We start from the raw sequence: 56,896 nt of genomic DNA on the forward strand, positions 1-56,896 counted from the left end.
AACAAAAAGAGGGAAAGAAACGTATGAAATCCATCGGTAAAGTCCAATTACCGCAAGAGGCGTTTCTCACCATTCTCAAAATAGACTAAAAATGCGTTGCCATCTTTGCCTTAGGCTGAGTTGGCAACCGCTTTGCACGAATTGCCTCCAGACGATTTTATCCCCAACGCCTGCTTTTAGGGTGTTAGAAAGCGGGCTTAAAGTTTACTCATTTTACAACTACAATGACATAGCACCGCTGCTTCACACCAAACACACCTACATCGGCGCCAAGATATTCGCACAACTTGGAAAGCATACCTTCTTTGAATTTGTAAAAACGTTTGAATTACCCAAAGGTATTTGTGCCATTCCCATCGACGATCATGTGAGACACGGCTATTCGCACAGCGCTATCTTAACCAAAGCAACCAAACCTTTTTTAATGCCGTTGTATGGGAGTTTAAGAGCACAAAATTATGAGAGTTATTCAGGTAAAAGCAGAGCTTACCGCCAAGCCAATAAACGTGATTTTATCTTTACATGTAAAGATGAAGTGGATGCCATTTTGATTGATGATATTGTCACCACGGGAAGTACTTTAGAAGAGGCATGTGAGACACTCAAAAAACATGGTGTGAATGTACTGTTTGCACTGGTATTAGCGGATGCAAAAGAGAGCTAATCGCTCTCTTTTGCGATTTACATGTAAATTTTTAGATATCTTCCGCCAACTCTTTTTCTTTCCGAATAATATACCAGCCTAGAATTGCACCAAATAAAAAGACCCCCATTACATAAAAACCTGCTGCATATTTACTGAAAAAATTGGCAAGAATTGGGATAAGAAAAGCGGTTAATGCACCTGTGATAGCGTAGGAAATATTAAAGGAAAAAGCAACACCACTGAATCTTACTTTTGCGGGAAAGGCTCGTACCATATAGTAAGGAAATGCTCCAACGATACCAACGCTAAAGCCAACAATAGGGTAGGTGATATAGAGCATTGTCGTGCCTGCTGAGAGCGATAAGAGAAAAGCGATAGTCGCGATGACCACGAAAATACACCCTATCGATATAATTTTACCAATGGAAAATTTATCGGCAAGGTAGCCGTAAAAGACACATCCGAGTGCTAAACCAGCTGTTGCTAGAAGCCTTGATATGGAAACGTCTATTTCTGAAAAGCCAAATTGACCTTGCAAATAGACATGCGATGTGACGATAATAACCATAATACCTGCGGATAAAACCCATGTGAGCAGTATAGCGATAATCGTTTGGGGTAAATGGTTTGATAAAACATTCCAAACGGGTAATTTTTTTGTTATATCCTCTTTTTCTCTTTTTTGCATTTCAAGAAAAATAGGTGTCTCTTTGAGCCAACGCCTGAGATACATCGCTATAAATCCAAAAATACCACCTACGATAAACGGAATTCTCCATGCCCAACTGTTCATCTCCGCTGCATTAAAATTACTTTGCATGATGATCGAGACTAAAGAACCAAGAAGGATTCCAAGGGTAAGCCCTGATGTGAGTGTTCCGCAGGCGAGGCCTACTTTATCTTTGGGAACGTGTTCGGCTACAAATGTCCAAGCCCCAGGAATTTCCCCACCGACTGCGAGTCCTTGACAGACACGAAGGATGAGAAGCAAAATAGGCGCAAAATAGCCCACGGATGCATAGGTTGGCAAACAACCAATGAGAAGTGTGGGCACTGCCATAAGAAGAATGCTCAGAGTAAACATACGTTTCCTGCCAAACAGATCGCCAAAATGCGCCATTACAATGCCACCAAAGGGTCGCGCGAGATAACCTGCGGCAAAGATACCAAATGTTTGAAGTTGACTGAGCCACATGGGCATATCAGCAGGAAAAAATAAAATACCAATCACTTTGGAAAAAAATACAAAAATAATGAAGTCATAAAATTCTAAGGCTCCACCAAAAGCAGAAAGGGAAAGTGTTTTGTAGTCTTGCGTGCTGAGAATTCTTTTGTGTTTATTTGCCGTATGTTGCTGTGCCATTACGTGTCCTTGGTTATGTAAAACGTGAAGTATAACGAAAATTTGTTGGACTCAATCGTCTTTACATGTAAAAAATTGTTCATAAAATAAGCATGGGAAAATTCAAGAAAGTTTATGCGCTCGAACATGAATCCGAATATACAGGAGATGGGTTGCTTTTTTCTACATGTAATTTAATCATAAGTAAAAGCACTTGGTACATGTCTTTATCATTGTATTTGGCAATTGTTTTTAACGTATCTTCACCATTTTTAACATTTACATGGTTTTCCAAAAGCTTTTGTTGAAGAAAAGAGGCGTCACAATTAAACCATAAGCAGAGTTCTTTAAAGGATTGATTTTTGGTGTTGCGAATCAGAAAGTCTATGTTGTCTTCATGGCGGATATGTTTTTTTAAAAGAATAGCGATACATTCTTGAAAGAGTTTTCGAATCGAACATCTTCGTAGCCAAGCATGTACGCCTAAAAGCCCAATAATAACAAGGGCTGCTATTTTGTGTAATAAGAGATTGTATGTCGTGTCATAATGAAGCACAAAAACTATACCTGTGGTATAAAGAACAACAAACATCACAATGATTGCTACAATTATCACGACTTTAAGAACGGTTTCATTAAGGTGAGCGAACACAAAAAATCCTTTAAAAGGGGTCAGGGCTAAACTTTTAACTTTTTAACATTCTGTGTTATAATTTTAGCTAAAAACGAGGGTATTTATGCCACGAAGATTGCGTATTGAAAGCTTAGGATATCATCATGTCTACAACAGAGGTGTTGCCAAAGGCAATGTCTTTGTCGATGAGAAGGATAAGGCGAAGTTTATAGAACTGATGGCAAGCATTGCTAGAGAGCATAAATTTAACATTCATGCGTTTTGTTTGATGGATAACCATTACCACATCTTAGTTCAAAATTCGCGTGAAAATCTCGCCTCTGGCATGCGTCAACTGGGCGCCCAATATGCAAGTTACTTCAATAAACGTCATGACCGCGTGGGGCATCTGTGGCAAGATCGTTTCAAGTCATGGTATGTTTTAGATGAAAAACACCTCTTCACACTTTTTAAATACATCGAATCCAATCCAGTAAAAGCTAAAATGACGAATGCCATCGGCGAGTACATGTACTGCGCAACGTATAGCATGCTTAAAGATGCCGTGCCACCTTTTTTGCAAAATTCATTTGTTTTGAGAGAGTACAATACCAAAGAGTTGTTCGAGTTTTTAAGCATTCCTCTAAGTAGCTCTGAGCGTTTAAACATAGACGCATTTCATAAAACAAAGTATAAGCAAGAAGAGGGGCAAACCGTGCCTCTGCACAAAGAAACATTAGCTACTTATTTTTTACATGTAAAGAATAAAGAGCAAAGAAATGAAGCGATAAAAAAAGCCTATGAAGATGGGTATAGTAAAAGTGACGTTGCCAGAGAAGTTTCTCTAAGCGTTGCAGGTGTGAGTAAAATTCTAAAAAGTTAAAAGTTTAGCCCTGACCCCTATTGAAACCAAAGGAAAAGTAAAGTACAATGAAACAATTTTACATTGCAAGGTTAATGAATGGATAATATTTTTGATTCGAACCAAGACATCAAAACGATCAGTATTGAAGAGTCGATAAAGACCAGTTATCTTGATTATTCGATGAGCGTTATCATCGGTCGTGCGCTTCCCGATGCACGAGATGGACTTAAACCCGTACACAGAAGAATTTTATACGCGATGAACGATCTTGCGATCTCTTCACGCAGTCCGTATAAGAAATCAGCACGTATCGTCGGTGATGTTATCGGTAAGTACCACCCACATGGTGATACCGCGGTTTATGACGCGCTTGTTCGTATGGCTCAGCCTTTCTCAATGCGTATTCCGATTGTTGATGGACAGGGAAACTTCGGTTCTATCGACGGTGATAGTGCAGCTGCGATGCGTTATACGGAAGCGCGTATGACTCCATTGGCGGAAGAGCTTCTTCGTGATCTTGATAAAGACACTGTTGATTTTGTTCCAAACTACGATGACAGTATGATTGAGCCAGATGTATTGCCAAGTCGTGTTCCAAACTTGCTCCTTAACGGATCAAGTGGTATCGCGGTTGGTATGGCAACCAATGTTCCTCCACACTGTTTAGATGAGCTTTTAGATGCATTGCTTCTTTTGATTGAAAATCCAGAAGCAACACTGGATGAGGTGATGGAATTTATCAAAGGGCCAGATTTTCCAACCAGTGGAATTATCTTTGGTAAAAAAGGTATTTTAGAGGCGTATCGTACAGGACGTGGTCGTGTGAGAGTACGTGCGAAAGTGCATATAGAGAAAAAAGGTAATAAAGACATCATTGTTATCGATGAACTTCCTTACCAAGTCAATAAAGTACGTTTAATTGAACAAATCGTTGCCCTTGTTAAAGAGAAAATGATCGAAGGCATCAGCGAGATTAGAGATGAGAGTGATAGAGATGGTATCCGTTTGGTCATAGAGCTTAAACGTGAAGCGATGAGTGACATTGTTCTTAACAATCTTTATAAATCAACCAATCTTGAAGTGACGTTTGGTGTTATCTTGTTGGCTATTTACAATAAAGAGCCAAAAATCTTTACACTCATTGAACTTTTAAAACTTTTCTTGCGTCATCGTAAAACCGTTATTATTCGTCGTACGATTTTTGAACTTGAAAAAGCGAAAGCGAAAGCGCATATTTTAGAGGGCTTGAAAATTGCTCTTGATAATATCGATGAGATTATCGCGCTTATTAAAGGCAGTGCTGATACTAAAAGTGCGAAAGATGGCTTGATTGAGCGATTTAACCTGAGTGAAGTTCAAGCAGGTGCTATTCTTGACATGAGACTTCAACGTCTTACAGGACTTGAGAGAGATAAAATTGAAAATGAACTTGCAGAGCTTCTTCAAGAGATTCAACGCCTCAGCGATATTCTACGCAGTGAAGCGCTTTTAAATGCTCTTATTAAAGAAGAGTTGATCGAGATTAAAGATAAATTCAAATCAAAACGTATTACTGAAATCGTTGATGATTATGATGATATTGATGTGGAAGATTTGATTGCCAATGAGTCAATGGTTGTTACTATTACACATCGTGGTTACATCAAACGTGTACCACTTAAACAGTATGAGAAACAAAAACGTGGTGGTAAAGGTAAAATTGCCGTAACCACATACGACGATGACTTTATTGAGAGTTTCTTTGTCTCTGATACGCACGATACCTTGATGTTTGTAACGGATCGTGGACAACTCTACTGGCTCAAAGTGTACAAAATACCAGAAGGTAGTAGAACTGCTAAGGGAAAAGCCGTTGTTAACTTAGTCCAACTCCAAGCGGACGAAAAAATTATGGCAATTATTCCAACAACCGATTTTGATGAGACAAAATCATTAGCATTCTTCACTAAAAATGGTGTTATTAAACGTACAAATCTTAGTGAATTTAAAAACATTAGATCAGTCGGCGTTAGAGCAATTACCCTAGATGATGACGATGAATTAGTAACGGCTAAAGTTGTCACACACGATACAAAAAATCTTTTCATTGTGACTAAAAAAGGTATGTGTATTCGTTTTGAAGTAGGTGATGCAAGAGAAATCGGAAGAACAGCACGTGGTGTGACAGGTATTCGCTTTAAAGAACCGAATGACCGTGTTGTTGGTGCTGCCGTTATTTATAACGATCAAGAAGAGTTGTTGACAGTAACGGAAAAAGGTATCGGTAAACGAACTACAGCAGAAGAGTACAGATTGCAAGGTCGTGGTGGTAAAGGTGTTATCGCTATGAAGTTGACAGCTAAAACTGCCGATCTAGTAAGTGTTGTCATTGTAGATGAAGACAAAGACCTTATGGCACTTACCAGTAATGGCAAAATGATCCGTGTGGATATGGAGACAATCCGTAAAGCTGGACGTAATACAAGTGGTGTTAAAGTCGTCTCGGTCGAGGGAAGCGATGTGGTTGCAAGTATTGCACGATGCCCTAAAGAAGAGATCGATGAGCTTGATGGCGAAGGCTTTGAAGATGAAGAGATTTCAGGCGAAGGTAGTTTGATTATCCCTGATGATGCGCCTAGCATTGAGTAGTTGGAATAGTAGTTGCTTAAAGATAAAAAAATATTTAAAGGTGTACCTATGAATAGATGGTTTATGACACTTTTGGCAAGTTTAGGCTTGTTGCTTATTGTTTCGGGTTGTTCGACAAAAAAGGACGAAGCACCAAAAGATCCAAAAGCGGCAGCGTATGATTTTAGCAATGAAAAATCATTTGTCGTTTATGGTGAAGGTATTGCACCTGTGCATACAGTCTCTCCTGCACAAGCAATTGTGCTTGCAAAACGGGCTGCAATTACGGATGGGTATCGACAACTCGGTGAGAAACTCTATGGTGTGAAAATTAACTCAAGCGAGACAGTTAAAGACGCTATGATAAGAGATTCTCGTATCACCGCACAAGTCAATGCTTTGATTAAAGATGCAGCTATCACAGATGCAACCTTTAAAGATGGCCTCTATAGTATTAGAATGGAAATTACGATGAGCGCACGTAGGTGGCACGAACTCTTCTCTTATTAATTTTCGGAGTATCGCAAACACTTTTTTGCAGTGATCTTTTTTGGTTTTCATACAAAATCGTCACTGCAAATAGTGTTGTTATTCATGAAGAAAAAAATATTGCTCTTGCCATGATTCCTTACGAAGGCAAGAAGCAAGTTTTATGTGAATTACCTCTACAGAACAGTTCGAACCTTTCTAAAGAAGCTTTTTTACGAAAGAATTTTGATACGATCCTTCCTTGTTTTTACCCACTCTCAACACGTGTTCGTTCATGGGATGACCAATACCTAAAACACAGCAATGATAGAATAGAGTTGGTAATTGAGCCAGTGCGCTTTACAGTAGACTTTAAAGATGAATTTGCTACCATAAATGCCATTAGGTAAAACTCTTTTTGGCAGGATCAATTAAAAATGCATGTCGCAATTGTAGAAGATGATATAAATATGAGAAAATCCCTTGAGATAGCACTTGGGGAGTATGAAGAATTTAAAATTTCTACCTATAAAAGCGCACTGGATGCACTCAAAAAGATTGATTCAAGTGTTGATTTGATCGTTACCGACATCAATATGCCAGGAATGGACGGCATTGAGTTTATTAAAAAACTTGATGGGGCTTATGACATCATCGTTATTACCGGCAACGCAACACTCAGTCGTGCTATAGAGTCTGTACGTTTAGGTGTCAAAGATTTTTTAACCAAGCCTTTTGAGATTGAAACACTCGTTGAAGCGATCAAGCGACACGATAAAATTCGTACTAAAGTTAAAGAGAGTTTTGAAAAGATCGATAGTAGTAAAGAGGAAAATGGCGATTTCATAGCCACTTCACCCGAACTTGAAAAAGCACTTACCATTGCGAGGAAAGCTGCAAAAACAGATGTAAGTGTTCTCCTTTTAGGCGAAAGCGGTGTGGGTAAAGAGCTTTTTGCTAATTATGTGCATAAAAACTCCCCAAGGGCTAAAAATGCGTTTGTAGCCATCAATATGGCAGCAATTCCTGAAAACCTTTTGGAAAGTGAGCTTTTCGGTTATGAAAAAGGCGCATTTACCGATGCTATTGCGGAGAAAAAGGGTTATTTTGAAGTTGCCAATGGAGGAACTCTTTTCTTAGATGAAATTGGTGAGATGCCCATGACACTTCAAGCAAAGCTTTTAAGGGTGATCCAAGAGCGTGTAATGGTACGTGTGGGTGGTACAAAAGAGTTACCGATTGATGTACGTATTGTTTCTGCAACCAATGCCGATATTAAAAGAAGCATTAAAGAAGGGCAATTTAGAGAAGATCTCTACTATAGGCTTAACACGATTCCTATTGAAATTGCGCCACTTCGTCAACGTAAAGAGGAAATTTTGCCTATTTGCGAGGTTATTTTAGAACGTGTGACGAAGAAATACGGTTTGCAAAAGCGTTATTTTTCGGAAGAGGCAATCGAATCTTTAATGACCTATCGATGGCCAGGCAATATTAGAGAGTTGATCTCTGTCGTAGAACGTGCAGTGATCTTGAGTGATACCGAAGCGATCAGTAAAGAAGATCTCTTCTTAGAAAGCCGTAATTGGTTTAGTTCATAAAAAGAAAAAATAGACTTTTTTGATAACTTAATACCAACTCTATTGGGTTATTAAAAAAGTCTCATATAAAAAAATAAGGTAAGAGAAATGAAAAAGTACAATGTAGCAATCGTTGGAGCTACTGGTGCGGTTGGCGAAGAGCTGTGTAGAGTTTTAGAAGAGGTTGACTTTCCTGTCAATAATCTTGTTCCCCTTGCAAGCAGTAAAAGTGCAGGTCTTGAAGTTGAATTCAAAGGTAAAACGTATAAAGTAATTGAGTTGACTGAAAAAGCTTTTGAAGAAAATGATGTAGAGATTGCATTTTTTAGCGCAGGTGGTGACATCTCAGCTCATTATGCTCCCTTCGCAGCAGAAGCGGGTGCAGTCGTTATTGACAATACCAGCCATTTTAGAATGGATCCAGATGTTCCATTGGTCGTACCTGAGTGTAATCCAGGCGACATTGACCAATGGCAAAACAGAGGTATTATTGCTAATCCAAACTGTTCAACTATTCAAATGGTGCAAGTGCTAAAACCATTGGATGATCTCTTTAACATTACTCGTGTTGATGTAGCAACGTATCAAGCGGTCAGTGGTGCTGGCAAAAGTGGTATGGAAGAGTTAGTGAACCAAATGCAAGACTTTTTTGCGTTTAAATTGGACCAATGCGAGCCAAAAACATTTGCACATCAAATCGCACTCAATGTTATTCCTCATATTGATGTATTTATGGAGAATGACTATACTAAAGAAGAGATGAAAATGGTCAATGAGACTCAAAAAATCTTGGGTAAAAAAATGGAGATCAGCGCAACATGCGTTAGGGTTCCTGTTATGAGAAGTCACTCTGAAGCGATTACCATCCATTTTGAAAAAGATGTCAATTTAGAAAAAGCAGTTGAAGCACTTAAAAATGCAGAAAATGTTGTGGTTCTTGATAATCCAGCTAAAAAAGAGTACCCAATGCCGATTATCTCGACTGATACCAATGAGACATATGTGGGAAGAATTCGTAAAGACATTAACCGCGATAACGTTCTTCATTTATGGTGTGTTGCGGATCAGATTCGTGTAGGTGCTGCGACTAATGCTGTTAGAATTGCACAAAAATGGATTAAGCAGGAAGAGGCTTAATGCTGGAAAAGTTTTTTGAATCAACATTATGGTCTAGTAGATTTATTACTCTTACGGCCGTTATTTTTAGTATTTTAGCAGCATTTGCACTTTTCTTTATTGCAAGTGCTGATTTATACACGGTATTGATAACGACATACAAATATTTCTTTTCAGGTATTCATCCTGAAAATTTTCATGAAGATATTGTCGCTGATATTATTGGTGCAATTGATCTTTACTTAATTGCCGTTGTTTTACTCATTTTTGGCTTTGGTATTTATGAGCTTTTTGTCTCAGAAATAGATGTAGCTAAAGGGACAGGTGGTGATAAAATTTTATACGTTAGTTCTCTCGATGAGCTTAAAGATAAAATTGGAAAAGTCATTGTGATGGTTCTTGTTGTAAGCTTTTTTCAAAGAGTACTTCACGCTGAATATAAGGGTGCATTAGAGATGTTATACCTCTCTTTTTCGATTTTAGCTTTATCGTTAGGTCTCTATTTTTTACATAAGGGTGGAAAACACTGATGATTTTTGTAGATGCATGCTTTGGTAAAAAAACACCGTATACACCTGTTTGGATGATGCGTCAAGCGGGACGTTATTTGCCTGAGTATATGGAAGTTAGAGCTCAAGCAGGAGACTTTTTACGTTTATGCAAAGACCCTGAGAAAGCATGCGAAGTAACCCTTCAACCTGTCGATATTTTAGGTGTTGATGCTGCTATTTTATTTAGCGATATTTTGGTGGTTCCTTTAGAAATGGGCATGGAGCTTCAGTTTTTAAAAGGCGAAGGGCCTGTTTTTTCACACCCGATTACGAATCAAGCCGATCTTGATAAGCTCAGCGTTGAAAAAGCGATAGATGGCTTGGAATATGTTTATGAAACCATAAAACTTATTCGCGGAAAACTTGCTGCAGATAAAGCACTGATTGGCTTTTGCGGTGCTCCTTGGACACTTGCAACCTATATGATTGAAGGTCAAGGGACTAAGACGTATGCGCTTGTTAAGAAAATGATCTATTCTAATCCGCAGTTTATGCATGCACTCCTCAAAAAAGTAACCGAAGTGCTTAAAGGTTATATGGAGCGTCAGATTCAAAGTGGTGCGAATGTTGTGATGATCTTTGATTCATGGGCAGCAGCACTCGAAGAGAGTGCCTATTTTGAATTTAGCTGGTCGTATATGAAAGAGATAAGTGCGTATTTGAAATCAAAATATCCGCATGTTCCTGTCATTTTATTTCCTAAAGGCATTAGCGGATACTTGGATAAAATCGATGGTGAATTTGATGTCTTTGGAGTGGATTGGTCAACACCGATTGAGCTAGCAAAAGCGAAATTAGGAGGCAAATATGTCCTTCAAGGCAATATGGAACCAACGCGTCTTTACAGCAAAGAGGCGATTGATGAAGGAATTGAGCATATCGTCAATGTTATGAAAAATGAGAGACATGTCTTTAACTTAGGTCATGGCATCTTGCCTGACATTCCTGTTGAGCATGCAAAATACTTCATTAAACAAGTCCAAACTCGCACCAAAATCTAATCATTCTGTGCTAGGAAACTCCTAGCACACTCTTTACATGTAAAGGATTTCCCATCAGTCAAATTATCTTTGGACCCATTACTTCCAGACGTTTTGGGCAATCCCTCGGCATAGACCTTAGCCCCTCATCCAAACAGTGCAATTTTGACTGCCTTTACTGCGAACTCAAAGGGGCAAAAACAGTCGATAAAGTGAGCGATGCACCTCGTGTACAAGAAGTGTTAGATGCGCTTACGGAGGCATTGGTAAAGCATCAAAATATTGATGTGATTACCTTGACTGCGAATGGTGAGCCGACACTTTATCCAGAACTTGGTATGTTGGTGGAAGGCATACTAAAAATCAAAAAAGAGCATAAACTTCTTATTCTTTCCAATGGCGCAACCATTAAAGATCCATCCATTCAAGAAATTCTTTCAAAATTAGACATCGTTAAACTTTCTTTAGATTGTGTGAGTTCAAAATGCTTTAAAAAGCTTGATCGCGCGCATAAAGGCATTGAGATTGCAGAGATTATTGAAGGTATGAAACGTTTTAGAACTCTTTATAAAGGCGAATTGGTCATTGAAATTTTGGTAGTTGAAGGTTTGAATGACACCGAAGAGGAGTTCAAAGCACTGAACGCAGTTCTGCATGAAATCAAGCCCGATCGCATCGATGTAGGAACGATTGATCGTCCACCAGCTTACGAGGTGAAAGGCGTGAGTATCGAGAGGTTGGTTGAGCTTACACATCTACTTGTTGGTTTACATGTAAATATCGCCTACAAGAAAAACTATATTCCGCAAAAGCGTACATTTAGTGAAGAAGAAATACTTGAACTTCTAAAACGCAGGCCCCAAAGTTTTGAAGATATAGCACTCTGTTTTGATGAACAAAGCCTTGAGTCTCTTCAGCATTTAATAGTGGAAAAGCGTTTACATGTAAAGAATATTGCAGGGGTAGATTTTTATAAAGTAGTGTAGTGGGCGAAACCGCCCACTATGAATTATGCAAGTGCCAACTGCTGTTTTTTGTATTTAATTCTTTGTCCGAAATAGATGAATCCATAAATTCCAAGACCAATCACATAAGCGATATAGTGACTTGGTAATCCAAGCTTTGTTGCCATCAGTTTAGGTAGCATTAAAAATGGAATAACAACAATCAAGCCGATACGCTCAATGGTGTTGATCTTTGTAAGAACAAAACTTTGTGTTGCCGAGGTAAAGGCAAACATACCAAGCACTGCTCCACCAAAAATAAGCGCTATTTCAAACGGATTGGTAATCCATAGCCATTTAGATGCGTTATTTGGATCGCTTGGATCGACACCACCGATCAGTAGAAGTTCATTATTGAAAAAGAACATATACGGTAAAAGTGCTGTACGCATATCGTAAATGAAGGATTGCCATCCTGTTACAATAGGATCACTTTTGGCAATAGCTGCTGCGGCATAAGCCGCCATACCCACAGGTGGCGTATCATCAGCCAAAATACCAAAATAAAAGACAAACATGTGTGCGGCAATCACGGGGATGAGATAGCCGTTATTGGCTGCTAATTCCATAATGATTGGTGCTGTTAAAGATGCCATTACAATGTAGTTTGCAGTCGTTGGAAGCCCCATACCAAGCACTAAAGAGACAAACATGGTTAAGAATAGTACGCCTAAAATGTAGCCACCTGAAAGATTATCGATGACTTCTGCAAGGACTAGACCAATACCCGTAAGGGTTACAGAACCCACGATGATACCAGCAACTGCTGTAGCTGCGGCAATAGAAACCATGTTTTTACCACCCATCACCATACCGTTTCCGATGTCGGCAAATCCTTCGAAGATAAGTGGAAGCGTTATTTTTTCTTTATTGAGAAATGCTTTAAAAGGTTTTTGGACAACCATGATGATCATTAAAAACATAATGGCGCTAAAAGCAGCACTTTGCGCGGATTGTTTAAGCACAATAAGCGTGTAAATCAAGAAAAAGATCGGAATAAGATAATGAATACCCCTGATAAAAATAGGCCATGTGCGTCCTAGAACACTTGGGTCTTCGCCTTTAAGCCCATGCTTTTTTGCTTCGATGTGAACGATGTAAAAAAGTGCGGCATAACATGTAAACGCAGGAATAAAAGCTGCAAAAACGATGTCGGTATAATCAAGCCCTAGAAATTCCGCCATAATAAACGCAGCAGCTCCCATAATCGGAGGCATCAACTGACCATTAACCGAAGCGGCTGTTTCAACGGCTGCAGCTTTGTGTGCACTAAAACCAAGACGTTTCATGAGTGGAATGGTAAATGTACCAACGGTGACCGTGTTGGCGATAGACGAGCCTGAGATCATACCAAACATTCCCGAAGCGGCAACAGCTGCTTTAGCAGGGCCGCCATCGTATCTTCCTAAAATGGTGTAAGAGACTTTGATGAAGTATTCACCCGCTCCTGCACGATCAAGGAGTGAGCCAAAAAGAACAAATAAAAAGACGAAACTTGCACTAACGCCGAGAGGTACACCAAAGATACCTTCTGTTGTGAGTACCATCTGTCCCATAATTTTATTGATACTTGCACCTTTGTGAGCAATCATATCGGGAAGATAAGGACCAAAATAGTCATACAGTAAAAAGACAACCGCCGCAAGCATTAAAGGCAAACCCATAACCCTTCGTGATGCTTCAAGCACAACCAAAATGGTTGCAATACCGACGATAATGTCAGTCTGTGTCCATGCCCCTGAACGCATTGCAAGATCTTTGTAGGCATACCATTGGTATAAAATTGCAGCAACGCCTACGAGCATAATGGCAAAGTCATACCATGTAATCGTTGACTTTAGTTTTGGACTTTTACTGATAGCATGCATTGCAAATGCAAGTGCAATACCAAATGCCAAGTGAATAGCTCTAACATGAGCACTGTTCCCTGGATCGATGACAATGTAAAGTTGGTATAAAGACCAACAAAAGGCAACGGCAGCGACAAACCAGTATTGCCATGTATTGCTTTCAAAATCTCTATGCCCTTCAAATTCGCTGATGAGTTTCGCATCATCCAGTCGTTCTTCAAGTGTTTTCACGCGTTAACCCTTTATGTGAATCTATAAGGCTTTTTTTTTCAAAAAGCCTTACATGTAAAAATAGTTTGTAGAGTTATTTAAGAAGTCCAGCTTCTTTAAATGCCTTAATTGCACCTGGATGTTGTGGTACGCTTAAGCCTTCAAGTAGGCTCTCTTTGGTAATGGTTTTGTAAGAAGGGTGAAGTTCTTTAAATTTGTCAAAGTTGTCAAGAATGGTTTTAACAACTTGGTAAACCACTTCATCTTTCACCTTGCTGCTAGTGATAAGAACCGCTTTGACACCAATGCTTGGAATATCATTGGGTACGCCTTTGTAGTATGAACCAGAAATTGTACCTTTTGCATAGTAAGGATATTTTTTAACCAATGCATCAATCGCTGGACCTTCGATAGGAACAATGTTGATGTCTACAGAGTTTGATGCGTCTTTGATGTTAGCTGTTGGATGACCTGCTACGAAGAAGTAACCATCGATATGGTTGTCTTGAAGCATCGTTGGACCTTCTGTAGATTTAAGCTCATTAGCCAAAGATAAGTCTGAGCGTTTAATGCCAAGTGCTTCAAAAACAACATCAACCGTCATGTTGGTTCCCGAACCTGGTGAGTCTAAGTTGAGCTTTTTCCCTTTAAGATCAGCCATGGTTTTGATGCCTGATTTTTGGCTCACAACAAGGGCAAGAAGTTCTGGGTAAATAGCAATCGCACTACGAAGTTCTGGAACAGCAGCAGCACCGGTAAATTTACCTTCGCCCTTGAACGCTTGGTAAGCGGTGTCACTTTGTGAAATACCAAAATCAAGCTCGCCTGCTTTGATGGTGTTGACATTATAAACCGAACCACCTGTAGACTCTACGGAGCATCTCATGTTGGTCTCTTTTTTGTTTTTGTTTACCATTTGACAGATAGCACCACCGGTTGGATAGTACGTTCCTGTAACACCACCCGTACCAATCGTGATAAATTCTGCTGCAAACATTGGAACACTCAGTGCTCCAGCAAGAGCTAACGTAACAAGTTTCTTTTGCATATAGACTCCTTTTAATTTTGATATTTAATCCTACAACCTTTCTTCTTACTTTTAATTGAATAAATTGGTATATCAATCTATAAATTATGTTTTTTTTAAGATTTGTGTGACAAAAAACTTTTTAATCAATTTGTTCAAATATGTCTTGACAATAAAGTATTTTTTAACTATAATTTCGACCTCATTCAAAGTGTTCCGAATTAGCTCAGCGGTAGAGTAGGTGACTGTTAATCACTTGGTCGCAGGTTCGAATCCTGCATTCGGAGCCACTCTTTTTTAATCCCCTAAAATTCGATATTTCAATCAAATTTATTTTCAAAATATTTCCAAGTGTGTGTCATGCAAGCATCAGAAATGTTCTATGTTGCTTTTTAATACATTTTCTATTATGATCGTCGCAAACATGTGTCGTATTTGCTAAATATGATAATACAAACGCAAAAGGACAAACACTACAATGGTCAGTGCACTTTCCGCATTAATGCAAGAAAAATTCAATACCCTCAAAGAGTATCAAATCATTGAATTTAAAAAATATCCTTGGTATGATCCTACTGCTAAAAAAATTGGTAGTATGGGGCGATGGTCTTATCCAAACGTTAAAACCAAGTCAACGCCTGATGGAACGGTTAAACTCGAATGGGAGATTGACAGTCAAACCGTTAAAGCACTGGAAAGACGCGGATTGATCAATGCAATTGAATTTGGTGTAGGCGTTAGAGGAAAATTTCCTATAAAATATGAAATTGTCGAGTAAATAACCCCCTTCGTTTCAGACTTAAAAGGCTCTATACGTTTACATGTAAGCTTTTTATTTTGCATATAAATATTATTTTATGACACAAACTGTGACGCGCTTAAGCTATCATACTTGAGAATATAGCAATAAAATACTTTCAAGTTAAAGAAGGTATTTTAAAAAAATCAATAAAGCGCAACTATGAAACTGATTGAATTTTCGGACACGCATTTAGACTTTAATGATTTAGATATGCTTTCAAATACAAGCACCTACTTGTGTACTTCAAAACCTAATATTTATATAAAATATTTCCCCACAATAAGCTTATAATTTTTAGAATTATTTCATATTATAAAAAAGCATTTATAGATATCTCAATTAGCCATGAGATGAAAAAAAAAGAGATATCAGAAGGAAAGTTGAAAGAGGTTATGCGTGATAGATAAATTATTTTTTTATAGATAGAGAAGTAACAAACTTGGGAAAAATTATAGAGATAAATCTATTTTTGAGAGTGTTTAACGAGTATTTTCGCCTAACATTTAAAAGCTAGACTGTTCAAAACGCTCAAAAATATCTTGAATTAAAGCAAAATAACTAGATTTATTAGATAAAGTTAGAGTTACTAAAATTAGGATGATAATATATGTTTGTACTTTGGGATGCCTTAAATGATGTTGGTGCTCTGACAATTGGTTTATTGCTTTTATCGTTAGCTATTGCTCTGTTTTATGAAATGATTAATGGTTTTCACGATACTGCGAATGCAGTTGCTATGATCATTTATACGCATTCGATGAAGGCAAAGTATTCTGTCATTATGTCGGGTATTATGAATTTTTTAGGTGTTTTAATGGGTGGTATCGGTGTTGCCTACGCTATTGTTCACTTACTCCCTCTTGATATAATGGTTGAAACAAATCAAAATGCTGCATTAGCAATGGTCTACTCACTTCTCATTTCTGCCGTTATTTGGAATTTTGGTACATGGTATTTTGCACTACCCGTTTCGAGTTCACATTCTCTTATTGGATCTATCATTGGCGTTAGTGCTACTTTTGGTATTTTAAATGGTTTTGATCTTTCGCATAGTGTCAATTGGAAAGTCGTTTATACCGTTTTAACAGGACTGGCTTTATCTCCTGTTATTGGTTTTGGTTTTGCATTCATTCTTATGAAATTAAGCAGAAAATATATTGATAATCCAAAATTATTTAAATCACCCAATGATGAAGAAAAAAGAAAACACCCTAGTTTCTTAGCACGTATGGGAATTGTTGCAACCGGTGCAGGTGTAAGTTTTGCACATGGATCAAATGATGGTCAAAAAGGTATCGGTCTTATTATGATCATTCTTATTGGTATTTTACCTAATTATTATGCACTCAATATGGACTCACATCACTATAAAATAGCACAAACAAGAGATGCCGCAAACAATTTAGCAAAGTTTTATGAAGACAACAGTGAAACAATCGTACAACTTGTCAATGAAAAGAGACTTATCAGCGCACTCAAAACAAACAAGACCATTGCAGAATGCAATGTTGATCAAATTCACTCCACAATCTCATCCGTTGCCACTAAATTGAACGATCTAAACTCTTATTCAGAACTTACAGCAAAAGACAGATGGAGCGTTCGTACATCTATTTTATGTTCAGATAACTTTTTTGCTCAAGCCGAAAAAATTTATTTAATTTTAGATAAAGATAAATCTGACTACATCGCCAGTCAGAGAAAATCTATTGTTGCTCCTATCGAATACGCACCATATTGGGTTATTATGGCGGTTGCTTTAGCGATAGGAATTGGTACGATGATAGGCTATAAAAGAATTGTACACACGATTGGTGAAAAAATTGGTGCTAAGCCGATTAACTATATGCAAGGAACGGTCGCACAAGCAACCGCGATGATAACAATTGTATTAGCGAACATGGCGCATGCCCCTGTTAGTACGACGCATATTTTATCCAGTGCGGTGACGGGTTCTATGGTTGCAGAACCTGATGGTGGTATACAAAAAGGTATTGTTAAAGTGATTATTCTCTCTTGGCTTTTCACATTGCCCGTTACTGCTTTACTTGGTTCAGCGATTTATATGGGACTTAATTTTTTCCTAAAATAAGATGATTATTTTTTAAGACACCCCTTGTTCCAAAGGATGTTATAATTTTGCATTATTGCAAAGGAAATGTATGCGTGTAGGAGTCATCGGAGCGGGTGGTGTCGGTGTTGAGTTGGTAAACTACCTTTTAACACTGGGGAATATGAGTGAAATTGTCTTAGTCAACCGCAATAAAGAGAAAGCTTGGGCGGAAATCGAAGATTTTTCGTATGTTTCTTCTTTTACCTACGCGCGAAATACACGCTTGCATCATGGGGATTATGCTGATTGCAAGGAGTGTGATGTTATTGTCATCACAGCAGGTGCGCAGCTTAAAGGCAATCAAACCAGAGACGAACTCTTAGGTGAAAATGCTTTACTGATTAAAAGTATGGTGCGAGAACTTTATCAGTATGCACCAAACGCTATTCTTCTTATGGTGACCAATCCTGTCGATGTTTTAACGCATATCGCTTTTAAAGAAGGACTTTACCCTAAAGAGCGACTTATCAGTGCGGGGACATTGGTTGATACGGCGCGTTTTATGAAAATTGTCAGTAAAAAAGTAGGCATTGATCCTAAAAATATCTATGGTTTTGTTTTGGGCGAACATGGGAAAGGAAGTACGATTCCTTGGAGTATTTGCAACATTTGTGGTTTAGATGTCGATACGTTTTGCTCCCTCAACGGCTTACCCCAGCTGGATAAGGCGCAGATTTACCATGATGTCATCAATGCTGGTTTTGAGATTTTTCACAAAAAAGGCAATACCAACCATAGCATAGCCGCAAGTGTTTTTCGCATCATTCGTGCAATTGCCAACAACGAGCACTCTGTACTTCCACTGGGTGTTTACTTAGAAGGTGAGTATGGGCTTCACGATGTTGTGCTCAATGTTCCTGTTGTCGTCACCAAAGCGGGGGCAAGTAAAATCCTCAATTACAAACTTTTACCTGAAGAGCTTGAAGCTTTACATGTAAGCGCAAAAGTCATGCAAAAAATGGCACGCGAGGTGCTTTAAAGCGACCTCGTCCACTTCCAGTTTAAAATCTCCGGCATATCTTGCCCGTACGTTTCGATGTATGTTTTATGCTCCGTTAGTTTTGCACGCATTTTTTGTTTAATAGCCTCTGCATGAGCATGCATTTTAGGGACGCGATCCATTACATCCATGACCAAGTGAAATCGGTCCATATCATTTAAAACCACCATATCAAAGGGTGTTGTGGTTGTTCCCTCTTCTTTGTAACCTCTTACATGTAAATGGTCGTGATTCGCTCTTCTATATGCCAAACGGTGAATCAACCACGGATAACCATGATAGGCAAAAATGGTAGGAGTATCTTTAGGGAAAAGGGCATCAAAGGCTTCATGAGAGAGCCCATGAGGATGCTCTTCTTGGGGTTCGAGTGCCATAAGGTCAACAACATTGATAAAGCGCATTTTGAGTTCAGGTGCCAAGTCGTGTAAAATACTCACTGCTGCGAGCATTTCTAGCGTTGGAACATCGCCACAACACGCCATCACAACATCAGGCTCACCTTCATTATCATTGCTTGCCCACTCCCAAATACCAATGCCTTTTTCACAATGCGTTATCGCTTCTTTCATACCAAGCCACTGCAATTCAGGCTGTTTACCTGCAACGATGACATTGATGGAGTCGCGACTTTTAAGACAATGCTCTCCCACCCATAAAAGCGTGTTGGCATCGGGTGGAAAGTAAACATTGACAATGTGTGCTTTTTTGTTCACCACAACATCGATAAACCCAGGGTCTTGATGTGAAAAACCGTTGTGATCTTGACGCCAAACGTGTGAAGTCAAAAGATAGTTGAGCGATGCAATAGGTTTACGCCATGGAATTTCACGACTGGTCACTTTCAGCCATTTAGCGTGTTGGTTAAACATGGAGTCGATGATGTGGATAAATGCTTCGTAGCATGAGAAAAAGCCATGACGTCCTGTTAGCAAATAACCCTCTAGCCAGCCTTGGCAGGTATGTTCGGAGAGTATTTCCATGACTCTACCATCTTGAGCGAGGTGGTCATCAGAGTCGTAGTGTTCTGCCATCCAAACACGATTGGTGATTTCAAAAAGCGCACCTAAGCGATTGGACGCCGTTTCATCAGGTCCAAAAACGCGAAAATTTTGCATATTAGCAACCATCACATCACGCAGGTAATTTCCTAAAGTACGTGTGGACTCTGCAATTACAAGACCCGGTGCTTTGACTTCTACCGCATAGTTTTTAAAATCAGGCATATGCAAGTCTTTGAGTAAATCCCCACCATTAGTATGAGGGTTCGCTCCCATGCGTTTTGTCCCTTTGGGTGCAAGATTTGCCAGTTCTGGAAGAAGCGTACCGTTTGCATCAAAAAGCTCTTCAGGTTTATAACTTTTCATCCAGTTTTCAAGGATCGTGATGTGTTCAGGTTTTTTATCAAGCTCGGAAAGCGGAACTTGGTGTGAACGCCATGAGCCTTCGGTTTTGAGTCCATCAACCTTTTTAGGACCCGTCCAGCCTTTAGGACTTCGAAGGATGATCAGAGGCCAGCGAGGACGTGTTGTATTGCCTTTATTTCGGGCTTCATGCCAAATGGTTTTAATTTTAGCGATGATGACATCTAAGGTCTCTGCCATTTTTTGATGCATAGCCATAGGCTCATCGCCCTCAACAAAGTAAGGCTCATAGCCATAACCGATGAAGAGTTTTTCAAGCTCATCGTGCGAGATACGTGAAAGTACAGTTGGATTGGCGATCTTGTAGCCGTTGAGATGTAAGATGGGAAGCACTGCACCATCACGTTTTGGATCTAAAAATTTGTTAGAGTGCCATGCGGTTGCAAGAGGGCCTGTTTCGGCTTCCCCATCGCCCACGACACAACATGCGATGAGCTCAGGGTTATCAAATACCGCACCATAAGCATGTGAAACCACGTAACCCAGTTCGCCTCCTTCATGGATGGAACCAGGCGTTTCAGGTGCGGCATGGCTTGGAATGCCTCCAGGAAAAGAGAACTGTTTGAAGAGTTTTTGTAACCCTTTTTCATCTTGCGAGATGTCAGGATAGACTTCGCTGTAAGTGCCCTCTAAGTAGGTGTTAGCAACCACGGCAGGTCCGCCGTGCCCAGGTCCAGCCATAAAAAGCATATTAAGGTCGTCTTTTTGGATGATACGGTTCATGTGCGCATAAATGAAATTAAGCCCTGGCGTTGTGCCCCAATGCCCTAAAAGTCGAGGTTTTATATGTTTTAAACTCAGAGGTTCTTTTAAAAGTGGGTTTTCAAGTAGGTAAATTTGTCCAACGGAAAGATAATTAGCAGCACGCCAATAAGCGTTGATGCGCTTTAATTCAGATGATGAAAGCGGTTCGTATCCCATGTAATCCTCCAGCGAAGATGAGTCGTACGGTTATGCTACTTCAATTTTACTTAAAGCACATTGGGGTTGTGTTATGATTTTGTCTTTATTTGACCCAAAGGACGTTTTCATGCTTATGACGATTACCCATCTTCCCTCTCCAAATTTACAAAACTGCGAGCTTACATTTTTAGAAAGTGAAGCAATTAATATTGAAAAAGCTAATGAGCAACATAAAAATTATCGCGCTATGTTGGAGCGTTGTGGGGCAAAAGTCATTACATTAGATGAAAATATTGCACTGCCCGATAGCGTCTTTGTGGAAGACCCTATTATCGTTTTTGATGAGGTGGCGGTGCTGACATCAATGGGCGTGGAGTCACGTAGAGCCGAGAGTGAGGCAATGGAAAAAGTCTTCTCGCAGTACCGTAAAATAGAGCGTATTAGTCTGCCAGCTAAAATTGAAGGTGGCGATGTTTTAAAAGTAGACAAAAAGATTTTTGTAGGTGAGTCCGCACGTACCAATAAAGAGGGCATCCAAGCACTTAAATCGATCATCACGCCTTTTGGTTATGAAGTGATTTCTGTGAAAGTTACAGGCTGTTTGCATCTTAAAACAGGGGCAACGGCACTCGATGATCAAACAGTCTTTATCAATTCTAGTTGGGTCGATGCTTTCGCATTTGAGGGATTTGAGAAAATTGAAGTTCCAAGCGAGGAGCCTTTTGGTGCGAATGTCTTGAAAATTGGCAACATTCTTTGTATGAACGAAGCATTTCCCAAAAGTATAACGCTTATAAAATCACTTGGTTACACGGTTGATTCTGTGAATATAAGTGAGTTTGTCAAAGCCGAAGCAGGACTAACCTGCATGAGTGTACCGTTTACATGTAAAGATTAAGAAGCAACTAATTCATTAGCGACTTCGATGAGATTTCCATCAGGATCGCGGAAATAAACCGATAAAAGATCGCTTCTTGCTCCCGTTCGTTTAATAGGACCTTCGAGAATCAAAACTCTATATTTCTTGAAATGTTCTATACATTGTTCAATAGGCACAGGTGTAATAAAACACAGATCCGCTGAACCAGCCATTGGATATAAAGCTTTAGGTTCAAATTCGTAACCTACTTCATGTAGATTTATTTTACTGTGACCAAACTTTAGTGCTTTTCGACCTTTAAATGTCACCTCTTCCATCTTCAACACAGAAGTATAAAAGGCACAACTACGCTCTATGTTGGCAACGGTTAAGACAAGATGATCTAAATGAGTGATTAGGGACATCGCCTTTCCTTATTTTCTTAATGCGTAGATATAAGCGTCTACGATTTCATTATTTTCAAGTTTTACAGTTATTAAGATGCGCTCGTATGCCTCGCCCTCAAATGCATCAAGGTTCTTCCAATGATGAGATAGTTCATGAGATGTCAATAAAAACCCATGAATCTCTTTTCCTTGTTGGTCTAAAACAAATCCAGGGTATCCCATATCTGCACCCCAGCCTTCATGTTGGAGTGTTCCAGTTGCTGTTGCGGTTTCCCATGATCCTTTGATGGGAGAGAGGATATGCTCATTGACTCTCCCTGGTGCTAAGGTTCCATAAACAAATAATCGTTCCATCATCAATTTTCCTATTGGCTTCTTAAGATAATTTTTTCTTTTGTAGTCTGGAGCATACACAGCTCTTTTCAAAATTCAAATTATAATAAAAATATGGAAAATAGAGCTATTTGTTCTTCTCAAAAAATGCTCTTTTACATGTAAAGCATTTTTTGAGCATCAATCTTAAATGAATTGAATTATAATGTAAGTGATAAAGTAGCATAAAAAAGGCACGAGATACAATGATAAGCAAACACAATTTCGATAAAAAAGAGCTCAAAATTATTGGATTTTTATCGCTTCTTTTTTTCATTTTTTTATTAGTAAATCACGCTCTAAATTATAAGTTACTCAAAGAGACAATTCAAGCCTATGAAAACACTATTCTTGCTCGCGTCGATGGGAAACTTGCGGATTGGGTAAATGAACGTTTTTCAAACATTGAAAAAATAGAGCGTTTTTTAGAAAAATCAGATATTAACAGTAAAAATGAACTTCAGAAGAGTTTGAAACGTATTCAAGAGACAAGTAATTTTCCGTATATTATCATGGGTTTAGACGATGGTACTTTTTTAATTTCAGAAGATAATTTTGTAACGCCAAAAGAGTATGACCCCAGACGAAGAGAATGGTATGTTGATACCCTAAAAATGGGAAAAACAATTGTATCAAAACCGTATGTAAGTATGCGTCTTAGCTTGCCTGCTGTTTCGGTGTGTACCCCTATTGATATTTTTGGTGGCATTGGTGTTGTATGCGGTGGTCAGCCTTTTGAAGTGATACAGCAATATATTTCCAGCTACGATATTTTATACGATAAAGCGCTTTATTTAGTTGATGAAAATGGTATCGTTTTAGCCAGTTCCAACCACCAAAAAAATGCTCCAAGTTTTTTACATGTAAACACATTAAGTGATGATTTTTTAGTGATGAAAATCGCTAATACAAACTGGAATTTAGTTTTTGAAAAGAACCAAGCTATTTACAGCGAGAGACTTAATATTCAGTTATTGATGAACCTTTTAATTTATGGTGGAAGCATTGCTTTGTATATTTTATTAAATCTTTTTTGGCTCTCTAAAAATCGTAAAGTTGAGCATGAACTCATTAAGCAAAAAGACTATTTTCATAATTTTATGCAACATCACACTCTTCGTGGTGTGATGATCTGTGATTCTTCTGCGAAAGTAATTTTTTGCAATCAAACGTTTAGTCAATTTCTACAACTAAAAGAGCCTATGGAAGATCGTAATTTTTATGATACGCTGCAAATGATGACAACGCTAGAACCTAGTGTTAAAAGACAAATAATAGCTTTGATTGCTCAAACACAAGAGAGTCTCCAAGCCAAATATCTTAATATTTCTAAACCCGAAAATCCAACAGCTCAGTTATTGCTTACCTCTGCACCTTTTGGTTCAAAAGAGACGAACAACAATAGCTTTTTACTCTCTTTGCAAGATACGACAGAGATGCAACCCATCAATGATGAAGAGCAAAAGGTATCTGGCGATATAGTATTTAATGCTCACATTGAAAAACTTTTGATGTTTATTGAAAAAAATCTTGACGATGAAAGACTTGATATCAATAAATTAGCTCATGTGTGCGGCTACTCTAAGTATCATTTACAACGCATTTTTAAACAATATTGTGGCGAAAATATTGCTTCATATTTAAGACGACTACGGATGGAAAAAAGTGCTTTTTTGCTGAAATATTCGGAAGAAAAAATTTCAGTTATTGCCGCTCTTTGTGGCTTTGGGTATAACCAGTCCTATATTAGAGCCTTTGAAAAATACTATGCACTTTCTCCCAATGATTTTAGAGATACGCATATTAGTGATATGCACAACTCAATGTTATTTGAAAGAAGTGAATATGAAATGATTCAGCATGAAAAATTATGTGTGTTAAATGTATATAATACACTTAAAGAGAATGCTCCTCAATGTATTGAAGATCTTTTAGACAAGTGTCTTGAAGGATTTAATCGTAAGATATCGCTTAGTGGAATTTATGTCAATGACCCAAAAATAAGCCTCAAAGAAGAGGGCAATATTGCCCCTTATGCATTTGGTATTATCTTAGAAACATGCGAGTATCAGAGTACAAGAAACCTTCCGATCAGAATTTTTGAGGCAGGAAAATATGCCAAAATAGCGTTTGACCCTAGAAAAGATGACTTGGAAATTTTTATTCAAAAAATATACTTTACATTTTACAAGTCTTCCGTATATCACTCAGGTCTTTTATCTATTTTACAATTGCAACATAATACCCATGAGCATTACCTTGAAGATATTGCACAGCCAAGTGACTTCTTGGTTTATCTTGGTAAGGCTTAAAAAAGTACACACTTCCTGCGTGATCCATCTACAAAGCACTTTTTGTTCACTCTTTCATGAGCGCTTATCCTAATCTTTTGTTTGGAATCGTTAATAAGTTCCGAACAAAAGGAGATTTGCATGTTAGATATGCAACGAAGAAAAGCGATGAAAACATTTGCTTTACTTGGTAGTGGAATGGCATTGTTTCCAACACTGGAAGCACAAGCTAAAATGCTTGAAAAGGATGTTCCACAATGGGATGAAGAGTTTGATGCTCTTGTCATTGGCAGTGGTTTTGCTGGCAGTGCAGCAATGGTATCTATGATGGATAATGGGCTTAAAAATGTCCTCATGATCGATAAAATGCCTTACCTTGGTGGAAATTCTTCAATCAGTGGTGGGTCGTTTGCAATCTCTGGAACCTATATTCAAAAGCAAGATGGTATCGAAGATAGTCCTGAATTGCATATCAAAGATACACTCAAAAGTGGTAAAAGCCTGAACGACCTTGAGTTAGTCCATATTATGGCATATGAAGGGCTTGATTCATTTAATTGGTTAACGGATAATGGTGTTAAATGGAAATGGGTCAGTCAAAGCGGTGGACACAGTGTTCCAAGAAGTCATTCAGCAGGGGCTGGTTCTTTCATTGTTCGTCCACTTCAAAAGCGTATTAGAGAAATGGGTGGAAAAATTCGTATGCGTATCATTATGGATGAAATTGTTTACAATGACAAAGGGCATGTTGTTGGCATAAAAGTACGTGAGAAATATGAATTTAAATTTGATCGTGATTTTGATGAAAATGACAATACTACAGGCATTACAAAATATTACAGAGCTAATGCAGGAATTATTTTAGCCACAGGTGGCTGGGGATCTGATAAAAAATTTAGACAACAAATGGATCCTAAACTGACACCTACTATGCTAACAACCAACCATATGGGTGCAACTGGTTATACCATTCAAAAGTTAATTCAAGATGATCTTGAACTTGTTGATATGCAATATATTCAATCTATGCATGTCACTTCTGCTGATGAAGGTAGTTTTGGGTTTGCATACCGTTTTATTACGAGATCGTATGGATATGGGATGATGGTTAATCCCAAAACGGGTCGTCGATTTGTGAATGAAATTACGGATCGTAAAAATGGGTCTGATGCTATTATGGCAATGAATGAGGGCGGAATAAACCATCCTATCTTATTTATGGATTCAGTGGGTGCCAAAACAGTTGATATTGCAGATCTTCAACGTGGTATGGAAGCGGATGCAATTTGGCAATTTGAAACGTTAGATGAAATGATTGCTAAGTTTAACATCAATAAAGAACCATTTTTGGATGAGCTTAAGAAATTTAACGAGTATATTAAGGCAGGTAAAGATCCTGATTTTGGGCGGGTTTTCCAAAAATATAAAGGACAAACAATCAATATTGAAAAACCACCATTTTTTGCTGCACGTCCAGGGCCTAAAATTCACCATTGTATGGGAGGACTTAAAACAACACCGCAATGTTTAGTATTTCATAAAGGCGGGTATACCGTACCAGGTCTTTTTGCCTGTGGCGAAGTTACAGGTGGAAGACATGGATACAATAGACTAGGTTCAAATGCTGTATTAGAGTGTGTCTTATTTGGCAGAAAAGCGGGTAAATCCATTGCTGATCGCTATAAACAAATCGTAAGGAGCTAAGGATGAGAACACTAATAAAATTAATCATAATGACGCTCTTTGTTTTGTGCACAGCTACTTTGGTTGTTGCAGCTGAGAATAGCACTAAGCCACTGCCTTTAATGCCTACAAGCGATAAATTTACAGCACAAAATTACCCAGTAGAGGGTATCCATAAGAAGTTAGGGCTTACATGTACAGATTGTCATCGTGAAAATAAGCCTGAAGCGTATTCTAGTGAGATGCTGGGTAGTTGTTTAAAATGTCATGACAGTTATGAAAAAATCAAAGAGAGAACAGGTCACCTAGGGCATAACAATAATGTTCATCAATCGCCTCATTTTGAAAATTTAGCATGTGATGTGTGCCATAAATCACACAGTAAACCTCTGTCTAATTCTAATCTTTGTGTGCAGTGCCATGGTCAAAACACCATGAAACAACTACTCGTGAAGTAAGGGGATAACGATGAAAAAAATTATATTAATCACAGTAGCAATCAGTTTCGTAGCAACGCTTATTTTAGTGTGGGGTGGACATAAAGTTGTAAAAGCGACAGGCGATGCGCCATTTTGTGGAGCATGTCATTCTTGGGATGGCTTAATTGCTCAAACACATTTACAAGACCCAATACATGGTAATGCAAACCCTAAAGGCGTACAAGCAACCTGTACGGAGTGCCATTTGCCACACAGCTCACTTATTGCTTATTTAGGGGTAAAGGCTAAAAATGGTATTGCTGAAGGGTGGACTACACTCACAGGAGATGCACGTAAAAAAGATTGGTTAGCCAATCGTGAGCATGCGCGTAAAAATTACACGTACGATAGTTCCTGTTTAGAATGTCATAAAGGTCTTTTAGAAAGAGCTGCTAAAACAGAATTTGCAGAAGAGGCTCCAAGTAAAATGCACCTTAAGTACATCAACTTCAAAGGAACCAAAGAAGAGATGCAATGTACCAGTTGCCATCAATTTGTGGGTCACAAAGACCTAGGTGAAATACTCTTTAAACAAAAAGATACCAGACCAACGTCTTGGGATGAGTGGGAAAAACAACGCAAAGAGAAAAAATAGTTTTATAAAAAAGATGGGAAACTTTTGAGTTTCCCATCTTTACATGTAAAAATTTAAAGCGTGATTTTTGTACCCAAAACAGCTAAAAATTTAGCGATCCACTGAGGATGTGCAGGCCATGCGGGAGCGGTGACAAGGTTGCCATCTACGGTAGCTTCGGTGACTTCGATGGCGGCATAGGTTCCTCCTGCTTTGGTCACTTCAGGCGCGCATGCAGGGTACGCTGAGCAGCTTTTACCTTTTAGGACATCCGCTGCTGCTAAAAGTTGTGCTCCGTGGCAAATGGCCGCTATTGGTTTATTGGCTTTGGCAAAATGGCGTACCATTTCTAGCACTTTTTCATTGAGTCTAAGATACTCAGGAGCGCGACCACCGGGAACAACAAGGGCATCAAACTCTTCGGCTTTGATGGCATCAAATGTGCCATTGAGTGTAAAATTGTGACCGGGTTTTTCACTGTAAGTCTGGTCTCCCTCAAAATCATGAATAGCTGTGCGGATAAACTCACCCGCTTTTTTGTTTGGGCAAACAGCAATCACTGTGTGACCCACTGCACTTAACGCTTGAAAAGGCACCATAACTTCGTAATCTTCAACATAGTCTCCGACGATAAACAGAATTTTTTTTGCCATCATGACTCCTTTAAAATGGTGTTATATTTGATTATATCCCGTAAAGATTATAAAATCAAATTATTTGTAAGCCTGCTCATAAACCAAAGGATAGTTTAAAAGTGGCAGATATTCGCCATCATACGACGCATCATTTTCATCGATCAATGTCTCGATAATACCCGCTCCCTGAGTCAAAGTTGCCTCTTTTTCGACGGGTCGGTCGGTGATGATTTCACCTATTTGATACGGCGTTCCATCAAGATGTGTGTAGGTGTCTTTGCCAACTCTTGCGTAGCGGTAGGTAAACGGTGTCTTGGCAAACACATCTTTTCCTAAAGTGAAGCGTTGGGTTGCAACGATTTTTCGGTAACCAATGGCACCATTCAAAGCCTCTTTATCTGTTGGATACAGCAATCTTGGATGAATAAAACCTTCCTTTGTCAGATACGCTTTTATCTCCACAAATTCATTCATCAGCTTTACATGTAAACGTTGCTGTTCCATTAATGTGCTTGAATTTTCCAAGTCCAAAGTGCGCCAGTTATCGATATAACCGTGTTCTTTAGTGATCGTTTCCATCAAAAAAACTTCCATATTTTCAGGCATGACACCATACAAATTGGCTCCGACAACATGTTTTAAAAACGTTCCAAATTCGCCTTGCTGTGTTTTGCGATTAAGTGGATCACCTCTACCCGAAGTCGCTTTACCTTCTTTGATGGCGTAAACGAGATAATCCATCTCAGCCCAGCCTAGCTTGTCGGGAAATTTACGAGGAAACGCCCACGTCGAATCAATCGTGTTGCTGCTTCCAGAAGTAAAAGAAGAGGGCTCAAAACCGTAGTTGTCGCTATGGCATCCTACACACTGCATCAACTCTTCACCCTTTTGTGCTCGTAAATGCCCTTTGGCATCTTCGATGAACCCTGCGAGTATCCAGCCCGCTCCATTGTTGATCCACCCTTGTTTTTCATTCAGATACAATGGTGCATCTTCCTCTTTTTCTGCCGCTTCTCCTGGGTAATACATACGCGTTTTAACCATATAGCGTATCTCTTTCACCCGTGTGGCGCGTGTACCATTTTTTCGCAGATCGACATAATGCAAAGGATGGGCAAACTCGGTGTAAAGAGGGTAAAGCCCACAGTGAACTTCGATCTCTTTTGCCTTACCGTAGTAGTTTTTAGGATCATTCGCTTCGAGCCTATCGGTAATGGCTCGCTCTAATAGGTCAAGATTTTGAGTATAAATGGCTTCACTCCAAACCCCTTTTTCATCTTGCATAAAAGCTTTAGGGAGGCGAATGTAAATGCCAGAGACACTGCTACTCATCGGCGTAAAGATGCCATACGGCATAAAATTGATGGCACGCCAACCGGTCATATCTGCAAACAATGCGCGTGTTTTAGCGTGTGTTCGCACAAATCCATCCGCTTTAGCAGGAAGGTCAGAAGGGCTTAGATCAGGAAAAAGCCGCCAAGCTGAGTCATCGTCTCCATTTTCCCATCCCAATTTCCAACCACGTTTGGCATACGCTTCGCTCCAATTATCTTCTTCCAAATAGCTAAGCATTTTGTGTTCATCAAAATGGTTAAGACTTTGTTGATACGCTGTTTCCAATTTTTCAGGTAAGAGGGTATTTTCCCAAGGATTGATACTCGGCGATTTGGTTTGCTGGGTGGCAGGGGCAAAACTGTAGGTGGTTTGCAGATTGCCCGTAATGCTTGAGAGTCCCGCTTGAGGGTTGTTATTCCCAAGACGTGCGCGAGCAGGTGCATTGGTATGGCAGAACATACAGGCGTTTTGAGCTCCCTCACTTGTTTCGATGTAGCACTGTGCAGGAATGTTCGCATACGGGTTTGCAAAGGTCGTTCGACTGATAAATTTACCTTTTAGTGCGCCACCGAAGCTCACGAGGGAGCTAAGGCAGAGTGTGAAAAGGAGGCGATTAAAGCCCTGGGATACCATAAATATACCCTACAGGTGCTTGGAATTTATCGATTTTTGGAGCTACTTTACTTTGCAACTCTTTATCCATCGTTTTGATAAAATCACCTTGGTGTTGTGCGTTGCTCATGATGTATGCAAAGCCGTTCATATTTTCAACCACTTGAAGTCCTGTGGACTCTGCACCTGCTGGCGTGGAGAGAATGCGAGAGAGTTTTTTTGTATCGATATTATACGCCCAAACGTAGTTATTAACATGCGTTCCACTGTCTTCACCGATGAAAAGCGTACGCGCGCGTGAGGAGTAAAAGAGGTTGTCGGTATTGGCAACTTTATCGACAGCACAGGTGTTTCCAAGTGCATCGGTAGCGATCTCTTCACCTAAAAGTGCGGAAGGTACAGACATGTTTGTAGGTACAAAATCACTGGGGATCAGTTCCCCTTTACTATCCGAAATGTTAGAAGAAAGGCTCACTTCGTAGGTTCCACCACAGCGATTTTTAGCGACTTTGATGTCATCTTTGGCAAAGCTTGCATCTTTTGCCATTCCTTTTTCGATGTAGGACATAGCGATGTAGAGTTTTTTATCTTCTTTGTTAAACGCTACGCCTTCCATTTTGTTAAACTCTGTGGTCGCTCCAAGGTAAGCGGCATATCGACGTGTCTCTAAAAATGCGGCTGCACGTTCCATATTGGGTTTGAGTTTGAGGTACTCGATCTCAGAGTGTCCCGCTTTGACTGCCTTAAAGCCTTCATGTTTTTGTGGGTCAAACTCAGCAGGGGCGTACGCTTCAAAGATGTCACTGAAGCTCAGTTTCTCTTTCCATTGAGAAACTTCATTAGAGCTTGCGTGTCCTAGTTTGATCCAACTGAGTTTTGCTTGTCCGCCATCCTTGGCTCCATCTTCATTCGTTTGAGACCAAATGGCAGCATACAGTGTACCGTTATCCAAATCTTTTGCCTTATCTCCTACGTACATGTAAAGGCCTACTTGCGCACCGTCATCGCCAAAAAAAGCTGTTTTTTCGTCGCTCATGACTTTTGCCATCTCCCATGTGCCATGGCCCATCGCATAGTGTTTTGTGACCGTGGTTTTGCCATTCTCTGTCACGCTCACTTCGGTGATGTAACCATAGTCATAGGCTTTGGCTTGTTGTTTGCCTTCAAAATAGAGGTCGCTCATGGCTTTAAGCCCTTTTTGCGCTTTTTTGTACTCTTTGCCACTCGCGGCCGTAAAGTAAAGATCATAATCTTCTTCGCTTCCTAAGTGAGTATTCCAAGGCGTTTGCGACCCAGCACATGGAATCCAGATGCCACCCACTTTGGAAAAGTCAATCGGGTACTGATCGACGGCTTTAAGCTTGCCATTTTTTGCATCTTGTTTAATGGTGGTAAGTGTCATACTCATAGGAGCGCGCTCATACCATGTATCTGTTTTCTCAGCCGAAGAGCCATCGCTTAAAATCCAGTCGTATTCGTAGTGGGTGACAAGGTAGAGTGAACCGTTTACGTTTAACAGTGAGTTACTATCGGGAGTTTCAGCAATGAGTGGTTTTCCAAAAGGGTCAAGCAAAGGTTTCATCGAAGCAGTGTAGAGTTGCCCTGCTGGATTTTTGTTGGTTCCTACTTTATCTTTAACACCAAAAAGTGTTTCATAAGAGAGTGACTTTTCGATTTTCCCACCGTTTGCAGTGTGGATGATGACTTTAGCTTCTGAGTACGCTTTTGCCATTTTTTCAGGAGTGCTTGGTGCATCCATACCTATAAATTCAACCAAGCTTCCTGCACATAAACTTGATGCCACAAATGAGAGCGATACACAGAGTGTCTTAAGAGATTTCACGAGATCCTCCAGATAAGATTTTGATACGATAATCGTAGGCTAGAAGAGTTACAAAGATGTTACAAACTTTAAAAAATAGTGTTAAATCAATAATGCCCTAGATGAGTTGAAGAAAGGTGCTCTACAATAGAGAAATTTATACCCTAAGGAGACAATATGAAAAAGTTTTTAGTGGCTACAATAATGTTATGCCTTGCAACATGGGGCTTTGCCAAAGAGGGTTTTGTTTCGTATGTGGTGGACGGAAAAACGTATGAGGGTTACTATACAACACCTTCAGATGAAGCACCACTGGTTTTTATTATTCACGATTGGGATGGACTCAATGAGTATGAAATGACACGCGCAAAGATGCTCAATGATCTAGGATATGGTGCATTTGCGATAGACCTTTTTGGCAAAGGTGTAAAACCTGCAACGATTGATGAGAAAAAAGCACTGACCAATGCGCTTTACAATGATAGAATGAAGATGAAAAAGCTCCTTGATGCAAGTTACCAAGCGGCTAAAAAAGAGGGTGCAAATGTTGGTAATGCTATAGGAATTGGTTACTGTTTTGGTGGTGCAGCACTTTTGGAGATGGCGCGCATGGGAGCTCCGCTTAAAGGTTTTGTCAGTTTTCATGGAGGGTTAGCGACACCAGCGGGTGAAGATTATAAACAGACCAAAGGTTTTGTACTTATTTTGCATGGATCAGCCGATGCAAGTGTAAGTTTGGATGAGTTTACAGGGCTTGCCAAAGAGCTTGAAGCAACTGGCATTAAGCATGAAATGATTTCGTACAGCGGTGCTCCTCACGCATTTACTGTTTTTGGAACCGACAGATACCAAGAAATTGCCGATAAAAAATCATGGAGAAGACTGGTTGAATTTTTAGACGAGACACTCTCAAAATAGGGTATATTTTTTGCTTGTAACTTTACATGTAAAAGGAGTTAACGATGGACAACAGACTATTTCAAATTGACCCGTATGCAGGTATTAGTTACGGACTTTACAACTCGGTTAAAGGTGATAAAGGAAGTTTTGAAGATTTTTTGTTGCACTATGACTCAACAGGAGCCAATAAAGAGGATAGTTCATGGTTCACCAAGCTTGTTAAAGAAGATACCACCAATGCCCTGAATTCTCCCGAAGTGTGGGAAGCGATGAATACTTTGGGCGTCAATGGAGTGGATCTTTTAGGAGCTGGAAGTTCATCTGATTTTTTTGACACACAAGTCAGTGGACTCAAACTTCAACTTATGCAGGCTTTTAGTAAACGTGATGATTATAAAGAGATGAAACCGTTACTCGATCAATTAATGAGCTAACGACACAAATAAGTGATAATATCTAACTCAACGGTGCCAATGGTCGGTTGGTACCATTGTGTTGGATTGTTTTGAATCTCTCTGGCTGAGCGCGTACTACTTCCAACTTGCCTGATATAGCGCGAAGGGCAATTAACTTCAGCTTTAATATAAACAATCGTATCAAAGCTCTGACGTCTTAAGGTGATAGAGCTTATCGTTGCTTGCCTTCCTTCTTCTAAGACGTAGTATTTATAGATATCTTTATACGCAGTTCGAGGTATTTCTATTTCTTGGGATTTGCCTAAACTATAGGTATTGAGGGCTAAGACAGCACCGCAAATTATTGCTAATTTTTTGACTCTAAGCATAAACATCTCCTCTATCAATCTTGCCTAAATTGTAGCAAAAGCTGGCTCAATATACGATAAGAGTATTGTGTTTGTGAAACTAAAATGTCACAATTTCATAATTTATTCATCTTTTGGGTACAATAAGTTTCTTCACATTGTTACACGTTTGTATAAAGGGCTTTGTATGGGAAATAGCGCTGAAAAAGAGCAAGAACAACAAGAGAAGATTAAACTTTTATCGCGCGAACTCCGTGTGGTGCAAAAAAATCTCGTCGATCAGTTTTACACAGACCCTCTCACACGCCTTCCAAATCTTTATAAGTTACGCCACGACCTTGAAGAGACGAATGACTTTACGCTTATCATTGCGAACATCGACAACTTTAAATTGCTGAATGATTTTTATGGTTTTGTTGTTGGTGACTTCATCTTAGAGTCGTTTGCAAAAACCCTCAAAATTGAGCTTCAAGAGATTTCTGTTTACCGCATTGCTGGCGATGAGTTTGCTATTTTAGTGCGCGAGAAAATGAGTTTTTATCTTTTGAAAAACTATCTCAATCATCTCACCAAGCAACTTACCCATCTCAAATACGCTTATGCACAAACAGAGATTTATGTCGATTGTACGCTTTCATCTAGTGCGAGTTTCATAAACGATGACATCTTCTCTAAAGTGAGTATGGCTTTAAAATACGCAAAAAAAGAGCAACTAAAGTTTTGGATATATGAAGACACGATGAACTTTTCACAAGAGTATGAAAGCAACCTCAAGTATGCGACCAAAGTGCGCAAAGCCATCGTTGACTACTCAGGTATCGTGCCTTATTTTCAACCGATCATCGACAATCTAACCAATGAAATTGTAAAGTTTGAAGCACTTTCTCGCCTTGTTGATGAAGAGGGTATCATCCACTCACCACACAATTTTATTCCAATTGCCAAGATGATTAAAGTGTACGACAAAATCACGATGACCATCATCGACAAGAGCTTTAAAGCTTTTGAAACACATCCGTTTGATTTTAGCATCAACCTCTCTTTTGAAGATATTATTAACCAAGAGATTTACGACTTTATCATCCGAAAATTGCGTGACTCCAACATGGGGCATCGCATAACCTTTGAGCTTTTAGAGTCTGAGAAGGTCAATGACTTTGACAAAGTAGTGCATTTTTTCAATGAGATCAAACGTTATGGGGCAAAAGTTGCGATAGACGATTTTGGAAGTGGCTTTTCAAACTTTTCATATATCATTAAACTGAGTCCTGACTTTATCAAGATCGATGGCAGCCTTATTAAAGACATTGACAAAGACAAAAACGCACAAATCGTTGTTGAGACTATCGTTGACTTTTCCAAAAAACTGGGCATCAAAACAGTCGCGGAGTTTGTGCATTCCAGTACAGTCCTTTCCACCGTGAAAAGGCTAGGCATAGACTATTCACAGGGTTATTTTATCGATATGCCATCCCCGCAAATTACACCTTAAAGCTTTACATGTAAAGCTTAGGCAACCTCAGTATCCCAAAGTATGGAGACACCATATTCGAGATCTGGGATGATGTATTTAAAATACTCGCTCGTTCCTTTTCGTCCATGCAGACGCACAGCGATCTGTCCCTCTTTTAGAAGTTGCTTCATCTCGTATTCACTCAGGCTTCGTTTGTTCCAGCGTAAAAAAGTGTTGGAGTAAACTCGAAAACGACAGGTTGCATCGCTACTAAAAACATAGTCATCGTTGATGTCACGCTCTTTTTTTGCATGCTCGCAACTGTAAAGATTGACTTTTTGACCTTGAATGGTAAGCTTTTGTGACACCACCGTTCCACCGCAGTAAGGACATTTACCAAGAACCATGACACACCTCAGTTTTGATTTATGAGGTTATGGTAGCAAAGTGGGAGAAGAGAGGTTTGAAATATTGCAATTTGAAAGATTTTATTTTTTGGAGTAGTTCGCGATAAACAGTTATTTAGAGAGAATAAGAGAGGTTTTATAAAAACCTCTCCACAAATCTATCCAAGCCTTCATCATTCATAGCACCCGATACACGCTCAACCTCCACACCATTTTTAAAAACAATCAGCGTGGGGATAGAGCGAATTTTAAAGCGCGAAGCGAGGAATTGTTCTGCTTCGGTGTCGACTTTGGCGAAGAGCACACGAAGAGGGTAAGCGCGTGCAGCTTGTTCATAGATAGGTGCAAACATTTTACATGGGCCACACCAAGGTGCCCAAAAGTCTACGATGACGGGAACATCGGTACTCTCTAATACGGCTTCTAGGGTGTCGCTTGTAAGTGCAAGTGGGTGTGGGTCGAGTAAGGAAGCCTTGCATTTTCCACAATTGGCTTTTTTATAGACTTCCAGTTTTGGAACATTATTGGTTGCGAGACAAGAGGGGCAAATAACTTTCATGCTTTATCCTTGTGTAGCGTAATCTTTAAGTGCTTGGAGAATTTGAGGCTCTAATGCCCACTCTTTACCATCGACGGACATGACAGACTCTCGTTTGATGCCATCCACCGAGCCTTTTTCTACAATGAAGGCAAGGTACTTTTCAACTTCTTCAAAACTTGGCAGAACATTTACATGTAAAGATTTTTCAAGCTCTGCGATAAAGCCATAACCTCCCCAGTTAGAAACCGAAGCGATCATCGGGTAGTCGCAGGGAATGACACAGTAGTCATAAAAGAATTCTTTGTTTTTGAGCACGTCTGCAAAGCTTCCCATTCCCACTTCATTGCCACCATCGCCTATCCCAAAACTAGGAGCGGTTTGACTTCCTTTTCTAAAGAGTTCATCCACGGGTGCTGTAAACTCTTTGATGTCAACGCCACGAGCGTTGAGGTAGCGACCCTCAGCATTTTGTCCGCAGCGCTCGATGGAGAGATGGCAAATAGGTTTGTAGGTGTTTAAGATCATCGTGCTCTCTTCCTCACTCAGCCCAGAGAGGGGAATATAGAGCGTTTTGATGTCAGGAAAATAGTCTTCACAAAAAGAATCGGTGATAATAACAGAGGTATACCCTAGCTTTTCAAACGCTTTTGCTAAAAAGTACGCACCCAAAGGGCCATCGGTCTCAGCAAAACCTGCAACGTAAAACCCTGTATAGATGAAAATAACACCTTTTTCGAGTTTCAAAAAAGCCTGAACAGCATTTTTAGTATGTTCATTGGGAAAGTGAGCTTGAATTTTATCCATATTGCGGGTAGAGTGTTGGAGAACGATCTCTTCAATTGTATGAAAATTGCGCATGAAAGCCTTTACATGTAAAAAGTTTACTGGAAAAATTGTACCTAAAATTTGATACAATTTAACCAAAAAAAGGGATTAAAATGTATCCAAAAGAGTTGCGCGCTAAAATTGCCAAAGGCGAATTTACAAGACCGACAGCGGGTGAATGTCCTGGATACATCCAGATGAATATGGTAGCGCTTCCAAGAGAGTACGCCAAACGTTTTGAAGCGTTTGCCAAAGAAAATGCCAAAGCCATTCCTGTGCTCGAAGTGATTCACGAGGGACATCTCTCCAAAGTACTTGCCCCAGGTGCAGACATCTTAAACGAGATACCAAAGTACAACATTTTAAAAGAGGGTGTGGTGGTTGAAACGGTAACGGATATCACACCGTATTACAATCCTGATCTTGTCTTTTTCTTGATTGGGTGTAGTTTTTCATTTGAAACGGCACTGATTGAAAATGGTATGCCGCTTCGCCATGTCGATCAGCAAAAAAATGTTGCGATGTACCGCACGAACATCGCACTCAAATCGGTTGAAGGCTTTTCGGGGGAAATGGTGGTCAGTATGCGTCCAATCAAAAAAGAGAAAGTGGCGGATGCATGTGTGGTCACAAGCCATTACCCACGTATGCACGGCTCACCGATTCAAGTGGGTTACCCTGAGATGATCGGCATTAACGATGTTTCAAAGCCTGATTATGGCGATGCTATTGAGATCAAAGCAGATGAAATTCCTCTTTTCTGGCCATGTGGCGTGACACCGCAAAATGTCATTTCAAGCATGAAACTTCCTTTTGCGATCACCCACTCACCGGGGCATATGTTTGTGACCGATAAAAAAGATAGCGAGTACTACGAGTAAGATTTACTGAACAAACGCTTCTTTGATGGCATGAAACTTATAGTTTTTCACGACATCAGGAAGCTTTTTCTCCATCATTGCAATTCCCTGAGGCTCATTCTTATTGCCATGAATAAGAATGATACTTCCCGTTTTGATCGGCTCATTCTTCGCAATCCACGCATTAGCACCCAAAGGAATCAAAAAGTAGGTTTCCCTAAGCTCACGCATCAGTTTTGCATCGGCAATTAAGCCTGGGAAGCGAAAGAAGACCGAGGGCGTAATGCCTTCTTCTAAAAGCGTTTTTTCTACTCCTAATATTTCTGCTTTGACATCGGTGTTTACATGTAACATGAAATTTTGACGTTCAACAAGTTTGGGGTCGTAAAAATGGGTATGCGTGTGGTTCACCCATGTGATCTCTAAAAGTGGGTTTTTTAAAAGTGCTTCAAACTCTTTTGTGTGATGTTCCCTCCAAGCCGAACTGAGCGCAATGGCGATGGGTGTTTTTCCATTTTGTTTGGTTAAATGCTCTATAAATTCACTCTCATAGCCTTTTTTAGCAGAAGGGCAGAGATCCATCGTGAGGTAAATGGCTTTATCATTTTGCGTAGTGCCATGTGTTGCACCACCTTTACCCTGTAAAGCTGTAGCATCGGAAAGTTGTTTTGCAAAGGGTGTTTTTGAAAAATTTTCATCTAAAGGCATGAACTTTGAGGCATCGAACGAGAGGACTTTGGTTTGCAAGGTTTGCGTGTTTGTGGTGAGGTAAAAAGTGACACCACTCAGCTCAAAACGCCGAGAGACGAGAAAGAGTGTGTCGTTTTCTTGGTACTGCTTTGTAAATATCTCATAGTGTTCAATATGCTCAATCGCAGACAATGGAAGCCAACAGAGCATCATAGAAAAAAATAGTCTTAACATGCAAACTCCTTTTACAAGAATTTTAGCTCTTTTTTGAAAAAATATGATTATAATTTTGCTAAATATTGTCTAGGCGGTGTTTGAGTTTTCAAACGGATTTGAAGGCGGTAACGCCTAAGCGAAATAATGAGAATGAGAGAATGACGGTCAACGAAGCAGTTTTAGAGATGCGTTATAGTGGAATCCCTGAAGAAGATATTGAGGCGATTCTCGAGATTTGCAAGAAGACGGGGCTAAGCCCTCAAAACATTGACAAAGAGCTTGAAAAAAGAAGCTTAGATAAAGTGTTTGAGCTTGAGTACGATGCAAGCGAGAGTTGGTTTGAGCGTGGTGCAAGTGCTGCTCCTGCACATAAAGCAGTAGCAAAAGAGGGATCAGAAAAGGAAAAAAAGTAGATGGCAAAGCAGATAAGACAACTGATTGAAGAGTACTACGAAGTGCTTTGGAATGAGAAGAAACTTGACCAAGCACACAAATTTTTAGACCCTTCGCTTAATTTTAGAGGCTCTTTAGGTATGAGAGTCGACAGCATCAATGGCTTTTGTGACTATGCCAAGATGCTTTTTAGTGCTTTTCCAAATCTTTACCATGTGATTGAAGACATTGTCATTGAAGGTGATAAAGCCGCTGTAAGACTGGTATATACAGCAACGCACTCAGGAAAGCTCTTTGGATTTGAGCCAACGGGCAACCGTATCCGTTACTCAGGTGCGTGCTTTTTTAAATTTGAAAACGAAAAAATTGTCGATGCGTGGGTTTTAGGTGATCTTAACGCCTTATATGGACAGCTTAACGTCGCTGAGCATCATTAAGAGTTTCTTTTAGAACTCTTAACACGCTTTCAAAGCAAAGCTTCTCAAGCTACGTTAACACTGTGTTCTCTTCGGCAGAGTGCCCACACTTTGCCTTTTGCAAAAAGGCAATTAAACATTATATTGTTTAGCTTCTTTATGTGCCATCATTGAGTGAACGATCAAGGTCGTCACGATGATGGCGCCTCCCATCAATGTATTGATATGCGGTTTTTCATCCATGAGTATCCAGACCCAAAAGGGTGCTAACACTGGCTCAATAATCGTCAAAAGTGCCACTTCCACCGAAGGTAAGACTTTCGTCCCCATGCCAATAAATGCCCGTGAAAGCGGTGTTAATAACGCACCCATAAAGACAATAATCCAAAGTGAATAGCTATCGGGCACGATAATCGGTGCTGTGAGTGCTGCTAAGAGTGAAGCGATGAGCGCACCCGTTCCAAAACACGCGAGACGATTAGCCTCTTTGTCGCGTTCTAAAACTGCGAGCATCGATACAAAAGCAAGCACACAGCCAAAAGCGTAGAGATTTCCTTCCATATTGCCCAGTTCTAAATCATTGAATAAAATAATGGCAAGCCCTATGAAAACAAAAAAGATTGCCCCAAAAGTACGGCGTGGTGTTTTTTGTCTGAAAAAGATAAACGCGATCATTGCACTTACCAGCGGTCCTGTACTTAAGATGAACACAGCGCTGGCAACACTGGTATGTTTGATGGCAAGAATAAACAAAAGATTGCTCAGTCCTATACAAAGTCCACTCCACAAGATAGAGGAGAGATGGTTTTTATAGAGGGATGCAATGTTATTTTGATGCCTTGACCACAAGGTAATATTCATCGTTAAAAACATGCATAGACCAAAGTAAAACGTAAAATTTTGGGCAGGCACATGTGTCATCTTAATGAGTGGTGATTCAAAACTCATTAGTAACATACCAAGGGAGGTAATCCCAAAGGCTTTGGTGTAGCTCATGGAATTACTTCGTTTGGTTTTTACGAAAGTTGATGTAGAGTTTTTCGATTTTTTCGCGTGCCCAAGGGGTTTTTCGGAAAAATTTTAGGCATGAGTTGATGCTAGGATTGACATGAAAACAGTTCATGTGCATCATTTCATCGAGCTTTTCCCAGCCATAATGCGCTTGTAATTCAGTGACGAGCTTTTCGAGCGTGACACCATGAAGTGGGTTTTTTGTTTGTTCGTTATTATTCATTGATTCCTCAAAAATGGATTTTACATGTAAGGAAAATCCTTACATGTAAAAAGATTTAGTTATTACGTTCTACACTAAGTCCAGCATAGCTTTGGACGGTTGGCATGATCTCGATGCGGTTGACATTGACATGCTCTGGAAGCTCTGCCAAAGAGAAAATAGCATTGGCGATGTCATTTTTAGAAAGGGGCGTCGTGTTTTTATACACAGAGTCCGCTTTTGATTTATCGCCTTTAAAACGTACATCGGAAAATTCGGTTTGTGAAAAACCAGGCTCAATGTTGGTCACACGTATGTGCGTGCCTTTTAGGTCAGTTCTAAGGTTAAGGGAGAACTGTTTGACAAACGCTTTGGTCGCACCGTAAACGTTTCCACCCTCATACGGCCAACTACCCGCCGTTGAGCCAATGTTGAAGATATAACCCGTTTTGCGTTCGACCATTACGGGGAGCACGGCTTTTGTCATGTAGAGCAGACCTTTAATGTTGGTGTCGATCATCTTCTCCCAATCATCTAAGCTTGCTTCATTGGCATGTTCTAAGCCCAAAGCAAGGCCGGCGTTGTTGACCAAAATATCAATATTTTTATACTCTTTTGGCAAAGAAGCGATCGCATTAAATACCTCTTCTTTTTGGGTCACATCAAAACAAAGGGGCAAAATATCGCAGGTTGGAAGTTTAGCTTTTAAAGCTTCCAAACGCTCTTTGCGACGACCTGTAACAATGACTTTATAGCCAGCTTTGGCAAATCTCTCAGCCGTTGCTTCTCCAAAACCTGAAGTAGCACCTGTAATCAAGACGATTTTTGACATGACACATCCTTTGCACTTTTTTCAATTATACAAGATAGAGGTATAATGATAGCTTTTGTTGAAATTTGCATCACATTTTTTTAAGCAATTTTCTCAAAAATATATTAAGATACTTTACATGTAAAAAGTGTTGTTTTCGTAATTTTAAATTTTAATAGGGCACAATGTAACAAATAAAAATTAAAAAAAGGAGTGCGAGTGAAGAGACTATTTCCAAAGTTGACTGCTTCTTTGGCAGTGTGTTCGGTTCTTGTGAGTGCGAGTGTTGCAGCTACAAATGTGATTAAAATAGGTGTTCAAGCGCCTATTACGGGGCAATATGCCAATGAAGGGCAAAGCATCGACAATGGTGTTAAACTCATTGTGGATCAATACAATGCTAAAGGTGGCGTTTTAGGCAAAAAAATCGAAGTCGTAACATGCGATGACCAAGGAACGGCGCAACAAGCGGCTATTTGTGCGAAAAAACTGGTGAATGAAGGCGTAAAAGCCGTCATTGGTTCGTACACATCAGGAGCAACCGAAGCAGCACAAACCACCTATAACCGAGCAGGGGTACTTCAAACCAGTGATGGTACGAGCGACTCTTTGATTGCACACAAATACTGGACATTTTTCAGAAATTCATTTCCAAACAGTGCTGAAGCAGACTACACAGCCAAATACTTTGTGGATGGAAAACAGTATAAAAAAATCGTTATTCTCTCAGACTACTCAAGCTACTCAACTGACTTAGCCGATGCGACTATCAAAGCACTCAAAGCTAAAAATGCCAACATCATTTATGAAGGCAAAATCAAATCAGGCTCTCAAAACTTTACAGCGACTTTGACAAAAATCAAGTCAATGGATCCCGATGTTATCTACTTTAGCGGTTACTACACCGATGGAGGATTATTGCGTGCTCAACAAATTCAGCTTGGTATCAAAGCAGACTTCGTTGGAGGCGATTCGAATGACAATCCTGATTACATGAAACTAGCAGGCGAAAGTGCTAAAGGAACGCTTCTTATCAACGTGCCAACCCCAGATATATTGCCATACGATATTGCAAAAACATTTTTAACGGACTACAAAACGAAATTCAATGCGACCCCTGCGTCTATCTGGTCGCTGATGAACGTGGATGGCCTTCGTGCTATTTTACATGTAATGGAACAAACCAAATCAGAAGATACAAAAGTGATCGCTGAGGGCTTACATCAGCTCAAAGATTTTCCTGGCATTACAGGTCCTGTAACGTTTAGAGAAGATGGTGAGCGCATAGGTGGTGGTTATATGACGTATGAAGTTCAAGCCGATAAAAGCTACAAAATCGTTTATCAATAAGCATTTTACTGGTACACTTCCAGCGCACATTGCCAAGGAGATATTTTTTCTTGGCAATGTCATTCTATTAAGATAAGGGTATCTATGGATATTTTTTTACAACAAATGGTCAATGGTCTGACCATCGGAAGTCTCTATGCACTGGTTGCTTTAGGCTATACGATGGTGTATGGCGTCATGCGGCTTATCAACTTTGCGCATGGTGACCTCGTTGCATTTTCTGCGTTTATCGGGTTGAGTGTTTACGCACAAATTTTTGGAGAGAGTGTCACCTCTTTGGGTGCGATTATTGTCGTGTTTGCATTGTCTGCTCTGATTGTTGCTTTTGTAGGTGTACTTCTTGAGCGCCTAGCGTATAGGCCTTTACGAACTGCACCACGTCTCAGTGCCGTGGTTTCTGCTCTTGGAGCAGGGCTTGTGATTCAAAATTCCGTGATGCTTATTTGGGGCCCCAATATGAAAATCTTCCCCTCCAATTTTTTCCCTGCAACGATTTGGGAAATTGGAGGCATTGTGATTACGTTTACGCAAGTGATGATTTTAGGTGTCTCATCGGTTTTGATGGTCGGGCTTTACTTTTTTATTCACCAAACCAAAATTGGCACAGCCATTCGTGCCGTGGCGATTGACCAAGATGCTGCAAAATTGATGGGCATTAATGTGGGTCGCATCATTATGATTATCTTCATCATAGGCTCTGCTTTAGGCGCCGTGGCAGGGCTTTTTATAGGTTCATATTACCGAGGTATTACCTTTGATATGGGATGGATGTACGGGCTTAATGCCTTTGTTGCCGCCATCATGGGAGGTATCGGAAATATCCCGGGTGCGATGCTAGGAGGCCTTCTTTTAGGGCTTTTTAATGCAATGATAACAGGCTACATCTCAACGCAGTGGGCAGAAACCTTTACGTTTGTTCTTTTAATTGCGATCTTAGTCTTTAGACCGACAGGAATCCTCGGCGAAACTGTGGCGGAGAAAGTATGATGACAAAAAGCAGTCTTATAGCACTTTTTGTGCTCGTTTTTATGGGCTTTTTCCCTTTGTTTGTGGACTCTGCATGGTTGGCGATTGGAACAACGTTTTTGGTTTTCTCGGTCGTAGCACTTTCCCAAGACATCATCTTAGGACGTGCAGGTGTTTTTCACATGGGACATGCAATGTTCTTTGGCATGGGTGCGTACACCACGGCTATTCTCAATGTCAACTTTGGACTTCCTATTCTTGCGACATTATTACCAGCCATCATCGTACCGATGGTTTTTGCTTTTATATTAGTCGCACCCATTATTCATCTAAGAGGCGATTATCTGCTTGTAGCAACCATTGGGTTTAATATCATTTTTATTCAAGTACTTCAAAACGATGTTTTTGGTTTAACAGGCGGCCCCAATGGTCTCTTTGGCATTGATGTGGTAAAACTTTTTGGCTTCGAGCTTTCCTCTCAAACCCATATGTATTACATGGCGTTTCTATTACTTGGTGTAACGCTTCTGATTATTCGCAATCTTGATCGCAGTAAATTTGGACGCGCGATGTTTTACATTCATAAAGATGAGATTGCCGCTCAAAGTATGGGGATTAACATACGCTACTTTAAACTCTATGCGTTTATTTTGGGTGCGGGTATTGCGGGGGCTGCTGGAAGTATGTTCTCCATTCAGTATTCTGCGGTGAGTCCTGAGGCATTTAACGTTACTCAGTCCATTATGTTTTTTACCATTGTTTTGGTTGGCGGTTCCGCTTCCTTGCCAGGTGTTTTAATCGGCACATTCATTATGTTTGTGCTTCCTGAAATGTTTAGAGAGTTTGAAACGGCACGTTATTTGGTCTTCGGCATTGCGATGATTTTGACCATGATCTTAAGACCGCGCGGTATTTGGCCTGTCAAATTTGGCACTATTCCAGACTTTCTCAAAAAGGAGGTCAAATGAGCGAATATATCTTAGAAATCAGTCATGTCAGCAAGTATTTTCAAGGGCTCATTGCTATTAATGACCTCTCCATGAAAGTGAAAAAAGGACAGATTTACGGCATTATCGGTCCTAATGGTGCGGGTAAAACAACACTGTTTAACTGTATTACAGGTATTTATCGACCTGAAATTGGAAAAATTCTTTGGAAAGGGCAAGACATTAAAGGTGTGAGTCCTGATAAAATCGCAGCCTTAGGCATCCTTCGCACCTTTCAAACCATTCGTCTTTTTGCTGAGATGAGTGTGGCGGAGAACATTATGTCAGGTCGCCACATCAAATCAAAACAGCGTTGGTACAATGGTGTGATTCCTACACCAGCTTATTACAAAGATGAGAAAGAGAACTGGAAAAAAGTGGGCGAGTTGATGGCGTTTTTCAACCTTTCAGAGTATGCGACAACGCCAGCTGGGGACCTTTCCTATGGCATTCAAAGACGCATTGAAATGGCGCGCGCACTTGCAGCCGAGCCAGAGCTTCTCATTCTCGATGAGCCTGCGGCTGGTTTGAATGAAAACGAAACGTTAGAGCTCACGCAAACCATTCGCAAAATCCAAGCAATGGGCGTTACCATTATGATGATCGAACACGATATGGATATGGTCATGAGTTTGACCGAATACATTACGGTCATTAACTTTGGTGCCAAGATTAGCGAAGGCGTGCCTTCCCATGTTCAAGACGATCCAGTGGTCATTGAAGCGTATATTGGAAGTGATGAGGACGATAATGATGAATGAGAGATTATTGGACGTTAAAAATTTACATGTAAACTATGGTGCAGTCGAAGCGATTAAAGGAATTGATTTACATGTAAACAGAGGCGAAGTGGTGACCATATTGGGAGCCAATGGCGCGGGGAAGACTACGACACTTCAAACGATTAGTGGTCTTTTAAAATCAAATTCTGGCAGTATCGTGTTTGATGGTCACGATATTACACAAACACCTGCACATGAGATTGTCGGTTTTGGTATGAGTCATTCGCCAGAAGGACGTCGTGTGTTTGGCACGCTCAGTGTTGAGGAAAACCTTATGATGGGCGCTTACAGTTTGAAAAAATACGATGAACAAACGTTGGAATGGATCTATGAGATAATGCCGCGTTTGTATGAGCGTAAAAGACAGCTAGCGGGAACACTGAGTGGTGGCGAACAGCAGATGCTTGCCATTGGACGAGCGATTATGAGTAAACCCAAGTTACTTATTTTGGATGAGCCTAGTTTGGGGCTTGCTCCTGTTTTGGTAAAAGTTATCTTTAAAGCAATTAAAGAGATCAGTAAAAGTGGTGTAACTGTACTTTTGGTCGAACAAAATGCAAAAGCAGCCCTGAAACTAGCCAATCGTGGTTATGTTTTGGAACTAGGCAAAATAACACACAGCGGCAGTAGTGAGGAGTTGTTAACGTCAGAAGTCATTCAAGAGGCGTATTTGGGCAAGAAAAAAGAGGTTTAAAAAAGTAGAGTGTTAGGGGCTTTAATCCGCCCCTATGATTATTTGAGTTTTTCGATAATTTCTTGATTGAGCTCAAGCTTTTCTTTATTTTTTGCTATTTTTTCGCTGTTCTTAGCAATATCTTTCTTATTTTTATCAATTTCTTCTCGGTTAAGCTCGATAAGCCTAGTGAGTTCATCAACCCTTCGTTCGTACTTATTGATAAGATAATAGATCACGTAAACCAGTACACCAATAACGATCCATTGTAAAACGTCCATGAGCCTTTCCTTTAGTCAAATTTGCTGATATTGTACACTTTTAATTCAAATCAATCAATAATGTCAAAGACGTATTCGCGTTTGAGTTTTTGCTCCAAAATTTCGCGAATGCGTAGTCCATCAAAACTAATTTCACCCAGCTCCTTTTCATTTGCAGGCTGATGAAGTGCAATCTGGCGTAAAACCTCTCCACGATAGGCTTTAGCAAAGTGACTTACCACTTTTCCCTGCTTGAGAAACTTCATAGTAATGTAGGGGTATTTAAGAGTGTAAAACTTCTCGTAAAAGCCAGCACGCAAATCAACAATCGTTTCATTTTCGAGCAAGGTATCTATGGCATCGCTAAAATGTTCTTTATAGAAGAGTTCTGTTTTAAAACCATCTAAATTTTCGCCTTGTTGGAGTTTATAATCAGGAATCAAATCTTTCGCTAAAAGGGGACCAAAGAGATTTGAAAAAATAAGAACATTGTTTTCAATAAAAGTTTGCGCACTTTCATCCAGTGTTTCAAAACAGAGATGATCGTAGGCAATGCCATTGTAGCGTTCAATAGCTTTACATGTAAATGAGGTGAAAATATTTTTGCTTGCTTGCACGGATACTTTGTATTCGTCTTTGAGTCCAAAAAGCTGTTGAAGTTTTGGGATGTCAGCTTTTTCTAAAAGTGTTTGGTATTGATCTAGGACATAAAGGCGTTTTTCATATAAATATGGAAAAGAAAAGCTCTTTTCATTGATAGGTTGAGCTATGCCAATAGCTCTTTTTGTTTCGCTTGGAGAGAATAAAATTTTCATGGCAACCCTTTGTTTGCTAACGTAAAAGAGCATTTTAGCCAATTTCATGTAAAACATCTCAAAAAGTATTGACTTTGGAAATCTTTTGAGATATAATTTCACCTCACAATCAAGGGTGCTGGTGTAGCTCAGTTGGTAGAGCAACTGCCTTGTAAGCAGTAGGTCGGCGGTTCGATTCCGTTCACCAGCTCCATTTTTGTTTGTGAAAGACAGTGTTTGACCAGCAATGAAATATGGTAAAAATACGGTGAGATACTCAAGTGGCCAACGAGGGCAGACTGTAAATCTGCTGACTATGTCTTCGAAGGTTCGAATCCTTCTCTCACCACCATTGCGGGAGTAGCTCAGTTGGCTAGAGCATTAGCCTTCCAAGCTGGGGGTCGCGGGTTCGAGTCCCGTCTCCCGCTCCAAGATTTTATAAGCAAACTGGGAGCTGTTGAATTTCTTCTGCTTTAGGGCACTACAGAACAAGTTCAGTAGTCTTACCTTCCTTTCCTTAATAAAATCAAATTATTATTATTGTTGCGGTACAATTTGGTCCACCCTTTTGTAGTCGGCTCATATGGCTCAGGGGTAGAGCACTTCCTTGGTAAGGAAGAGGTCGAGGGTTCAAGTCCCTCTATGAGCTCCATCACTCAAAAAGTTTTTAATAACTTTGACAAATTGAAATGTATTAAAAAAACAAACTCATTACGGAGGAAAAAATGGCAAAAGAAAAGTTCTCTAGAACCAAGCCACACGTTAACATTGGAACCATCGGTCACGTTGATCATGGTAAAACTACGCTTACAGCTGCAATCTCTGCAGTTCTAGCGACAAAAGGTCTTTGTGAATTTAAAGATTACGATGGTATTGATAACGCTCCTGAAGAGAGAGAGCGTGGTATTACTATTGCAACTTCTCACATTGAATATGAAACAGAAAATCGTCACTATGCACACGTAGATTGTCCAGGTCACGCGGATTACGTTAAAAACATGATTACAGGTGCTGCTCAAATGGACGGCGCTATTCTTGTTGTTTCTGCAGCAGATGGTCCTATGCCACAAACTCGTGAGCACATCCTTCTTTCTCGCCAAGTAGGTGTTCCATATATCGTTGTTTTCATGAACAAAGCTGATATGGTTGATGATGAAGAACTTCTTGAGCTTGTTGAAATGGAAATTAGAGAACTTCTTAGTTCATATGACTTCCCAGGTGATGATACTCCAATCGTTGCTGGTTCAGCGCTTAAAGCACTTGAAGAAGCAAAAGCTGGTACAGTTGGCGCATGGGGTGAGAAAGTTCTTGCTCTTATGGCAGCAGTTGATGCTTATATCCCAACTCCAATTCGTGAAACTGAAAAAGATTTCTTGATGCCAATCGAAGACGTATTCTCAATCTCAGGTCGTGGTACCGTTGTTACTGGTAAAATCGACAGAGGCGCTGTTAAAATCGGTGAGACTATCGAAATCGTAGGTATCAAAGATACAAAAACTACAACTGTAACTGGTGTTGAAATGTTCCGCAAAGAGATGGAGCGTGGTGAAGCTGGTGATAACTGTGGTATTCTATTACGTGGTATCAAAAAAGAAGACGTTGAGCGTGGTATGGTTCTTTGTAAGCCAAAATCAATCACTCCACACACTGACTTTGAAGCTGAAATCTATGTTCTTTCAAAAGAAGAGGGTGGCCGTCATACTCCATTCTTTAACAACTATAGACCACAATTCTATGTTCGTACAACAGACGTAACAGGTTCTATCACATTACCAGAAGGTACTGAGATGGTTATGCCTGGTGATAACGTAAAAATTAAAGTAGCTATGATCGCTCCAATCGCTCTTGAAGAGGGTACTCGTTTTGCAATCCGTGAGGGTGGTAGAACTGTTGGTGCGGGTGTTGTTGCAACAATCATCAAGTAATTTTAACATGTAAAGGGCTTATCCCCTTTACATGTAATCAAGTCAAGGAAATATTATGACCGTTAAAATCGGACTAAAGTGTTCTGAATGTGGTGACATTAATTACACTACAACTAAAAACAGCAAAACAGTTACTGAAAAAGTTGAACTTAGCAAGTATTGTGCAAGACTGAAAAAACACACTATTCATAAAGAAGTGAAATTAAAAAGTTAAGTCTCTAAACAGACTTAACTTTATCATGTAGGGTAGTAGCTCCAATGGTAGAGCGTCGGTCTCCAAAACCGCAGGTTGTGGGTTCGAATCCCTCCTACCCTGCCACTAGTCGAGGTAATACAATGGAAAAATTAAGAGCTTATTATCATCATTCTAAAGCTGAATTGTCAAAGGTTATATTCCCGATTAAAGAACAGATTCGAAATGCTTTCATCTCTGTCTTTGTCGTTGTAACCGTGATTTCACTCTTTTTGGCGTTGATTGATGCTATTATGTCTTTTTCTTTATCTTCTTTAATTTAAGGAGAAAGAATGGCACATAGATGGTATGCAATTCAAACCTATGCAGGTAGCGAGCAAGCAGTCAAAAAAGGAATCATTACTCTTGTTAACGATCATGGTATCGCTGACAAGTTAGAACAAATTGTTGTTCCAACAGAAGATGTAATTGAAGTTAAGAATGGTAAGAAAAAGATTAGTGAGCGAAGTTTATATCCGGGTTATGCATTTGCAAAACTGGATTTAGATACAGCACTCTGGCATCTTATTCAATCATTGCCAAAAGTCGGAAGATTTATCGGTGAGGCTAAAAAGCCAACACCTTTGAGTGAAAAAGATATTGCATTGATTTTAGAGAAAGCAGAGAAAAAAGGTGCGCCTAAACCAAAAATCTTCTTTGAAAATGGTGAAAGTGTTAGGATTACAGAAGGTCCTTTCGCAAACTTCACAGGTTCAGTAGAAGAGTATGATATGGTTCATGGCAAACTCACACTCAATGTTTCAATCTTCGGTAGAAGTACCCCTGTTGAGATTCTTTATTCTCAAGTTGAAAAAATAGTCTAAGCGTAAAGGAAAAAAAATGGCAAAAAAAGTCATTGGCGAAATTAAATTGCAAATTGAAGCTGCTAAAGCAAACCCATCACCTCCAGTTGGTCCAGCACTTGGTCAACGTGGTGTAAACATTATGGAATTCTGTAAAGCATTTAACGAAAGAACAAAAGAGATGGCAGGTTTTAGAATTCCTGTTGTTATCACTGTTTATGCTGACAAAAGTTTTACATTTGTTACAAAACAACCACCTGCAACTGATCTTATCAAAAAAGCAGTAGGCCTTAAAAGTGGTTCAAGTAACCCTTTGAAAAACAAAGTTGGAACACTTAACAAAGCTCAAATTCTTGAGATCGTTGAGAAAAAAATTGCTGATCTTAATACAACTGATCGTGAAGCAGCTGCGAAAATTATTTCAGGTTCTGCAAGAAGTATCGGTATTAACGTCGTCGATTAATGATAACCCTTTACCGTCAGGGTCAATAAAGGCGGAAGCAAAATTATGCGGAGATAAAGAATGGCAAAGAAAGTAAATAAAAGATTTCAAGAACTTTTGAAAAAAGTTGATAACGATAAAAAATATTCAGTAAGTGACGCACTTGGTAATATCAAAAACCTTGCATCTGCAAAATTTGATGAGACAATCGAAGTAGCACTTAAACTCAATGTTGATCCAAGACACGCTGATCAAATGGTAAGAGGTTCTGTTGTTCTTCCTGCGGGTACAGGTAAGACAGTTCGTGTTGCTGTTATTGCTAAAGACGAGAAAGCGGATGAAGCAAGAGCTGCTGGTGCTGATATCGTTGGTAGTGATGATTTGATTGAAGAAATTCAAGCAGGTCGTATTAACTTTGATGTTTTGATCGCAACTCCAAACATGATGGGTTTAGTTGGTAAAGTTGGACGTATTCTTGGACCAAAAGGTATCATGCCGAATCCAAAAACAGGTACAGTAACTATGGATGTTGCTAAAGCTGTTGAGAATAACAAAGGCGGTCAAGTAAACTTCCGTGTTGACAAACAAGGAAATATCCACGCAGGTATTGGTAAAATTAGCTTCACATCTGAGCAAATCAGAGAGAACTTTGAAGCATTTATCAAAGCAATCAACAAACATAAACCTGCTGCTTCAAAAGGTAAATATATTAAAAGTGCTGCATTGTCATTGACAATGAGTCCATCTATGAACCTTGAAAATCAAGAATTAATCGACCTTAGATAAATATCAATTCAAACTCTTGCAATTAAATTGCTTAGAGTTTGAATGCCTTTGACTTTAATCAAAAAGCATTGCTTTTTGACATTGTAATGTATGTACTTAATCTTATGATTGGAGAGAGTAGAGGCGAAAGCTTAATTTGAGGTAACTCATCTCTACTTGAAATCACCAGTTGGAAAGGAGAAAAATTGACAAGAACAGAGAAAGCTGAATTTATTAGTTCTCTAACTGAAGAGTTTAAATCTTCCGACGGTTTAATTGTTTGTGACTATAAAGGTCTTAATGTTAAAGCGATCGAAGCATTGAGAAATGCTTCAAGACCAGAAGCGGTAAATGTTAAAGTTATTAAAAATACTTTGGCATCAATTGCTATGACAAATGCTGGTATCGAAGGACTTGAACTTAAAGACACCAACATTTTTGTTTGGGGCGCTGATCAGTTAGCTGTAACAAAAATCGTTGCTACATTCGCCAAAACAAATCCAAATTTTGTAATTAAATCTGGTTTTGCTGGTGGTATTGTGGTTGATGCTGCTAAAGTTGAAGCACTTTCTAAAATGCCATCACGTAATGAGCTTATTGGAATGCTTCTATCAACTTGGATGGCACCAATTACAAACTTTACCATTGGTCTTGATGCACTTCGTGCTAAAAAACAAGAGTCCGAATAGAGTGTATTTGTAAGGCTTTAGTCTTACATGTAAGGTGCAAGAGCAGGACTCTTGTAAAATCATTATAACTATAAAATAATCAGGAGATTTGAAATGGCAATTTCAAAACAAGACGTATTAGAGTATATTTCAGGTCTTAGTGTACTTGAATTGAGTGAACTAGTAAAAGATTTCGAAGAGAAATTTGGTGTATCTGCTGCTCCAGTTATGGTTGCAGGCGCTGGTGCGGCTGTTGCTGCTGAAGCTGCTGAAGAGAAAACTGAGTTTGATGTTATCCTTAAAGATGGCGGCGAGAAAAAAATCAACGCTATTAAAGTTGTTAGAGAAATCACAGGTCTTGGTCTTAAAGAGGCTAAAGATGCTGTTGAAGGCGCTCCTACAACCGTTAAAGAGGGTGTATCTAAGCAACTTGCTGAAGAGATCAAAAAGAAACTTGAAGAAGCTGGCGCTGTCGCTGAAATCAAGTAATTTTATTACTTTAAGAGAAGCCTTGTGCTTCTCTTTTAAAACTTTTTCCCTGGAAATTAATTATTAGTCGTTACAACGTCTATCAAGCGATAGATGAACCCACTGCCCTTTTCAAACAACTACACGAGGTAGACTCATGTTAAATAGCCTAAAATCTGGAAATCGCTTACGAGTTGATTTTTCCAAAGTCCCAAAAAAAATTGATGTACCAAATCTACTCCAACTTCAACAAAAGAGTTACGAACAGTTTTTAAATGTTGAAAATCTCAAAGAAGAGAGTGGCGTAGAGAAGGTTTTTAAATCTATTTTTCCTATTCATGATCCCCAAAATAGACTTACTTTAGAATATGTTGGATCTGAGGTTGGAAAACCTAGATATACTGTCCGCGAATGTATGGAGCGAGGACTTACGTATTCTGTCAGCTTAAAAATGAATATTCGTCTTATCCTTTGGGATAAAGATGAAAAATCCGGTGAAAAAACTGGTGTAAAAGATATTAAAGAACAAGCAATTTTTATCCGTGAAATTCCATTGATGACCGAGAGAACCTCTTTTATCATCAACGGCGTTGAGAGAGTTGTTGTTAATCAGCTTCACAGAAGCCCTGGTGTTATCTTTAAAGAAGAAGAGAGCCCAACGGTTGCAAATAAACTGATTTACAATGCTCAAATTATTCCTGATCGTGGTTCTTGGTTATACTTTGAGTATGATGCAAAAGACACGCTTTTTGTTAGAATTAACAAACGAAGAAAAGTTCCTATCACGATTCTATTCCGTGCACTTGGTTACAGCAAACAAGATATCTTAAAACTTTTTTATCCTGTGCTAAACATTATGATTCGTGAGAACAAATTTTTAATTGAATTCTCAGCAGATAACTTCCTTGGTCGTGTTGATTTTGATCTTAAAGATGAGCACGGTAATCTTCTTCTAGCGGCAGGCAAACGCCTTGCACGTAAAAAAGCAGAAAAATTTATCGAAGATGGTATTAAATTTATCGAATATCCTGTTGAAATTTTGGTCAATCGTTTCCTTTCTTCTCCAATTATTGATCAAGAGAGTGGTGAAGTTCTTTATGATACATTGACACAACTTGACGAAGGAAAATTGGCAAAAATTATTGAGCAAAAATGCGAAGTGATTGAAATTGCCAACGATCTTGCAAGTGGCGTGGATGATGCAATCATTAACTCCTTTATTGCTGATACAGAAACCCTTAAATTACTTCGTCAAACAGAGAACATTGAAGATGAGAATGACTTAGCAGCTATTCGTATCTACAAAGTTATGAGACCAGGCGAGCCGGTAACAAAAGAAGCAGCAAAAACATTTGTAAAAGATCTTTTCTTCAATTCTGAAAGATATGATTTAACCAAAGTTGGTCGTATGAAAATGAATCATAAACTCGGACTCACAGTTCCTGAGTATGTGACCATTATGACGAGTGAAGATATTATCAAAACAGCAAAATACCTGATTAAAGTTAAAAATGGTCAAGGTCATATCGATGATCGTGATCACTTGGGTAACAGAAGAATTAGAGCTATTGGTGAATTACTAGCGAATGAGCTTCATGCTGGTTTAATCAAAATGCAAAAAGCAATTCGTGATAAATTTACAGCATTAAGCGGTAGTGTTGAAGAGTTGATGCCACATGATTTGATTAACTCTAAAATGATTACCAGTGCGATTTCAGAGTTTTTCTCAAGTGGACAGTTGTCACAATTTATGGATCAAACGAATCCACTGAGTGAAATTACGCATAAAAGAAGACTTTCTGCTCTTGGTGAGGGTGGTTTGGTAAAAGAACGCGCTGGCTTTGAAGTACGTGACGTTCACCCAACACACTACGGAAGAATTTGTCCGGTTGAAACTCCAGAGGGTCAAAACATTGGTTTGATCAATACGCTTTCAATGTATGCAAAAGTTAATGATTTAGGTTTTGTTGAAGCACCGTATCGTAAAGTTGAAAATGCAACTATTACTGATGATATTATTTATATTACAGCAACTCAAGAAGAGGGCTTGGTCATTGCTCCAGCAAGTACAAAGATTAATGAAAACAATGAAATTGTAGAAGATTTGATCGAAGTTAGAATTGATGGTGAAACCGTACTGATTGAGAAAGAAAAAGTTGACTTGATTGACCTTTCTTCTATGATGATTGCAGGTGTTGCAGCATCATTGATTCCATTCCTAGAACATGATGATGCGAACCGTGCATTGATGGGTTCAAACATGCAACGTCAAGCAGTGCCACTCGTTAAATCTGATGCCCCATTAGTTGGTACTGGTGTTGAAAAAATTGCAGCTCGTGATTCATGGGAAGCGATTAAAGCGAAACGTGCGGGTGTTGTTGAAAAAGTAGATAATAAAAATGTTTATATTCTAGGTGAAGATGAAGGTGGTGCGTTTATTGACCATTATGCACTTCAAAAAAATCTTAGAACCAACCAAAATACAACGTTTACTCAAAAAGTAATCGTAAGACGTGGCGATATGGTTGAAGCTGGCGGTGTGATTGCCGATGGTCCAAGTATGGATCAAGGTGAGCTTGCTATCGGTAAGAACGCCATGGTTGCCTTTATGCCATGGAATGGTTATAACTACGAAGATGCGATTGTTATTAGTGAACGTATGATTCGTGAAGACGCCTTTACCAGTGTTCATATCTATGAAAAAGAGATTGAAGCTCGTGAGCTTAAAGATGGTGTGGAAGAGATTACGAAAGACATTCCTAACGTTAAAGAAGAAGAACTTGCACATCTTGATGATAGTGGTATTGTAAAAGTGGGTACGTACATTACTCCAGGTATGATTCTAGTGGGTAAAGTATCACCTAAAGGTGAAGTAAAACCAACGCCTGAAGAGAGACTTTTACGTGCAATTTTCGGTGAAAAAGCTGGACATGTTGTCAATAAATCACTTTACGCAACACCTTCATTAGAAGGTATTGTTGTGGATGTTAAAATCTTTACGAAAAAAGGTTATGACAAAGATCCACGTGCTGTTCAAGCCTATGAGCAAGAAAAAGAGATTTTGGATCGCGAACATCATGATAAACTCTTAATGTTAGATCGTGAAGAGATGCTACGCATTAATGCATTACTTCTTAAAAATCCATTGCAAGAAGACCAAGAAATTAGTAAAACCAACTATAAAAAAGGTGGTTTTATTAAAGCAGAAGACCTTCATAATGTGAATCGATTCTCGATTAACTCGATTGTGAAAGCATTTTCAAATGAAGTTCAAGATGACTATAAAGATCTTAAAGTTTATTTCCAAAATGAGAAGAAAAAACTCAAAGAAGAGCACGATGAGAAACTTAACATCATTGAGAAAGACGATATTTTACCAAGTGGCGTAGTCAAACTCGTTAAAGTTTATGTAGCAACCAAACGTAAACTCAAAGTGGGTGATAAAATGGCTGGACGTCACGGAAATAAAGGTATTGTTTCTAATATCGTTCGTGAAGTTGATATGCCTTACCTTAAAAACGGTGAGATTGTAGATATTGTCTTAAATCCACTGGGCGTTCCAAGTCGTATGAACATTGGACAAATTCTTGAGGTTCACTTAGGACTTGTTGGTAAACGTTTGGGTAACCAAATTGAAGAGATTTTTAAAGAGAAACAAGGTGATTGGATTAAGTCACTTCGTGAAAAAATGATTAGTATTGCTGACGTTGCTAAACTGATGGATGCTAGGAATTTTATTGATAAGCTAAATGACGAACAATTGTTGACTTATGCTAGAGATTGGAGCAAAGGTGTTAAATTTGCAAGTCCAATTTTTGAAGGCGTCAACGTTGAAGAGTTTGAAAAACTCTTTGAGATGGCAAAAATCGATACCGATGGAAAGACTGACTTATACGATGGTATGACCGGTCAAAAAATGCATGAAAAAGTCAATGTGGGTTACATGTACATGTTAAAACTCCACCACTTGGTTGATGAAAAAGTTCACGCACGAAGTACAGGACCATACTCACTGGTCACACAACAGCCAGTAGGTGGTAAAGCACTCTTTGGTGGACAAAGATTTGGTGAGATGGAGGTTTGGGCGCTTGAGGCATACGGTGCTGCTCATACCCTAAGAGAAATGT

General features: G+C 39.4%; 59 protein-coding genes and 6 tRNA genes (2 of these 65 only partly in view). 45 read left to right on the forward strand and 20 right to left on the reverse strand.

Annotation, left to right across the window (positions count from 1 at the left end; translation table 11 throughout):
* Positions 1-89, forward strand: partial view of a translation elongation factor 4 gene (gene lepA, locus SAR02S_RS01735; RefSeq protein WP_041956348.1) — the 3' portion only. Its footprint begins 1,705 nt before the window's first position; only the last 89 of its 1,794 coding nucleotides appear in the window; its start codon lies beyond the left edge, outside the window; the stop codon is at positions 87-89.
* Positions 90-91: 2 nt separating this feature from the next.
* Positions 92-664 (forward strand): ComF family protein, encoded by a 573-nt coding sequence (locus SAR02S_RS01740; RefSeq protein WP_041956350.1) that lies wholly within the window; start codon positions 92-94, stop codon positions 662-664.
* Between the two features lie 31 nt (positions 665-695).
* Here SAR02S_RS01740 and SAR02S_RS01745 read toward each other — a convergent pair whose 3' ends face one another.
* Positions 696-2,009: an MFS transporter gene (locus tag SAR02S_RS01745; protein WP_041956352.1), complete on the reverse strand. Its 1,314-nt coding sequence runs from the start codon at positions 2,007-2,009 to the stop codon at positions 696-698.
* A 112-nt stretch (positions 2,010-2,121) separates the two neighbouring features.
* Positions 2,122-2,640 (reverse strand): hypothetical protein, encoded by a 519-nt coding sequence (locus SAR02S_RS01750; RefSeq protein WP_041956354.1) that lies wholly within the window; start codon positions 2,638-2,640, stop codon positions 2,122-2,124.
* A gap of 85 nt (positions 2,641-2,725) precedes the next feature.
* Here SAR02S_RS01750 and SAR02S_RS01755 point away from each other — a divergent pair, with 85 nt between their 5' ends.
* The 9 genes from SAR02S_RS01755 to SAR02S_RS01795 all read left to right on the forward strand — a co-directional run bounded on the left by SAR02S_RS01755 (position 2,726) and on the right by SAR02S_RS01795 (position 11,754).
* Positions 2,726-3,484 carry a transposase gene (locus SAR02S_RS01755; protein WP_041956355.1) on the forward strand — a complete coding sequence of 253 codons (759 nt, stop codon included), beginning with the start codon at positions 2,726-2,728 and terminating at the stop codon, positions 3,482-3,484.
* 78 nt (positions 3,485-3,562) lie between these two features.
* Complete coding sequence (gene gyrA, locus SAR02S_RS01760) at positions 3,563-6,094, forward strand: DNA gyrase subunit A (protein WP_041956357.1); 2,532 nt, start codon at positions 3,563-3,565, stop codon at positions 6,092-6,094.
* A 48-nt stretch (positions 6,095-6,142) separates the two neighbouring features.
* Positions 6,143-6,583 (forward strand): LPP20 family lipoprotein, encoded by a 441-nt coding sequence (locus tag SAR02S_RS01765; protein ID WP_041956359.1) that lies wholly within the window; start codon positions 6,143-6,145, stop codon positions 6,581-6,583.
* The gene (locus SAR02S_RS01770; protein ID WP_041956361.1) at positions 6,559-6,951 is read left to right on the forward strand and encodes a hypothetical protein; all 393 of its coding nucleotides are present in this window, start codon (positions 6,559-6,561) and stop codon (positions 6,949-6,951) included. The genes SAR02S_RS01765 and SAR02S_RS01770 overlap by 25 nt, the downstream gene beginning before the upstream one ends.
* A 27-nt stretch (positions 6,952-6,978) precedes the next feature.
* Complete coding sequence (locus SAR02S_RS01775) at positions 6,979-8,142, forward strand: sigma-54-dependent transcriptional regulator (RefSeq protein ID WP_041956364.1); 1,164 nt, start codon at positions 6,979-6,981, stop codon at positions 8,140-8,142.
* Between the two features lie 87 nt (positions 8,143-8,229).
* Positions 8,230-9,258, forward strand: a complete 1,029-nt coding sequence (locus SAR02S_RS01780; protein ID WP_041956366.1) for an aspartate-semialdehyde dehydrogenase — start codon at positions 8,230-8,232, stop codon at positions 9,256-9,258.
* On the forward strand, positions 9,258-9,767 hold the full coding sequence (locus SAR02S_RS01785; RefSeq protein WP_041956368.1) for a YqhA family protein: 510 nt from the start codon (positions 9,258-9,260) through the stop codon (positions 9,765-9,767). The genes SAR02S_RS01780 and SAR02S_RS01785 overlap by 1 nt, the downstream gene beginning before the upstream one ends.
* Positions 9,767-10,789, forward strand: a complete 1,023-nt coding sequence (gene hemE / locus SAR02S_RS01790; RefSeq protein ID WP_041956370.1) for a uroporphyrinogen decarboxylase — start codon at positions 9,767-9,769, stop codon at positions 10,787-10,789. Before SAR02S_RS01785 ends, hemE begins: the two co-directional genes overlap by 1 nt.
* A 53-nt stretch (positions 10,790-10,842) precedes the next feature.
* A complete protein-coding gene (locus SAR02S_RS01795; protein ID WP_041956372.1) occupies positions 10,843-11,754 on the forward strand; it encodes a radical SAM protein in 912 nt (303 codons plus the stop codon).
* Between the two features lie 23 nt (positions 11,755-11,777).
* Here the strand turns inward: SAR02S_RS01795 and SAR02S_RS01800 are convergent, their stop codons facing one another.
* Positions 11,778-13,853, reverse strand: coding sequence for a TRAP transporter permease (locus tag SAR02S_RS01800; RefSeq protein ID WP_084218426.1), 2,076 nt, complete (start codon positions 13,851-13,853; stop codon positions 11,778-11,780).
* Between the two features lie 73 nt (positions 13,854-13,926).
* Positions 13,927-14,880, reverse strand: coding sequence for a TAXI family TRAP transporter solute-binding subunit (locus tag SAR02S_RS01805; RefSeq protein WP_041956374.1), 954 nt, complete (start codon positions 14,878-14,880; stop codon positions 13,927-13,929).
* Positions 14,881-15,074: 194 nt separating this feature from the next.
* Here SAR02S_RS01805 and SAR02S_RS01810 point away from each other — a divergent pair.
* From SAR02S_RS01810 to SAR02S_RS01825, 4 genes are all read left to right on the forward strand, one after another.
* A tRNA-Asn gene (locus SAR02S_RS01810) sits at positions 15,075-15,149 on the forward strand.
* A 188-nt stretch (positions 15,150-15,337) separates the two neighbouring features.
* The gene (locus tag SAR02S_RS01815) at positions 15,338-15,637 is read left to right on the forward strand and encodes a hypothetical protein (protein WP_041956375.1); all 300 of its coding nucleotides are present in this window, start codon (positions 15,338-15,340) and stop codon (positions 15,635-15,637) included.
* A 631-nt stretch (positions 15,638-16,268) separates the two neighbouring features.
* Positions 16,269-17,753 carry an inorganic phosphate transporter gene (locus SAR02S_RS01820; RefSeq protein ID WP_041956377.1) on the forward strand — a complete coding sequence of 495 codons (1,485 nt, stop codon included), beginning with the start codon at positions 16,269-16,271 and terminating at the stop codon, positions 17,751-17,753.
* A gap of 70 nt (positions 17,754-17,823) precedes the next feature.
* Positions 17,824-18,753 (forward strand): lactate/malate family dehydrogenase, encoded by a 930-nt coding sequence (locus SAR02S_RS01825; RefSeq protein WP_041956380.1) that lies wholly within the window; start codon positions 17,824-17,826, stop codon positions 18,751-18,753.
* On the opposite strand, the gene SAR02S_RS01830 is transcribed toward SAR02S_RS01825, so the two are convergent.
* Positions 18,750-21,116 carry a phosphoketolase family protein gene (locus tag SAR02S_RS01830; RefSeq protein WP_041956382.1) on the reverse strand — a complete coding sequence of 789 codons (2,367 nt, stop codon included), beginning with the start codon at positions 21,114-21,116 and terminating at the stop codon, positions 18,750-18,752. The two genes, SAR02S_RS01825 and SAR02S_RS01830, sit on opposite strands and share 4 nt — an antisense overlap.
* A gap of 109 nt (positions 21,117-21,225) precedes the next feature.
* Here SAR02S_RS01830 and SAR02S_RS01835 point away from each other — a divergent pair, with 109 nt between their 5' ends.
* A complete protein-coding gene (locus SAR02S_RS01835; protein WP_041956384.1) occupies positions 21,226-21,996 on the forward strand; it encodes a dimethylarginine dimethylaminohydrolase family protein in 771 nt (256 codons plus the stop codon).
* On the opposite strand, the gene SAR02S_RS01840 is transcribed toward SAR02S_RS01835, so the two are convergent.
* Positions 21,993-22,382, reverse strand: a complete 390-nt coding sequence (locus SAR02S_RS01840) for a VOC family protein (RefSeq protein ID WP_041956386.1) — start codon at positions 22,380-22,382, stop codon at positions 21,993-21,995. The genes SAR02S_RS01835 and SAR02S_RS01840 overlap by 4 nt on opposite strands.
* A gap of 9 nt (positions 22,383-22,391) precedes the next feature.
* Positions 22,392-22,721 carry a gamma-glutamylcyclotransferase family protein gene (locus tag SAR02S_RS01845; RefSeq protein WP_198133059.1) on the reverse strand — a complete coding sequence of 110 codons (330 nt, stop codon included), beginning with the start codon at positions 22,719-22,721 and terminating at the stop codon, positions 22,392-22,394.
* Positions 22,722-22,942: 221 nt separating this feature from the next.
* On the opposite strand from SAR02S_RS01845, the gene SAR02S_RS13145 reads away from it, so the two are divergent.
* From SAR02S_RS13145 to SAR02S_RS01865, 4 genes are all read left to right on the forward strand, one after another.
* The gene (locus SAR02S_RS13145) at positions 22,943-25,048 is read left to right on the forward strand and encodes a helix-turn-helix domain-containing protein (protein ID WP_052433498.1); all 2,106 of its coding nucleotides are present in this window, start codon (positions 22,943-22,945) and stop codon (positions 25,046-25,048) included.
* A gap of 120 nt (positions 25,049-25,168) precedes the next feature.
* On the forward strand, positions 25,169-26,731 hold the full coding sequence (locus SAR02S_RS01855) for a flavocytochrome c (RefSeq protein ID WP_052433499.1): 1,563 nt from the start codon (positions 25,169-25,171) through the stop codon (positions 26,729-26,731).
* A 2-nt stretch (positions 26,732-26,733) separates the two neighbouring features.
* Positions 26,734-27,168, forward strand: coding sequence for a cytochrome c3 family protein (locus tag SAR02S_RS01860; protein WP_052433500.1), 435 nt, complete (start codon positions 26,734-26,736; stop codon positions 27,166-27,168).
* Positions 27,169-27,178: 10 nt separating this feature from the next.
* Positions 27,179-27,784: a cytochrome c3 family protein gene (locus SAR02S_RS01865; RefSeq protein ID WP_041956388.1), complete on the forward strand. Its 606-nt coding sequence runs from the start codon at positions 27,179-27,181 to the stop codon at positions 27,782-27,784.
* Positions 27,785-27,837: 53 nt separating this feature from the next.
* Here the strand turns inward: SAR02S_RS01865 and SAR02S_RS01870 are convergent, their stop codons facing one another.
* The 3 genes from SAR02S_RS01870 to SAR02S_RS01880 are packed head-to-tail and all read right to left on the reverse strand — an operon-like array spanning position 27,838 to position 32,188.
* Entirely contained in the window at positions 27,838-28,416 is a 579-nt protein-coding gene (locus SAR02S_RS01870) for a DJ-1/PfpI family protein (protein ID WP_198133060.1), read from the reverse strand.
* Between the two features lie 60 nt (positions 28,417-28,476).
* Complete coding sequence (locus SAR02S_RS01875; protein WP_156961425.1) at positions 28,477-30,312, reverse strand: Aq_1262 family (lipo)protein; 1,836 nt, start codon at positions 30,310-30,312, stop codon at positions 28,477-28,479.
* Between the two features lie 34 nt (positions 30,313-30,346).
* Complete coding sequence (locus SAR02S_RS01880) at positions 30,347-32,188, reverse strand: PhoX family protein (protein ID WP_052433501.1); 1,842 nt, start codon at positions 32,186-32,188, stop codon at positions 30,347-30,349.
* Positions 32,189-32,344: 156 nt separating this feature from the next.
* Between SAR02S_RS01880 and SAR02S_RS01885 the strand changes: the two genes are divergently transcribed.
* Together SAR02S_RS01885 and SAR02S_RS01890 are read left to right on the forward strand one after the other, a co-directional pair.
* Positions 32,345-33,085, forward strand: a complete 741-nt coding sequence (locus SAR02S_RS01885; RefSeq protein ID WP_041956398.1) for a dienelactone hydrolase family protein — start codon at positions 32,345-32,347, stop codon at positions 33,083-33,085.
* A gap of 44 nt (positions 33,086-33,129) precedes the next feature.
* Positions 33,130-33,501 (forward strand): hypothetical protein, encoded by a 372-nt coding sequence (locus SAR02S_RS01890; protein WP_041956400.1) that lies wholly within the window; start codon positions 33,130-33,132, stop codon positions 33,499-33,501.
* Here SAR02S_RS01890 and SAR02S_RS01895 read toward each other — a convergent pair.
* Positions 33,498-33,851 (reverse strand): hypothetical protein, encoded by a 354-nt coding sequence (locus SAR02S_RS01895; protein ID WP_041956403.1) that lies wholly within the window; start codon positions 33,849-33,851, stop codon positions 33,498-33,500. The genes SAR02S_RS01890 and SAR02S_RS01895 overlap by 4 nt on opposite strands.
* Positions 33,852-34,017: 166 nt before the next feature.
* On the opposite strand from SAR02S_RS01895, the gene SAR02S_RS01900 reads away from it, so the two are divergent.
* The gene (locus tag SAR02S_RS01900) at positions 34,018-35,322 is read left to right on the forward strand and encodes an EAL domain-containing protein (RefSeq protein ID WP_041956405.1); all 1,305 of its coding nucleotides are present in this window, start codon (positions 34,018-34,020) and stop codon (positions 35,320-35,322) included.
* A 17-nt stretch (positions 35,323-35,339) separates the two neighbouring features.
* On the opposite strand, the gene SAR02S_RS01905 is transcribed toward SAR02S_RS01900, so the two are convergent.
* The 3 genes from SAR02S_RS01905 to SAR02S_RS01915 form a co-directional block, all read right to left on the reverse strand.
* Positions 35,340-35,690: a hypothetical protein gene (locus tag SAR02S_RS01905; RefSeq protein ID WP_041956407.1), complete on the reverse strand. Its 351-nt coding sequence runs from the start codon at positions 35,688-35,690 to the stop codon at positions 35,340-35,342.
* A 136-nt stretch (positions 35,691-35,826) separates the two neighbouring features.
* Positions 35,827-36,249, reverse strand: coding sequence for a thioredoxin TrxC (gene trxC, locus SAR02S_RS01910; protein WP_041956408.1), 423 nt, complete (start codon positions 36,247-36,249; stop codon positions 35,827-35,829).
* A gap of 3 nt (positions 36,250-36,252) precedes the next feature.
* The gene (locus tag SAR02S_RS01915) at positions 36,253-37,089 is read right to left on the reverse strand and encodes a DUF4392 domain-containing protein (RefSeq protein ID WP_041956412.1); all 837 of its coding nucleotides are present in this window, start codon (positions 37,087-37,089) and stop codon (positions 36,253-36,255) included.
* Between the two features lie 80 nt (positions 37,090-37,169).
* Here SAR02S_RS01915 and SAR02S_RS01920 point away from each other — a divergent pair, with 80 nt between their 5' ends.
* Positions 37,170-37,937: a putative hydro-lyase gene (locus SAR02S_RS01920; RefSeq protein ID WP_041956415.1), complete on the forward strand. Its 768-nt coding sequence runs from the start codon at positions 37,170-37,172 to the stop codon at positions 37,935-37,937.
* A 3-nt stretch (positions 37,938-37,940) separates the two neighbouring features.
* Here SAR02S_RS01920 and SAR02S_RS01925 read toward each other — a convergent pair whose 3' ends face one another.
* Positions 37,941-38,840, reverse strand: coding sequence for a polysaccharide deacetylase family protein (locus SAR02S_RS01925; protein WP_052433502.1), 900 nt, complete (start codon positions 38,838-38,840; stop codon positions 37,941-37,943).
* An 80-nt stretch (positions 38,841-38,920) separates the two neighbouring features.
* Between SAR02S_RS01925 and SAR02S_RS01930 the strand changes: the two genes are divergently transcribed.
* Together SAR02S_RS01930 and SAR02S_RS01935 are read left to right on the forward strand one after the other, a co-directional pair.
* The gene (locus SAR02S_RS01930) at positions 38,921-39,235 is read left to right on the forward strand and encodes a hypothetical protein (protein WP_232293970.1); all 315 of its coding nucleotides are present in this window, start codon (positions 38,921-38,923) and stop codon (positions 39,233-39,235) included.
* Positions 39,236-39,652 (forward strand): ester cyclase, encoded by a 417-nt coding sequence (locus tag SAR02S_RS01935; protein ID WP_041956419.1) that lies wholly within the window; start codon positions 39,236-39,238, stop codon positions 39,650-39,652.
* A gap of 111 nt (positions 39,653-39,763) precedes the next feature.
* On the opposite strand, the gene SAR02S_RS01940 is transcribed toward SAR02S_RS01935, so the two are convergent.
* Genes SAR02S_RS01940 through SAR02S_RS01950 form a run of 3 tightly spaced genes read right to left on the reverse strand, consistent with a single transcriptional unit; the run spans position 39,764 to position 41,676 of the window.
* Positions 39,764-40,627 (reverse strand): DMT family transporter, encoded by an 864-nt coding sequence (locus SAR02S_RS01940; RefSeq protein ID WP_041956421.1) that lies wholly within the window; start codon positions 40,625-40,627, stop codon positions 39,764-39,766.
* 4 nt (positions 40,628-40,631) lie between these two features.
* Positions 40,632-40,865, reverse strand: a complete 234-nt coding sequence (locus tag SAR02S_RS01945) for a VF530 family protein (protein WP_084218428.1) — start codon at positions 40,863-40,865, stop codon at positions 40,632-40,634.
* Positions 40,866-40,920: 55 nt separating this feature from the next.
* The gene (locus tag SAR02S_RS01950) at positions 40,921-41,676 is read right to left on the reverse strand and encodes an SDR family oxidoreductase (protein WP_041956424.1); all 756 of its coding nucleotides are present in this window, start codon (positions 41,674-41,676) and stop codon (positions 40,921-40,923) included.
* A gap of 198 nt (positions 41,677-41,874) precedes the next feature.
* Here SAR02S_RS01950 and SAR02S_RS01955 point away from each other — a divergent pair, with 198 nt between their 5' ends.
* From SAR02S_RS01955 to SAR02S_RS01975, 5 genes are all read left to right on the forward strand, one after another.
* Complete coding sequence (locus tag SAR02S_RS01955; protein WP_041956426.1) at positions 41,875-43,005, forward strand: branched-chain amino acid ABC transporter substrate-binding protein; 1,131 nt, start codon at positions 41,875-41,877, stop codon at positions 43,003-43,005.
* An 84-nt stretch (positions 43,006-43,089) separates the two neighbouring features.
* Positions 43,090-43,992, forward strand: a complete 903-nt coding sequence (locus SAR02S_RS01960; RefSeq protein ID WP_041956428.1) for a branched-chain amino acid ABC transporter permease — start codon at positions 43,090-43,092, stop codon at positions 43,990-43,992.
* Complete coding sequence (locus SAR02S_RS01965; protein WP_041956431.1) at positions 43,989-44,939, forward strand: branched-chain amino acid ABC transporter permease; 951 nt, start codon at positions 43,989-43,991, stop codon at positions 44,937-44,939. Before SAR02S_RS01960 ends, SAR02S_RS01965 begins: the two co-directional genes overlap by 4 nt.
* The gene (locus SAR02S_RS01970; RefSeq protein ID WP_041956433.1) at positions 44,936-45,718 is read left to right on the forward strand and encodes an ABC transporter ATP-binding protein; all 783 of its coding nucleotides are present in this window, start codon (positions 44,936-44,938) and stop codon (positions 45,716-45,718) included. Before SAR02S_RS01965 ends, SAR02S_RS01970 begins: the two co-directional genes overlap by 4 nt.
* Positions 45,711-46,433, forward strand: a complete 723-nt coding sequence (locus SAR02S_RS01975; RefSeq protein ID WP_041957244.1) for an ABC transporter ATP-binding protein — start codon at positions 45,711-45,713, stop codon at positions 46,431-46,433. Before SAR02S_RS01970 ends, SAR02S_RS01975 begins: the two co-directional genes overlap by 8 nt.
* Positions 46,434-46,471: 38 nt before the next feature.
* On the opposite strand, the gene SAR02S_RS01980 is transcribed toward SAR02S_RS01975, so the two are convergent.
* Positions 46,472-46,693, reverse strand: coding sequence for a hypothetical protein (locus tag SAR02S_RS01980; RefSeq protein WP_041956435.1), 222 nt, complete (start codon positions 46,691-46,693; stop codon positions 46,472-46,474).
* Positions 46,694-46,743: 50 nt separating this feature from the next.
* Positions 46,744-47,487, reverse strand: coding sequence for a YaaA family protein (locus SAR02S_RS01985; protein WP_041957246.1), 744 nt, complete (start codon positions 47,485-47,487; stop codon positions 46,744-46,746).
* A 117-nt stretch (positions 47,488-47,604) separates the two neighbouring features.
* Between SAR02S_RS01985 and SAR02S_RS01990 the strand changes: the two genes are divergently transcribed.
* The 14 genes from SAR02S_RS01990 to rpoB all read left to right on the forward strand — a co-directional run.
* Positions 47,605-47,680: transfer RNA gene (locus SAR02S_RS01990), tRNA-Thr, on the forward strand.
* A gap of 53 nt (positions 47,681-47,733) precedes the next feature.
* Positions 47,734-47,818, forward strand: a tRNA-Tyr gene (locus SAR02S_RS01995).
* 2 nt (positions 47,819-47,820) lie between these two features.
* Positions 47,821-47,897 (forward strand) — tRNA-Gly (locus SAR02S_RS02000).
* Between the two features lie 146 nt (positions 47,898-48,043).
* Positions 48,044-48,118 (forward strand) — tRNA-Thr (locus SAR02S_RS02005).
* A gap of 73 nt (positions 48,119-48,191) precedes the next feature.
* Entirely contained in the window at positions 48,192-49,391 is a 1,200-nt protein-coding gene (tuf, locus tag SAR02S_RS02010) for an elongation factor Tu (protein ID WP_041956438.1), read from the forward strand.
* A gap of 55 nt (positions 49,392-49,446) precedes the next feature.
* Positions 49,447-49,605: a 50S ribosomal protein L33 gene (gene rpmG, locus SAR02S_RS02015; protein ID WP_041956439.1), complete on the forward strand. Its 159-nt coding sequence runs from the start codon at positions 49,447-49,449 to the stop codon at positions 49,603-49,605.
* A 29-nt stretch (positions 49,606-49,634) separates the two neighbouring features.
* Positions 49,635-49,710, forward strand: a tRNA-Trp gene (locus SAR02S_RS02020).
* A 17-nt stretch (positions 49,711-49,727) separates the two neighbouring features.
* A complete protein-coding gene (secE, locus tag SAR02S_RS02025; RefSeq protein WP_041956442.1) occupies positions 49,728-49,907 on the forward strand; it encodes a preprotein translocase subunit SecE in 180 nt (59 codons plus the stop codon).
* A gap of 9 nt (positions 49,908-49,916) precedes the next feature.
* Positions 49,917-50,447 (forward strand): transcription termination/antitermination protein NusG, encoded by a 531-nt coding sequence (gene nusG, locus SAR02S_RS02030; protein ID WP_041956444.1) that lies wholly within the window; start codon positions 49,917-49,919, stop codon positions 50,445-50,447.
* Positions 50,448-50,463: 16 nt separating this feature from the next.
* Positions 50,464-50,889, forward strand: a complete 426-nt coding sequence (gene rplK / locus SAR02S_RS02035) for a 50S ribosomal protein L11 (RefSeq protein WP_041956446.1) — start codon at positions 50,464-50,466, stop codon at positions 50,887-50,889.
* 60 nt (positions 50,890-50,949) lie between these two features.
* The gene (rplA, locus tag SAR02S_RS02040) at positions 50,950-51,654 is read left to right on the forward strand and encodes a 50S ribosomal protein L1 (RefSeq protein ID WP_041956447.1); all 705 of its coding nucleotides are present in this window, start codon (positions 50,950-50,952) and stop codon (positions 51,652-51,654) included.
* Between the two features lie 185 nt (positions 51,655-51,839).
* Positions 51,840-52,322 carry a 50S ribosomal protein L10 gene (gene rplJ, locus SAR02S_RS02045; protein ID WP_041956449.1) on the forward strand — a complete coding sequence of 161 codons (483 nt, stop codon included), beginning with the start codon at positions 51,840-51,842 and terminating at the stop codon, positions 52,320-52,322.
* Positions 52,323-52,415: 93 nt separating this feature from the next.
* Positions 52,416-52,790 (forward strand): 50S ribosomal protein L7/L12, encoded by a 375-nt coding sequence (gene rplL / locus SAR02S_RS02050; RefSeq protein WP_041956451.1) that lies wholly within the window; start codon positions 52,416-52,418, stop codon positions 52,788-52,790.
* Between the two features lie 136 nt (positions 52,791-52,926).
* Positions 52,927-56,896: the 5' portion of a DNA-directed RNA polymerase subunit beta gene (gene rpoB / locus SAR02S_RS02055; RefSeq protein ID WP_041956453.1), read on the forward strand. The gene runs 188 nt beyond the window's last position; the window shows 3,970 of its 4,158 coding nt (coding positions 1-3,970); the start codon lies at positions 52,927-52,929; its stop codon lies beyond the right edge, outside the window.

The sequence above is a fragment of the Sulfurospirillum arsenophilum NBRC 109478 genome (assembly GCF_000813345.1).
Taxonomy (GTDB): domain Bacteria; phylum Campylobacterota; class Campylobacteria; order Campylobacterales; family Sulfurospirillaceae; genus Sulfurospirillum; species Sulfurospirillum arsenophilum.

Excerpts from the sequence above, each read along its gene's own strand:
- SAR02S_RS01745 (WP_041956352.1), bottom strand. The coding sequence starts at position 2,009 with ATGGCACAGCAACATACGGCAAATAAACACAAAAGAATTCTCAGCACG.
- SAR02S_RS01785 (WP_041956368.1), top strand. The coding sequence starts at position 9,258 with ATGCTGGAAAAGTTTTTTGAATCAACATTATGGTCTAGTAGATTTATT.
- SAR02S_RS01980 (WP_041956435.1), bottom strand. The coding sequence starts at position 46,693 with ATGGACGTTTTACAATGGATCGTTATTGGTGTACTGGTTTACGTGATC.
- rplK (WP_041956446.1), top strand. The coding sequence starts at position 50,464 with ATGGCAAAAAAAGTCATTGGCGAAATTAAATTGCAAATTGAAGCTGCT.
- rplL (WP_041956451.1), top strand. The coding sequence starts at position 52,416 with ATGGCAATTTCAAAACAAGACGTATTAGAGTATATTTCAGGTCTTAGT.
- SAR02S_RS01830 (WP_041956382.1), bottom strand. The coding sequence starts at position 21,116 with ATGGGATACGAACCGCTTTCATCATCTGAATTAAAGCGCATCAACGCT.
- SAR02S_RS01915 (WP_041956412.1), bottom strand. The coding sequence starts at position 37,089 with ATGCGCAATTTTCATACAATTGAAGAGATCGTTCTCCAACACTCTACC.
- nusG (WP_041956444.1), top strand. The coding sequence starts at position 49,917 with ATGGCACATAGATGGTATGCAATTCAAACCTATGCAGGTAGCGAGCAA.
- SAR02S_RS01755 (WP_041956355.1), top strand. The coding sequence starts at position 2,726 with ATGCCACGAAGATTGCGTATTGAAAGCTTAGGATATCATCATGTCTAC.
- SAR02S_RS01780 (WP_041956366.1), top strand. The coding sequence starts at position 8,230 with ATGAAAAAGTACAATGTAGCAATCGTTGGAGCTACTGGTGCGGTTGGC.
- SAR02S_RS01945 (WP_084218428.1), bottom strand. The coding sequence starts at position 40,865 with ATGAATAATAACGAACAAACAAAAAACCCACTTCATGGTGTCACGCTC.
- SAR02S_RS01940 (WP_041956421.1), bottom strand. The coding sequence starts at position 40,627 with ATGAGCTACACCAAAGCCTTTGGGATTACCTCCCTTGGTATGTTACTA.
- trxC (WP_041956408.1), bottom strand. The coding sequence starts at position 36,249 with ATGAAAGTTATTTGCCCCTCTTGTCTCGCAACCAATAATGTTCCAAAA.
- SAR02S_RS01860 (WP_052433500.1), top strand. The coding sequence starts at position 26,734 with ATGAGAACACTAATAAAATTAATCATAATGACGCTCTTTGTTTTGTGC.
- SAR02S_RS13145 (WP_052433498.1), top strand. The coding sequence starts at position 22,943 with ATGATAAGCAAACACAATTTCGATAAAAAAGAGCTCAAAATTATTGGA.
- SAR02S_RS01805 (WP_041956374.1), bottom strand. The coding sequence starts at position 14,880 with ATGCAAAAGAAACTTGTTACGTTAGCTCTTGCTGGAGCACTGAGTGTT.
- SAR02S_RS01975 (WP_041957244.1), top strand. The coding sequence starts at position 45,711 with ATGAATGAGAGATTATTGGACGTTAAAAATTTACATGTAAACTATGGT.
- SAR02S_RS01935 (WP_041956419.1), top strand. The coding sequence starts at position 39,236 with ATGGCAAAGCAGATAAGACAACTGATTGAAGAGTACTACGAAGTGCTT.
- hemE (WP_041956370.1), top strand. The coding sequence starts at position 9,767 with ATGATTTTTGTAGATGCATGCTTTGGTAAAAAAACACCGTATACACCT.
- SAR02S_RS01840 (WP_041956386.1), bottom strand. The coding sequence starts at position 22,382 with ATGTCCCTAATCACTCATTTAGATCATCTTGTCTTAACCGTTGCCAAC.
- SAR02S_RS01820 (WP_041956377.1), top strand. The coding sequence starts at position 16,269 with ATGTTTGTACTTTGGGATGCCTTAAATGATGTTGGTGCTCTGACAATT.
- SAR02S_RS01775 (WP_041956364.1), top strand. The coding sequence starts at position 6,979 with ATGCATGTCGCAATTGTAGAAGATGATATAAATATGAGAAAATCCCTT.
- SAR02S_RS01845 (WP_198133059.1), bottom strand. The coding sequence starts at position 22,721 with ATGATGGAACGATTATTTGTTTATGGAACCTTAGCACCAGGGAGAGTC.
- SAR02S_RS01950 (WP_041956424.1), bottom strand. The coding sequence starts at position 41,676 with ATGTCAAAAATCGTCTTGATTACAGGTGCTACTTCAGGTTTTGGAGAA.
- rplA (WP_041956447.1), top strand. The coding sequence starts at position 50,950 with ATGGCAAAGAAAGTAAATAAAAGATTTCAAGAACTTTTGAAAAAAGTT.
- SAR02S_RS01960 (WP_041956428.1), top strand. The coding sequence starts at position 43,090 with ATGGATATTTTTTTACAACAAATGGTCAATGGTCTGACCATCGGAAGT.
- SAR02S_RS01855 (WP_052433499.1), top strand. The coding sequence starts at position 25,169 with ATGTTAGATATGCAACGAAGAAAAGCGATGAAAACATTTGCTTTACTT.
- SAR02S_RS01900 (WP_041956405.1), top strand. The coding sequence starts at position 34,018 with ATGGGAAATAGCGCTGAAAAAGAGCAAGAACAACAAGAGAAGATTAAA.
- SAR02S_RS01765 (WP_041956359.1), top strand. The coding sequence starts at position 6,143 with ATGAATAGATGGTTTATGACACTTTTGGCAAGTTTAGGCTTGTTGCTT.
- SAR02S_RS01895 (WP_041956403.1), bottom strand. The coding sequence starts at position 33,851 with ATGCTTAGAGTCAAAAAATTAGCAATAATTTGCGGTGCTGTCTTAGCC.
- SAR02S_RS01920 (WP_041956415.1), top strand. The coding sequence starts at position 37,170 with ATGTATCCAAAAGAGTTGCGCGCTAAAATTGCCAAAGGCGAATTTACA.
- gyrA (WP_041956357.1), top strand. The coding sequence starts at position 3,563 with ATGGATAATATTTTTGATTCGAACCAAGACATCAAAACGATCAGTATT.
- SAR02S_RS01835 (WP_041956384.1), top strand. The coding sequence starts at position 21,226 with ATGCTTATGACGATTACCCATCTTCCCTCTCCAAATTTACAAAACTGC.
- SAR02S_RS01905 (WP_041956407.1), bottom strand. The coding sequence starts at position 35,690 with ATGGTTCTTGGTAAATGTCCTTACTGCGGTGGAACGGTGGTGTCACAA.
- SAR02S_RS01870 (WP_198133060.1), bottom strand. The coding sequence starts at position 28,416 with ATGGCAAAAAAAATTCTGTTTATCGTCGGAGACTATGTTGAAGATTAC.
- SAR02S_RS01965 (WP_041956431.1), top strand. The coding sequence starts at position 43,989 with ATGATGACAAAAAGCAGTCTTATAGCACTTTTTGTGCTCGTTTTTATG.
- secE (WP_041956442.1), top strand. The coding sequence starts at position 49,728 with ATGGAAAAATTAAGAGCTTATTATCATCATTCTAAAGCTGAATTGTCA.
- SAR02S_RS01815 (WP_041956375.1), top strand. The coding sequence starts at position 15,338 with ATGGTCAGTGCACTTTCCGCATTAATGCAAGAAAAATTCAATACCCTC.
- SAR02S_RS01925 (WP_052433502.1), bottom strand. The coding sequence starts at position 38,840 with ATGTTAAGACTATTTTTTTCTATGATGCTCTGTTGGCTTCCATTGTCT.
- SAR02S_RS01885 (WP_041956398.1), top strand. The coding sequence starts at position 32,345 with ATGAAAAAGTTTTTAGTGGCTACAATAATGTTATGCCTTGCAACATGG.
- SAR02S_RS01890 (WP_041956400.1), top strand. The coding sequence starts at position 33,130 with ATGGACAACAGACTATTTCAAATTGACCCGTATGCAGGTATTAGTTAC.
- SAR02S_RS01825 (WP_041956380.1), top strand. The coding sequence starts at position 17,824 with ATGCGTGTAGGAGTCATCGGAGCGGGTGGTGTCGGTGTTGAGTTGGTA.
- SAR02S_RS01865 (WP_041956388.1), top strand. The coding sequence starts at position 27,179 with ATGAAAAAAATTATATTAATCACAGTAGCAATCAGTTTCGTAGCAACG.
- SAR02S_RS01985 (WP_041957246.1), bottom strand. The coding sequence starts at position 47,487 with ATGAAAATTTTATTCTCTCCAAGCGAAACAAAAAGAGCTATTGGCATA.
- tuf (WP_041956438.1), top strand. The coding sequence starts at position 48,192 with ATGGCAAAAGAAAAGTTCTCTAGAACCAAGCCACACGTTAACATTGGA.
- SAR02S_RS01970 (WP_041956433.1), top strand. The coding sequence starts at position 44,936 with ATGAGCGAATATATCTTAGAAATCAGTCATGTCAGCAAGTATTTTCAA.
- rpmG (WP_041956439.1), top strand. The coding sequence starts at position 49,447 with ATGACCGTTAAAATCGGACTAAAGTGTTCTGAATGTGGTGACATTAAT.
- SAR02S_RS01740 (WP_041956350.1), top strand. The coding sequence starts at position 92 with ATGCGTTGCCATCTTTGCCTTAGGCTGAGTTGGCAACCGCTTTGCACG.